Source organism: Gemmatimonas sp. (genome assembly GCF_046594945.1).
In the GTDB taxonomy this organism is placed as follows: domain Bacteria; phylum Gemmatimonadota; class Gemmatimonadetes; order Gemmatimonadales; family Gemmatimonadaceae; genus Gemmatimonas.
Window position 1 is genome coordinate 1 of sequence record NZ_JBKJRB010000128.1, and the last position, 56,629, is coordinate 56,629.

Annotated in this window: 54 protein-coding genes and 1 pseudogene (1 of these 55 cut by a window edge); 28 read left to right on the forward strand and 27 right to left on the reverse strand. The window is 64.9% G+C overall.

Annotation, left to right across the window (positions count from 1 at the left end; all coding sequences use genetic code 11):
• Both ACLL97_RS15540 and ACLL97_RS15545 read left to right on the forward strand, forming a co-directional pair.
• Positions 1–259: pseudogene (locus tag ACLL97_RS15540) on the forward strand (hypothetical protein); the annotation flags it as partial.
• Positions 256–945: a hypothetical protein gene (locus tag ACLL97_RS15545; RefSeq protein ID WP_411281390.1), complete on the forward strand. Its 690-nt coding sequence runs from the start codon at positions 256–258 to the stop codon at positions 943–945. The pseudogene ACLL97_RS15540 and the gene ACLL97_RS15545, both read left to right, overlap by 4 nt.
• Positions 946–969: 24 nt before the next feature.
• On the opposite strand, the gene ACLL97_RS15550 is transcribed toward ACLL97_RS15545, so the two are convergent.
• Positions 970–1,494: an NUDIX domain-containing protein gene (locus tag ACLL97_RS15550; RefSeq protein ID WP_411281391.1), complete on the reverse strand. Its 525-nt coding sequence runs from the start codon at positions 1,492–1,494 to the stop codon at positions 970–972.
• 56 nt (positions 1,495–1,550) lie between these two features.
• On the opposite strand from ACLL97_RS15550, the gene ACLL97_RS15555 reads away from it, so the two are divergent.
• Genes ACLL97_RS15555 through ACLL97_RS15570 form a run of 4 tightly spaced genes read left to right on the forward strand, consistent with a single transcriptional unit; the run spans position 1,551 to position 6,524 of the window.
• Positions 1,551–3,056 (forward strand): anthranilate synthase component I family protein, encoded by a 1,506-nt coding sequence (locus tag ACLL97_RS15555; RefSeq protein WP_411281392.1) that lies wholly within the window; start codon positions 1,551–1,553, stop codon positions 3,054–3,056.
• A 6-nt stretch (positions 3,057–3,062) separates the two neighbouring features.
• The gene (locus tag ACLL97_RS15560) at positions 3,063–4,688 is read left to right on the forward strand and encodes an adenylate/guanylate cyclase domain-containing protein (protein WP_411281393.1); all 1,626 of its coding nucleotides are present in this window, start codon (positions 3,063–3,065) and stop codon (positions 4,686–4,688) included.
• A complete protein-coding gene (locus ACLL97_RS15565; protein ID WP_411281394.1) occupies positions 4,685–5,464 on the forward strand; it encodes a lipopolysaccharide kinase InaA family protein in 780 nt (259 codons plus the stop codon). Before ACLL97_RS15560 ends, ACLL97_RS15565 begins: the two co-directional genes overlap by 4 nt.
• A gap of 1 nt (position 5,465) precedes the next feature.
• Positions 5,466–6,524, forward strand: a complete 1,059-nt coding sequence (locus tag ACLL97_RS15570; RefSeq protein WP_411281395.1) for a glycosyltransferase family 9 protein — start codon at positions 5,466–5,468, stop codon at positions 6,522–6,524.
• On the opposite strand, the gene ACLL97_RS15575 is transcribed toward ACLL97_RS15570, so the two are convergent.
• The gene (locus ACLL97_RS15575; RefSeq protein WP_411281396.1) at positions 6,490–7,140 is read right to left on the reverse strand and encodes a Maf family protein; all 651 of its coding nucleotides are present in this window, start codon (positions 7,138–7,140) and stop codon (positions 6,490–6,492) included. The genes ACLL97_RS15570 and ACLL97_RS15575 overlap by 35 nt on opposite strands.
• 47 nt (positions 7,141–7,187) lie before the next feature.
• Here ACLL97_RS15575 and ACLL97_RS15580 point away from each other — a divergent pair, with 47 nt between their 5' ends.
• A complete protein-coding gene (locus ACLL97_RS15580) occupies positions 7,188–8,378 on the forward strand; it encodes a trans-sulfuration enzyme family protein (protein WP_411281397.1) in 1,191 nt (396 codons plus the stop codon).
• A gap of 90 nt (positions 8,379–8,468) precedes the next feature.
• Here the strand turns inward: ACLL97_RS15580 and dtd are convergent, their stop codons facing one another.
• On the reverse strand, positions 8,469–8,972 hold the full coding sequence (dtd, locus tag ACLL97_RS15585; protein ID WP_411281398.1) for a D-aminoacyl-tRNA deacylase: 504 nt from the start codon (positions 8,970–8,972) through the stop codon (positions 8,469–8,471).
• Between the two features lie 59 nt (positions 8,973–9,031).
• On the opposite strand from dtd, the gene ACLL97_RS15590 reads away from it, so the two are divergent.
• Positions 9,032–10,618: a hypothetical protein gene (locus ACLL97_RS15590; protein WP_411281399.1), complete on the forward strand. Its 1,587-nt coding sequence runs from the start codon at positions 9,032–9,034 to the stop codon at positions 10,616–10,618.
• Positions 10,619–10,784: 166 nt separating this feature from the next.
• Here the strand turns inward: ACLL97_RS15590 and ACLL97_RS15595 are convergent, their stop codons facing one another.
• Genes ACLL97_RS15595 through glmM form a run of 3 tightly spaced genes read right to left on the reverse strand, consistent with a single transcriptional unit; the run spans position 10,785 to position 15,662 of the window.
• A complete protein-coding gene (locus ACLL97_RS15595; protein ID WP_411281400.1) occupies positions 10,785–12,401 on the reverse strand; it encodes a peptide chain release factor 3 in 1,617 nt (538 codons plus the stop codon).
• Positions 12,402–12,451: 50 nt separating this feature from the next.
• A complete protein-coding gene (gene glmS, locus ACLL97_RS15600; RefSeq protein ID WP_411281401.1) occupies positions 12,452–14,278 on the reverse strand; it encodes a glutamine--fructose-6-phosphate transaminase (isomerizing) in 1,827 nt (608 codons plus the stop codon).
• Positions 14,279–14,291: 13 nt separating this feature from the next.
• Complete coding sequence (glmM, locus tag ACLL97_RS15605; protein ID WP_411281402.1) at positions 14,292–15,662, reverse strand: phosphoglucosamine mutase; 1,371 nt, start codon at positions 15,660–15,662, stop codon at positions 14,292–14,294.
• Positions 15,663–15,849: 187 nt separating this feature from the next.
• Between glmM and ACLL97_RS15610 the strand changes: the two genes are divergently transcribed.
• Positions 15,850–16,680: a hypothetical protein gene (locus ACLL97_RS15610; protein WP_411281403.1), complete on the forward strand. Its 831-nt coding sequence runs from the start codon at positions 15,850–15,852 to the stop codon at positions 16,678–16,680.
• 24 nt (positions 16,681–16,704) lie between these two features.
• Here the strand turns inward: ACLL97_RS15610 and ACLL97_RS15615 are convergent, their stop codons facing one another.
• A complete protein-coding gene (locus tag ACLL97_RS15615) occupies positions 16,705–17,787 on the reverse strand; it encodes an HD-GYP domain-containing protein (RefSeq protein ID WP_411281404.1) in 1,083 nt (360 codons plus the stop codon).
• A gap of 170 nt (positions 17,788–17,957) precedes the next feature.
• Here ACLL97_RS15615 and ACLL97_RS15620 point away from each other — a divergent pair, with 170 nt between their 5' ends.
• From ACLL97_RS15620 to ACLL97_RS15640, 5 genes are all read left to right on the forward strand, one after another.
• Entirely contained in the window at positions 17,958–19,127 is a 1,170-nt protein-coding gene (locus tag ACLL97_RS15620; RefSeq protein ID WP_411281405.1) for a trans-sulfuration enzyme family protein, read from the forward strand.
• A gap of 90 nt (positions 19,128–19,217) precedes the next feature.
• Positions 19,218–20,312 carry a M48 family metallopeptidase gene (locus ACLL97_RS15625; protein WP_411281406.1) on the forward strand — a complete coding sequence of 365 codons (1,095 nt, stop codon included), beginning with the start codon at positions 19,218–19,220 and terminating at the stop codon, positions 20,310–20,312.
• Between the two features lie 179 nt (positions 20,313–20,491).
• The gene (purD, locus tag ACLL97_RS15630) at positions 20,492–21,772 is read left to right on the forward strand and encodes a phosphoribosylamine--glycine ligase (RefSeq protein ID WP_411281407.1); all 1,281 of its coding nucleotides are present in this window, start codon (positions 20,492–20,494) and stop codon (positions 21,770–21,772) included.
• Positions 21,765–22,643: a bifunctional DNA-formamidopyrimidine glycosylase/DNA-(apurinic or apyrimidinic site) lyase gene (mutM, locus tag ACLL97_RS15635; protein ID WP_411281408.1), complete on the forward strand. Its 879-nt coding sequence runs from the start codon at positions 21,765–21,767 to the stop codon at positions 22,641–22,643. The genes purD and mutM overlap by 8 nt, the downstream gene beginning before the upstream one ends.
• On the forward strand, positions 22,552–23,853 hold the full coding sequence (locus ACLL97_RS15640; RefSeq protein WP_411281409.1) for a GIY-YIG nuclease family protein: 1,302 nt from the start codon (positions 22,552–22,554) through the stop codon (positions 23,851–23,853). The genes mutM and ACLL97_RS15640 overlap by 92 nt, the downstream gene beginning before the upstream one ends.
• 127 nt (positions 23,854–23,980) lie before the next feature.
• Here the strand turns inward: ACLL97_RS15640 and ACLL97_RS15645 are convergent, their stop codons facing one another.
• The 6 genes from ACLL97_RS15645 to ACLL97_RS15670 form a co-directional block, all read right to left on the reverse strand.
• The gene (locus ACLL97_RS15645) at positions 23,981–24,505 is read right to left on the reverse strand and encodes a metallophosphoesterase family protein (protein ID WP_411281410.1); all 525 of its coding nucleotides are present in this window, start codon (positions 24,503–24,505) and stop codon (positions 23,981–23,983) included.
• The gene (locus ACLL97_RS15650) at positions 24,502–25,179 is read right to left on the reverse strand and encodes a hypothetical protein (RefSeq protein WP_411281411.1); all 678 of its coding nucleotides are present in this window, start codon (positions 25,177–25,179) and stop codon (positions 24,502–24,504) included. The genes ACLL97_RS15645 and ACLL97_RS15650 overlap by 4 nt, the downstream gene beginning before the upstream one ends.
• Positions 25,180–25,283: 104 nt before the next feature.
• Complete coding sequence (locus tag ACLL97_RS15655; RefSeq protein ID WP_411281412.1) at positions 25,284–25,895, reverse strand: UbiX family flavin prenyltransferase; 612 nt, start codon at positions 25,893–25,895, stop codon at positions 25,284–25,286.
• Positions 25,892–26,845: a UbiA-like polyprenyltransferase gene (locus ACLL97_RS15660; RefSeq protein ID WP_411281413.1), complete on the reverse strand. Its 954-nt coding sequence runs from the start codon at positions 26,843–26,845 to the stop codon at positions 25,892–25,894. The genes ACLL97_RS15655 and ACLL97_RS15660 overlap by 4 nt, the downstream gene beginning before the upstream one ends.
• Positions 26,842–28,332: a menaquinone biosynthesis decarboxylase gene (locus ACLL97_RS15665; protein ID WP_411281414.1), complete on the reverse strand. Its 1,491-nt coding sequence runs from the start codon at positions 28,330–28,332 to the stop codon at positions 26,842–26,844. The genes ACLL97_RS15660 and ACLL97_RS15665 overlap by 4 nt, the downstream gene beginning before the upstream one ends.
• 34 nt (positions 28,333–28,366) lie before the next feature.
• Entirely contained in the window at positions 28,367–29,137 is a 771-nt protein-coding gene (locus tag ACLL97_RS15670; protein WP_411281415.1) for a ubiquinone/menaquinone biosynthesis methyltransferase, read from the reverse strand.
• 65 nt (positions 29,138–29,202) lie between these two features.
• Here ACLL97_RS15670 and ACLL97_RS15675 point away from each other — a divergent pair, with 65 nt between their 5' ends.
• The 4 genes from ACLL97_RS15675 to nhaD all read left to right on the forward strand — a co-directional run bounded on the left by ACLL97_RS15675 (position 29,203) and on the right by nhaD (position 32,739).
• Positions 29,203–29,805 (forward strand): RNA polymerase sigma factor, encoded by a 603-nt coding sequence (locus tag ACLL97_RS15675; RefSeq protein ID WP_411281416.1) that lies wholly within the window; start codon positions 29,203–29,205, stop codon positions 29,803–29,805.
• Between the two features lie 231 nt (positions 29,806–30,036).
• Entirely contained in the window at positions 30,037–30,486 is a 450-nt protein-coding gene (locus ACLL97_RS15680) for a hypothetical protein (RefSeq protein WP_411281417.1), read from the forward strand.
• Positions 30,487–30,495: 9 nt separating this feature from the next.
• Positions 30,496–31,230, forward strand: coding sequence for a hypothetical protein (locus ACLL97_RS15685; RefSeq protein ID WP_411281418.1), 735 nt, complete (start codon positions 30,496–30,498; stop codon positions 31,228–31,230).
• Positions 31,231–31,269: 39 nt separating this feature from the next.
• Positions 31,270–32,739, forward strand: a complete 1,470-nt coding sequence (nhaD, locus tag ACLL97_RS15690; RefSeq protein WP_411281419.1) for a sodium:proton antiporter NhaD — start codon at positions 31,270–31,272, stop codon at positions 32,737–32,739.
• On the opposite strand, the gene ACLL97_RS15695 is transcribed toward nhaD, so the two are convergent.
• The 4 genes from ACLL97_RS15695 to ACLL97_RS15710 all read right to left on the reverse strand — a co-directional run bounded on the left by ACLL97_RS15695 (position 32,717) and on the right by ACLL97_RS15710 (position 36,853).
• Positions 32,717–33,235: a TA system VapC family ribonuclease toxin gene (locus ACLL97_RS15695; RefSeq protein WP_411281420.1), complete on the reverse strand. Its 519-nt coding sequence runs from the start codon at positions 33,233–33,235 to the stop codon at positions 32,717–32,719. The genes nhaD and ACLL97_RS15695 overlap by 23 nt on opposite strands.
• 340 nt (positions 33,236–33,575) lie before the next feature.
• Positions 33,576–34,334, reverse strand: coding sequence for an S-adenosyl-l-methionine hydroxide adenosyltransferase family protein (locus tag ACLL97_RS15700; protein ID WP_411281421.1), 759 nt, complete (start codon positions 34,332–34,334; stop codon positions 33,576–33,578).
• Positions 34,335–34,347: 13 nt separating this feature from the next.
• A complete protein-coding gene (locus ACLL97_RS15705; protein ID WP_411281422.1) occupies positions 34,348–35,703 on the reverse strand; it encodes an MATE family efflux transporter in 1,356 nt (451 codons plus the stop codon).
• Positions 35,681–36,853 (reverse strand): P-loop NTPase, encoded by a 1,173-nt coding sequence (locus ACLL97_RS15710; protein ID WP_411281423.1) that lies wholly within the window; start codon positions 36,851–36,853, stop codon positions 35,681–35,683. The genes ACLL97_RS15705 and ACLL97_RS15710 overlap by 23 nt, the downstream gene beginning before the upstream one ends.
• A gap of 231 nt (positions 36,854–37,084) precedes the next feature.
• Here ACLL97_RS15710 and ACLL97_RS15715 point away from each other — a divergent pair, with 231 nt between their 5' ends.
• The 3 genes from ACLL97_RS15715 to ACLL97_RS15725 are packed head-to-tail and all read left to right on the forward strand — an operon-like array spanning position 37,085 to position 39,111.
• Positions 37,085–37,477 (forward strand): hypothetical protein, encoded by a 393-nt coding sequence (locus ACLL97_RS15715; RefSeq protein ID WP_411281424.1) that lies wholly within the window; start codon positions 37,085–37,087, stop codon positions 37,475–37,477.
• Positions 37,477–38,007 carry a hypothetical protein gene (locus tag ACLL97_RS15720; RefSeq protein ID WP_411281425.1) on the forward strand — a complete coding sequence of 177 codons (531 nt, stop codon included), beginning with the start codon at positions 37,477–37,479 and terminating at the stop codon, positions 38,005–38,007. Before ACLL97_RS15715 ends, ACLL97_RS15720 begins: the two co-directional genes overlap by 1 nt.
• A complete protein-coding gene (locus ACLL97_RS15725; RefSeq protein ID WP_411281426.1) occupies positions 38,008–39,111 on the forward strand; it encodes a 6-bladed beta-propeller in 1,104 nt (367 codons plus the stop codon).
• 100 nt (positions 39,112–39,211) lie between these two features.
• Here the strand turns inward: ACLL97_RS15725 and ACLL97_RS15730 are convergent, their stop codons facing one another.
• From ACLL97_RS15730 to ACLL97_RS15770, 9 genes are all read right to left on the reverse strand, one after another.
• Complete coding sequence (locus ACLL97_RS15730) at positions 39,212–40,243, reverse strand: DHH family phosphoesterase (protein WP_411281427.1); 1,032 nt, start codon at positions 40,241–40,243, stop codon at positions 39,212–39,214.
• Positions 40,240–41,817 carry an amino acid permease gene (locus ACLL97_RS15735; protein ID WP_411281428.1) on the reverse strand — a complete coding sequence of 526 codons (1,578 nt, stop codon included), beginning with the start codon at positions 41,815–41,817 and terminating at the stop codon, positions 40,240–40,242. Before ACLL97_RS15735 ends, ACLL97_RS15730 begins: the two co-directional genes overlap by 4 nt.
• Before the next feature lie 90 nt (positions 41,818–41,907).
• Positions 41,908–43,485, reverse strand: a complete 1,578-nt coding sequence (gene guaB, locus ACLL97_RS15740; RefSeq protein WP_411281429.1) for an IMP dehydrogenase — start codon at positions 43,483–43,485, stop codon at positions 41,908–41,910.
• Between the two features lie 35 nt (positions 43,486–43,520).
• Positions 43,521–44,126: a DUF1232 domain-containing protein gene (locus tag ACLL97_RS15745; protein WP_411281430.1), complete on the reverse strand. Its 606-nt coding sequence runs from the start codon at positions 44,124–44,126 to the stop codon at positions 43,521–43,523.
• 51 nt (positions 44,127–44,177) lie between these two features.
• Positions 44,178–44,600 (reverse strand): hypothetical protein, encoded by a 423-nt coding sequence (locus ACLL97_RS15750; RefSeq protein ID WP_411281431.1) that lies wholly within the window; start codon positions 44,598–44,600, stop codon positions 44,178–44,180.
• Between the two features lie 64 nt (positions 44,601–44,664).
• On the reverse strand, positions 44,665–45,651 hold the full coding sequence (locus tag ACLL97_RS15755; protein WP_411281432.1) for a D-Ala-D-Ala carboxypeptidase family metallohydrolase: 987 nt from the start codon (positions 45,649–45,651) through the stop codon (positions 44,665–44,667).
• Positions 45,648–46,640, reverse strand: coding sequence for a hypothetical protein (locus ACLL97_RS15760; protein WP_411281433.1), 993 nt, complete (start codon positions 46,638–46,640; stop codon positions 45,648–45,650). Before ACLL97_RS15760 ends, ACLL97_RS15755 begins: the two co-directional genes overlap by 4 nt.
• Positions 46,641–46,708: 68 nt before the next feature.
• Entirely contained in the window at positions 46,709–47,599 is an 891-nt protein-coding gene (locus ACLL97_RS15765; RefSeq protein ID WP_411281434.1) for a L,D-transpeptidase, read from the reverse strand.
• A complete protein-coding gene (locus ACLL97_RS15770; protein WP_411281435.1) occupies positions 47,599–48,258 on the reverse strand; it encodes a hypothetical protein in 660 nt (219 codons plus the stop codon). The genes ACLL97_RS15765 and ACLL97_RS15770 overlap by 1 nt, the downstream gene beginning before the upstream one ends.
• Before the next feature lie 165 nt (positions 48,259–48,423).
• On the opposite strand from ACLL97_RS15770, the gene gpmI reads away from it, so the two are divergent.
• From gpmI to ACLL97_RS15805, 7 genes are all read left to right on the forward strand, one after another.
• A complete protein-coding gene (gene gpmI, locus ACLL97_RS15775) occupies positions 48,424–49,992 on the forward strand; it encodes a 2,3-bisphosphoglycerate-independent phosphoglycerate mutase (RefSeq protein WP_411281436.1) in 1,569 nt (522 codons plus the stop codon).
• A gap of 119 nt (positions 49,993–50,111) precedes the next feature.
• Positions 50,112–50,774: a hypothetical protein gene (locus tag ACLL97_RS15780; protein ID WP_411281437.1), complete on the forward strand. Its 663-nt coding sequence runs from the start codon at positions 50,112–50,114 to the stop codon at positions 50,772–50,774.
• A gap of 6 nt (positions 50,775–50,780) precedes the next feature.
• Complete coding sequence (locus ACLL97_RS15785) at positions 50,781–51,209, forward strand: 6-pyruvoyl trahydropterin synthase family protein (protein ID WP_411281438.1); 429 nt, start codon at positions 50,781–50,783, stop codon at positions 51,207–51,209.
• The gene (gene dacB, locus ACLL97_RS15790) at positions 51,206–52,798 is read left to right on the forward strand and encodes a D-alanyl-D-alanine carboxypeptidase/D-alanyl-D-alanine-endopeptidase (RefSeq protein WP_411281439.1); all 1,593 of its coding nucleotides are present in this window, start codon (positions 51,206–51,208) and stop codon (positions 52,796–52,798) included. Before ACLL97_RS15785 ends, dacB begins: the two co-directional genes overlap by 4 nt.
• Positions 52,795–54,102, forward strand: coding sequence for a gephyrin-like molybdotransferase Glp (gene glp, locus ACLL97_RS15795; protein ID WP_411281440.1), 1,308 nt, complete (start codon positions 52,795–52,797; stop codon positions 54,100–54,102). Before dacB ends, glp begins: the two co-directional genes overlap by 4 nt.
• Positions 54,099–54,791, forward strand: a complete 693-nt coding sequence (locus ACLL97_RS15800; protein ID WP_411281441.1) for a class I SAM-dependent methyltransferase — start codon at positions 54,099–54,101, stop codon at positions 54,789–54,791. Before glp ends, ACLL97_RS15800 begins: the two co-directional genes overlap by 4 nt.
• A gap of 252 nt (positions 54,792–55,043) precedes the next feature.
• Entirely contained in the window at positions 55,044–55,511 is a 468-nt protein-coding gene (locus ACLL97_RS15805; RefSeq protein WP_411281442.1) for a hypothetical protein, read from the forward strand.
• 5 nt (positions 55,512–55,516) lie between these two features.
• On the opposite strand, the gene ACLL97_RS15810 is transcribed toward ACLL97_RS15805, so the two are convergent.
• On the reverse strand, positions 55,517–56,629 hold the 3' portion of the coding sequence (locus ACLL97_RS15810) for a heterodisulfide reductase-related iron-sulfur binding cluster (protein WP_411281443.1). The gene runs 930 nt beyond the window's last position; 1,113 of the gene's 2,043 nt are visible here — the last part of the coding sequence; its start codon lies beyond the right edge, outside the window; its stop codon occupies positions 55,517–55,519.

Consider the following 56,629-nt stretch of genomic DNA (forward strand, 5'->3'; position numbering starts at 1 on the left):
CGCCGTTACCAAGGTCGACAAGTTGCGCAAGCTCGACGTGACGCCGCGCCTCGAAATCGTGTCGAAGTTTCTCGGATTGGACATCGATCAGATCGTGCCGTTCAGCGCCACCACCGGACTTGGCCGCGATGAGCTGGCGTCCGCGCTGATCGACCTGCTCGCGCTTCCCGACTGGAAGCTTCCGGAGTCGTCGGATGGACTCAACGACGACGAGCCGGAAGGACACCCCGTCGAACCGATTGAACCAGGGGCAACGTGATGCATGCCGCTAAACACACTGCGCTGGCCGTGCTGGCGAGCGTGCTCTGCGCCTGTGCTTCGACGTCCACCATCGTCGCGCAGGTGCCGCCCACGATGCCTCCTGCTGGGCAATCGGGCACGCAGGCTGACACGCTCGACCCGAACTGGATTCCGGCCGGCTTCGGCACGCTGCGACAGGACGACATCGCGCTGAAAGTGTCGCCGGCGAACGGGCTCCAGGTCCGCGCGATACCACTCGACGAGCGAATCATCCGACTCCTCTCGCCCGATTCGTACCGGTCGCTCCGCGAGCTCGTGACGAGCAAGGATCGAGAGCTGTTGGCCGTGAAGGAGCGGAACCGCCTGCCCAGTTATTCGATTTGGTATGTGAGCTTCTTCGCACAGGAGCAGGGCGAAACGCGCTTCTCACCGCAAGAGTTCATCATCAACAACACCGGGCGCGATTTCCGTCCGCTCGATATGCTGCCGATCACGCCAGGCTTCGGCGAGTACCGCCTGACACAGCGCGAAGTGCAATCCGCGCTGCTGATTTTCGACGGACAGGTCGATGTGAATCAGCCCCTGTCGGCGCTGATGGAAAGCACCCCCAGCGTGACCGACTGGAATCGCGTGATCCAGCGGATCGAGCGCGAACGCGCACTGGTGCGCTCGCGCGCGGCGTCCGCTCCCAAACCGCCGATCTGACCTGAGACGGCGTCAGGCCAGCGGTCACACCTCGGGAACGCGCAGCACGTCTTCCACTGCGCCAGCATCCCCGTCGCGCAGCAAGTGCACCGCGTAGCGCACCGCTTCGTGTTCGCGGGGCCAGGCGAGATACTTGATCGCCGCCGTCGGGGTGCGCCACACGCTGGAATCATGTTCGTCGCTCAGCATGACGACGCTGGCGTGCTCCACGACCGCGGCGAACACGACCGCCATCTGAATCGTGTTGCGCGGGGGAAGGTAGAACGGATTGACCGAGATGGCGTAGAGGCGCTGGACGACCAGGCCGGTCTCCTCGAACACTTCGCGACGAGCTGCCACAGCCGGAAGCTCACCCGGCTCGATGCTGCCATGCACGACCTCCCACGCGCCTGTACAACGGACGCCGGCCGCCCGGCGAAGGGTGAGCACCCGCCAGCGATCGCGGCGACCGTGCGGCGCCGGGGCGAGGACGACAACATCGACCACACCAGCCGCGATCTGGACGTCAGCCGCTGGCAGTGCGAGCCGGGCGAAACTCGAAGGGATCATAACCAATGCTACCCGGTCGCTTGCCCTGCAGCGAGCGCGGCGGCGAACTTCCCTCTGTGACTGCTCTCGCTGATTTCCGCGCTCGTGCCGCGCAGTGTCGTACCGCCGGTGGTGTTGTCCCCGTGTGGAGCGACTGCCTGCTCGATCTCTGCACGCCCGTCTCGGCCTTTGCCAAACTGCGCCGTGGCCCATTCGCCTTTCTGCTCGAGTCGGCCCCGGCCGGTGGTGAGTCGTGGGCGCGGTATACTTACCTCGGCACGGAACCGCGTGGCGCCTGGCGCTTGCGCGAAGGCGTCGTTGAGGATTGGGATGACGCGCACGGTTGGCATGGCGCACGCATGCCCGCCGATCCTATCGCCGATTTGCGCGACCTCGTACGCGACATGCGTCCGGTGCCGGCACCGGAGCTCGGAACGCTGTGGAGCGGCGCCATCGGATTCTTCGCGTATGACGTCGTGCGGCACATCGAAAAGCTCCCGCACGCACCACCACGGGCGTTGAGCTATCCCGACGCCTGCTTCGTGTTCACGAAGGCGCTGGTGGTCATCGACAACTGGCGCGGACAGGCTCGCGTGATCGTATCGGTGCCGGTGCCGGCCGGCGTGACCGACGAGGCGCTCGAGGCGCTACACGCCGAAGCGGTATACACCCTGGCCGACACCATCGGGCGCTTGCAGGGGCCGGACGTGCTGCCGCCACTCACGCTCAATGAGTCGGCACCGGCCGCCGTCGCGCAGTCGAACTACGCACGCGAGGATTTCATCCGCGACGTGGGGCGCATCAAGGAATACATCCTGTCCGGCGATGTCTTCCAGACATTGCTCGCCCGTCGCATGTCGGTGGCGCTCGACTTCGACACGACCACGCTGTATCGCTCGCTGCGTGCGCTCAATCCGTCGCCGTACATGTACCACCTCATGCTCGACGGCATGGAGCTCGTGGGCAGCTCGCCAGAGCTGTTGGTACGGGTGGCTGACGGTCGTCTCACGGTGCGTCCGATCGCCGGCACGCGTCCACGCGGGAAGACGGCCGAGGAAGACGCCGCACTGGCGGCCGAACTGCTGGCCGACGAGAAGGAACGGGCCGAGCACGTGATGCTGGTGGATCTTGGCCGCAACGATGTGGGTCGGCTCGCGCGCTATGGGACCGTGCGCGTGACCGACCTCATGACGGTCGAGCGCTACTCGCATGTGTTTCACATCGTGAGTCAGGTCGAAGGCGAACTGGCCGACGGATCGAGCGCGCTCGATGCCTTCCGTGCAGTGTTCCCCGCCGGCACGATGACCGGTGCTCCGAAGGTTCGCGCCATGGAGATCATCGACGAACTCGAGCCCGAACGCCGCGGCGCCTACGCCGGCGCCATCGGCTTTATCGGTGCCGGAGACACCCGCATGGATCTGGCGATCACGATCCGAACCTGCGTGATCGCCGACGGGGTGGCATCGGTACAAGCGGGCGCCGGCATCGTCCATGATTCGGTGGCGGAAAGCGAATGGGCCGAAACAGAGAACAAGGCCCGTGCGCTGCTCACCGCTATTGGCCGCGCTCGTGCGGCGTCGTAAGCGCGCATGACACTCGTGCTCGTCTCCACGTCGGGTGACCGGCGCTTCCCGCTCACGGGACGCACCAGCTTCGTAGCCGGGCGTGAGCTGTCGTGCACGCTACCGATTCTCGATCCGGCGGTGTCGCGCCGTCACGCCGACCTGCGCCTGACCGAGTCGGGCACGCTTGAAGTGCGGGATCTCGAGTCGCGCAACGGCACTTGGGTGAACGGCGCTCGCGTGCAGCGCGCCACGGTCGTACCCGGCGACACGTTGGCGTTCGGAACCGTCGCCTTCACGTTGCTGCATCAGGACGTCACCGGAGCGCGCCTCGCATCGCCCTCGGCGTCTCCCTTGTCATCGCCGCCGGGGTCGCCGTCCGCCTCGCCCACATCGCCGCTCGATGGTAGTGCGACGGTGTTGTTTGAACGCAGCGTGCCGTCACGCGAGCAGTCGCTGGCCGACGTGGCGCATATCACCGCCGGACATGCCCAAGCCACCGCGCGGCTCGCGCAGCTGGTCGGGATCGCGCAACACCTCGGTGGCCCAACCGATCTCGATGCGCTGCTGGAAGCACTCGCCGGCGACCTGTTTCGCAGCTTCGACGCCGACCGTGTCGCGATTCTCCTTCGAGATGCCGACGGCCTGCTGCAGACTCGGGTATCGCGCGATCGACGCGGCAACATTCCACGTCCCGTGCCGCGGGCAATCGCCAATGGTGTGGCCGAACGACAGGTTGCGCTACTCACCAACGACGCCGGATCCGATGCGCGCACGGCCGGGGCGTCGGTGTTGCAGCAGGCGGTGCAATCGGCGATGGCGGCTCCACTGATCGGGGAGCAACAGACAACGCTCGGTGTGCTATACGTGGACCATTTGCGCGAAACGGATGTGTTCACCGATGAGGATCTGGCGTTTCTGGTCGCCTTCGCCGGCATCGCCTCCGCGGCCGTGGAGCGCGAAGCCTCGACGGCACGATTGCAGCAGGCGGCCCGCGTACGTGCGAACTTTGAGCGCTACTTCGCGCCGCAGATTGCCCTGCGCATTGCCGACAGCACCGGCCGGGTGGCACCGGGCGGATCGCGCCAACACGTGGTGGTGCTGTTCAGCGATATCCGCGGCTTCACCACGATTGCCGAATCGCTGCCGCCCACCCAGATGGCCGATCAGTTGAACGAATACTTCGGTGCGATGGTCGATTGCGTGTTTCGGCACCAGGGCGCGCTCGACAAGTTCATCGGCGATGCGATCATGGCGTACTGGGGCGTCCCGGAAGCCGGAGAGCATGATGCCGCGCGTGCCGTGGCGGCAGCGCTCGACATGCAACACGCGCTGGAGTTCCTGAACGCGCGCTGGGCGTCCGAAGGACGGCCCGTCCTCAGTGTCGGCATTGGCATTCACACCGGCGACGCCTTCGTGGGCAACATCGGTTCGCCGCGTCGTCTCGAGTTCACGCTTATCGGCGACACCGTCAATGTCGCGAACCGGCTGTGCAGTTTGGCTGGCGGCGGAGAAATTCTCGTGAGCGACGCGGTGCGCACCGAACTTGCCGACCCCAACCTCTGCGCGCCGCGAACCGAGCTCGCCGTGGCACGACAGCATGGTGCGCCGCAGGACGTGTGGCAGGTGACGGCCTCCTGGACGGCCTCGTGATTGAAGCGACGCGTACCCGAGCCGTTGGTACCGCTGACGTCACCGGTATGCCAGTGGTGCTCGATGATCTGTCCGAGCTCGTGCGCGAGCACGATACGCTGTACGACTGGGCCGCGGAGCAACCGCAGCCACGCGCAATGCGCGGACGGGCGCCGGTGTATGTCGCCACGCTCCCCGCGTGCGGCATTCAAGTCGTGGTCCGACACGGTTGGCACGGCGGCGTTCTGGCGCCGCTCACCGCCGACCGCTTTCGACGCCCCACGCGCGCCCCCATAGAAATGGAGCGTTCGGCCGCGCTGCTCGCGGCCGGCATTCCGACCACCGAGGTGCTCGGCTTCGCGCGCTATCCGGCGTCGTTCGGGCTCTGTCATGTGGACGTCGTCACCCGCTATGTGGCCGACGCCGCCGATCTCGGCATGGTACTCGCCGGACTCGCGCCGTTTGTCGATTGCGAGACCGCGTTGTCGGCGACGCAGCGGCTGCTCATGCAGTTGGCCAGCCACGGTGTCATCCATCCCGATCTCAACGTCAAGAACATTCTGCTGCGCCCCGCGTCCGGCGGCGTCGAAGCGTTGATTATCGACGTCGATGTCGTGCGATGGGACGACAACCGCGCACCAAGCGCAACCATGCGGGCAAATGTTGCTCGCCTCACGCGGTCGGTGCGCAAATGGCGTGCGCACTTTGGGTGTGACGTGACCGACTCGAGAATCGCGGCGTTCAGCGATGCCGTGACCGCCGAACTGACGTCTGCTTCCGGCCCCCATGAACGCTAGCGTGATCGTGCCTGCCGCGCCCCCGTCCCTGCCGCCCTTCACTCTCGATCGCGTCGGTATCGTGATGATGAGCGCGGTCGGTGATGCCGTGCACGTCATGCCCATCATTCACGCGATCAAGGCGCATTCGCCGACGTCGCGAATCACGTGGGTGCTGCAGCCGGGACCGGCCACCCTGGTGCGCGGCCATCCACTGGTAGACGATATCGTGCTGTTCGATCGTTCGAAGGGATGGACGGCGTTTCTGCACACCCGTCGCGAGCTCGCCTCCCGCCGATTCGACGTCGTACTGGCGTTACAAGTGTATTTCAAGGCCGGCCTCATCACCAGCTTCACGCACGCGCCGTTGAAGCTTGGATTCGACCGCGCGCGCGCGCGCGACGCGAACTGGATGTTCACAACGCATCGCATTGCACCGCATGCCGGGCAGCATGTCCAGGACCAGTACTTCGAGTTCCTCGAGGCGCTCGGCGTCCCGCATGGCGTACCGCAATGGACGCTCGGACCGTGGAACGATGACGAGCGGCGCTGGCAGCGCGACTTTCACGCGCAGTTCGATCGTCCCATCGCGCCGATCGTCGTGGCCACCAGCAAAGTCGCGAAAGACTGGATGCCCGAGCGATGGGCGGCCGTCTGCCACCTGCTCTGGAACGACTTCGGCCTGCAGCCAGTGCTCGTTGGCGGACGCTCGCCGCGCGAAGTCGCCGCCGAGGCAGTCATCCTGCGCCATGCGCCGATGGCGCACTCGGCGTTGGGCAGTGGCCTGCGTCGGCTCGCGGCGATCCTCGACGGCGCGGCCGTGGCGCTCTCACCGGATACCGGCCCCCTTCATCTGGCGGTCGCGCTGCGCACGCCGGTCATTTCGCTGCTCGGATACACCAACCCCAAGCGCGTCGGACCGTACGACTTCTCCCGCGATCTGATGATCGACGCCTACGGCGATCCCGACGAAGACTATCCACTCGATACGACCTATCGCGAAGACCGCATGGAGCGCATTTCGGTGGATGACGTACGCGCGATGCTCACGCGCTGGCAGGAACGCTATCGGCGACCGTGAGCGGTCCAAACGCGTAGTGGAACCCCAGATCACGCAGCAGTCCGACCATGCGGCCAAGCGGCAGTCCCATCACCGCGAAGTAGTCACCATCGATGCGCTCTACATTGGTCGCGCCGAACCCCTGAATGCCATAGGCACCGGCTTTGTCCATCGGCTCGCCGGTGTCAACGTAGGCGGCGATCTGTGCCGCATCGAGCGGACGAAAAGTCACCGAGACCGACTCGACCCCGGACAGCGTCACGCCGCCATGCGCGACGGCCACGGCCGTGAATACCGTGTGCGTTCGTCCACTCAGGCGCGTGAGCATCGCGATGGCCTCCGACCGGTCGCCCGGCTTGCCCAGAATGTCACCGTCGATCACGACAATGGTATCCGAGCCGATGACGACCGCCTCGGGATGGCGGACCGCCAGCGCGTGCACCTTGTCCCGCGCGAGCCGCTCGCAATGCGGCACCGGTGCCTCGTCGGGATGCACCGATTCGTCCACGTCGGCGGGGTGCACGTCATGGGGAATTCCGATCAGCGCGAGCAGATCCCGGCGGCGCGGTGACTGGGAGGCGAGGATCACTCGGGGACGGGTTCCCGGAGCGGACAAGGCAAGAGCGGAGGTAGCCATGCGTGTAAGTTTAGACGACGACAATTCTCCTCGCATCCCACCCGCGCATGTCTGACGAACAGGCCCATTTCGAGACGCTCGCCATCCGCACGCAGGCGCCTATCTCCGCCGAGCGTGAGCACTCCGTACCGCTCTATCTGACGTCGAGCTTTCTATTCGACGACGCCGAGCATGCGCGCGCGCTGTTCACGGAGGAGGCGGCGGGCAACATCTACAGTCGCTACGCGAATCCGAACACCGACGAGTTCGTGCGCAAACTCTGCCTGCTCGAAGGCGGCGAAGACGGCATCGCCACATCGTCCGGGATGTCGGCCGTGTTCACGGCGATCGCGGCTCGCGTCTCTGCCGGCGACCACGTCCTGGCCTCGCGTGCGCTGTTCGGTTCGACGCACCAGATCTTCATGCGTATCCTGCCCAAGTGGGGCGTCTCCTGCGACTATGCCGACGCCTCCGATCCGGCGTCGTGGGAGCGACTGGTACGTCCGACCACGAAGGTGATCTTTGTCGAAACGCCGTCGAACCCCGGCTTGGAATTGCTCGATTTGCAGTGGCTTGGCGACTTCGCTGCCTCGCGCGGCATTCCGCTGGTGGTCGACAACTGTTTTGCCACGCCGTATCTGCAACGGCCGCTTGCTCTCGGGGCGAACGTCGTAATTCACTCGGCCACCAAGTACATCGACGGACAGGGACGCGCACTTGGCGGCGCAATCGTGGGTGACAGGTCGTACATCGCGGACTGCCGCTTCTTCGCACGGCACACCGGCCCGGCGATGAGTGCGTTCAACGCCTGGCTGCTGTCCAAGTCACTCGAGACGCTGGCCGTTCGCATGGATCGCCATTGTTCGAACGCGCTCGCACTCGCGCAGCACTTTGAGGGGCATCCGGCACTAACCGCGGTGCGCTATCCATTTTTGCCGTCACATCCACAACACGAGTTAGCCCGCGCACAGATGTCGCAGGGCGGCGGCATCGTGGTGTTGGAGGTGGAAGGAGGTCTCGAGGCGGGGCAGCGGTTTCTCGATGCCGTAGAGATGGTGTCGCACTCGGCAAATCTCGGCGACACCCGGACCATCGTGACGCACCCGGCCTCGACCACGCATTCGAAGCTAACCCCGGTCGAGCGCCACGCGGTCGGAATTTCCGATGGGATGATTCGGGTTAGCGTTGGCCTCGAGCACGTCGCCGACATCATTGCGGATCTGGAACAGGCGCTCGGGCGCGCGCGCGCAGCGTCATAACGCCATGCGTTGTGGCAAGCGGCAGGATGACACGCCGTGGCATGGCAAATGCTTCAGTAACACCGGCAGATGCCGCACCTGTGACAACGGTCACCGCGGTCGGTTCTCATGCCGCTCGTCGTCGGGCGGAGCGGCTTCTCGCTCAAGCCACATTGTGACGGGTCCATCATTTACCAGCTCCACGTCCATGGTGGCGCCGAATTCCCCTGTTTCGACAACCATCTCGTGCTGGCGCAAAAGCATCACGAATTGGTTATATAACGGAATAGCGATTTCCGGTCGGGCGGCGTCGATAAAGCTTGGACGCTTTCCCTTTCTGACGTCGGCGTATAGCGTGAACTGCGATACGACCAAGAGCATACCTGCGCACTGGGTAATATCGTGATTAAGTTTCCCGTCGGTGTCTGCGAACAGGCGAAGGCCAACGATCTTGTCGGCCATCCATCGGAGTTCCGCCTCGGTGTCCCTGTGCGTAAACCCCACCAAAAGCAGATAACCAGACCCGATGCGCCCGGAGACCCTCGATTCCACTTCGAGATCGTCCGAACGAACACGTACTTCGGCCCTGCTGACTCGCTGAAGTAAAATTCGCATAGCGCGAAAGTCTGGCATTGCACTCCGATTCTCGGAAGTGCAAAGGAAAAATGTCAATCATGACGACCGTGCAACCACGACTTGCCCTACACTTTGACCTGACGCCGCGTTCTTCGGCCACGGATGCTGACTCTGCTTTCCTCGCCGCTTGCGTTGCGTGGCTCGGGCTCGATCAGGGGCAGCAGTTAAGCTGGGAGACTCCATCCAATCACACGCTTGATGGTGGACGGATCCTTCGGTGGGCGCCATACCGCGAAGGCGGATCGGCGCTGGCTGACATTGTGGTGCACGCGCCCGATCCGCTCGATCGGTCGCTGCAGTGGTCCACGCACGTCACCTACGTGGTGACCACCAGTACGAGCGGAGCGTTGCACCGTCAGGTGAACCTCCGCGTCGGCACTGACGGAGGCCTCAGCAATGGCGCGCCTCCGCCGGTGCGACCGCCCCGGCTGCTCTCCGAGCTCGACACGCAGTTCACGCTCGTGTCCAACGACGGTCCGCTGCAGCGCGTGCCGACGCAGCTCGAGGCCGGGACGCTGGACGCCTTTGTGCGCTTCGTGCTCTGCGATCCGGCCCGTACGATGCCGGTGCTGCTCCTCACCGAACTGCCCGACGGCGGCTACGTGCTCCCACCCGAACAGTTCGCCGCGGAGATGTTCGGACTCGGCCTTTGTTTCATGCTGCGCCATTCCGACACCTTTGCCCTTTCCGACGCCGTGGGCGGACATGCGCGGAGTGTGTTCCTCGGTTCGGCGCGCGCCTACTTGCCCGGCTTCACGCTCGAGTCCGATCCGTTTCAGCATCCCTTGGTGCTGGCGCGCGCCTTGGCGCTCCCCGGCGAACGTCGCCGGCTGGTCCAGCGCTTGGCCGAAGTCTCGGTACAGCGTCCGTTCTCCGACCCGGCCATCGTGGATACGCTTCGCGATCAGCGGGCGTCCACGTATGGCAAGCGCCCAGATGCCGCGGAGGCGCTCGCCGCCGCCGAGTCGGGTGTGGAAATGGACAAGGGTCAGCTGATCTCGCTGGTCCGGCAGTACGAGGACGCGGTCCGCGCCGCCGAGGGTGAGCTTTCACGCACCCGCGAACGCCTGGTTGAGTCCCGTGAGCAGCTGGAGGCCGAGCGCGCGTCGGCCCGAGCGCTCCGTACGACGTTGGCCGCCCACAAGGAACGCCAACCGATTTCCAAGCCGGCCAGCGATGCCCCGCAGTCGGTGCTCGAAGCGGTTGAGCGCGCGCAGGCACTGTATTCCGATGCGCTCCGCCTGCTTCCATCGGCCTTCGCCGCGTCTCGCGAGTCGTCCTTCCCCGACCCCGATACGGCGTGGTCGTACCTGAAGGCCCTCGGCGAAGTAGGCCGTCGTCGCCAAGACCGCGCACTTGGTCGCCCATTGGGCGACGTCTTCACCGACCTCGGCGTGGATTTCTCGCCAGGACCGTCCGACGGCAGCCGTAAGACACCGTACATCTTCCGTGATGGCGAGCGCGAGATCGAATGCGCCGACCAGCTGCGCAAGGGCGCCAATCCGCTCACGTGTCTGCGCATCTACTTCACGTCGTCGGAAGACGGCGGCTTTGTCATCGGCCATGTCGGACGCCAGATCGAAGTGGCCGCGGCCACGCTGGCAACGGAGTCAGTTCCGACCTGAAGTCGATTGGTGAGGAAGGTGTAGTCGAAAACGGAAGTACCGCTTCGGACCGCTCAGCGACGGTGACCACCATCGCTGCCGGCGCCGAAGCGGTACTTCCGTTTGTCGTTTACACGTTGCTCACCCAGCAGCTTCCCGCGTGACAGCGCCCCGCGCCGAACAGCGCTTAAGGAGCCGTTTCGTGGAACACCACACTCGTCTCGTGCTGCAGGGCGCGACGCAGTGCCCACGCATCGGAGAAGAGCACGACCACATGTCCCTTGTGGTCGAACAGCTTGAGACGTCCCTGACCCGTGGCCACTCGCTCCACGTCGGCTTTCGGTCCCGTGATCCAGCGCGGCCAGCGATACGTCATCTTCTCGAACTTGCACGGCGCGGCGTACTCGTGCTCGAGACGGAACGCCATCACGTCGAACTGCAGCTGCCCCACGGCGCCCACAATGGGCTGTGAGCCGGCGGAGGTCTCGGCGAAGAACACCTGGGCCGCGCCCTCTTCCGTGAGCTGACGCAGGCCGCTGTCGAACTGCTTGCGCTTGAGTGGATCGGCGGGAATGGCGCGGGCGAAGTGCTCGGGGGGGAAGCGCGGAATGCCCTGAAATTCGAGCTTCCCGTCGCCACCCAGCGTGTCGCCGATGCGAAGGTTACCACGATCCATGATGCCGATCACGTCACCGGGCCACGCCTCTTCGATGCTGACGCGATCGCGCGCCATGAACTGCTGCGGCGCGGCCAGCCGGATCGGCTTTCCGCTGCGCTGATGCAGCACCTGCATGTTCGCGACGAAGTGTCCGGACACGATGCGCACGAACGCCACGCGGTCGCGATGCTTCGGATCCATGTTCGCCTGGATCTTGAACACGAAGCCCGTGAACTCGGTGCTCTCTGGCGCCACGTTGCCGGTGTTCGTTTCGCGCGGTCCCGGCGCCGGCGCCAGCTCGAGAAACTCGCGGAGAAACGGCTCGATACCGAAGTTCGTGAGCGCGGAGCCGAAGAAGACCGGCGTGAGCGAACCGGCGATCACGCGGTCGTGATCGTACGTGTGACCGGCGGCATCGAGCAGCGCGATATCGGTCATGAGCCGATCGAACGCGCTTTCGCCCATCGTCTCGATGAGCGCCCCGTCGTCGATGCTCACGATCGTGTCGTCGGCCCGCGTGGCGCCGCGATCACCGCTGCGCTCGAACAGGTGCACTTCGCGCTTCAGACGATCGTACACCCCGACGAAGACGTCGTTGTCGAATACCGGCCATGTCGCCGCGAAACAGTCGATGCCGAGATCCGATTCGACATCCTGAATGAGCTTGAGCGGATCTTCGCCGTGCCGATCGCACTTGTTCACCAGGGTGAAGATCGGGGTGCGACGCCGCTTGCAGACGTCGAACAGCTGCCGCGTGCGCTCTTCGACGCCGCGACGGTTGTCGAGCAGCATGATCGCGCAGTCGGCCGCGACCAAAGTGCGATACGTATCTTCGGAGAAGTCTTCGTGCCCAGGCGTATCGAGCAGATTGAGCTGATACCCCAGGTACTCGAACTGCAGCACGGAGCTGGTCACCGAAATGCCGCGCTCCTGCTCCAGCTTCATCCAGTCGGACGTGGCATGCCGTGTGGCACGCCGCGCCTTTACCGAGCCTGCCAGGTGGATGGCACCACCGTACAGGAGCAGTTTCTCGGTGAGCGTGGTCTTACCGGCGTCGGGGTGCGAAATGATCGCAAAAGTCCGGCGACGGGAGATTTCGTGCGCGAGGCGTTCAGCGGCAACATCAGGAGAGACAGCGTCAGTCATCCCGAAAGCTAAGCGCCCCGGACGGGTATTCGAAACGGCACCGCGGCTGGCTACTCCACCGTCACCGACTTGGCGAGGTTTCGCGGCTGGTCTACGTTGCAGCCGCGCTTGACCGCGATGTAGTAGGCCAGCAACTGCAGCGGTACGCTCGCCAGGATGGGCGTGAGCAGGTCTACCGTTTCCGGGATCCGGAACTCGTAATCGAGCTTCCCGGCCAACGCCGGCTCTTCGCGCGTGGTGATCGCGATAATTTTGCCCTTGCGTGCCTTTACCTCCTGAATATTCGACGTGATCTTGTCGAATACGGCGTCGTGCGGGGCAATGCAGACCACGGGCATCATCTCGTCGATGAGCGCGATGGGGCCGTGCTTCATCTCGGCCGCCGGATACCCTTCGGCGTGGATGTACGAGATTTCTTTGAGCTTGAGCGCGCCTTCGAGCGCCGCCGGGAAATTGTAGCCGCGTCCGAGGTACAGGAAATTGGTCGCCCGCTTGAACTCTTCGGCGAGGTTCTCGATTTCCTCGGCACGATCGAGAATGGACTGGATCTGCGCCGGCAGGTCCGCCAGCGCCTGCGCGATTTCGCGACCGCGCGCCACGCTCAGATTCTTCAAGCGCGCGAGCTTGAGCGTGAACAGCGCCAGCGCGACCACCTGACTCGTGAACGCCTTGGTCGAGGCCACGCCGATTTCAGGACCGGCGTGCAGGTAAATGCCGCCGTCGTCTTCGCGCGCGATCGTGGAACCGACCACGTTCACCAGTCCAAGCGTCCGCGCACCACGTCGCTTCGCTTCGCGCATGGCAGCGAGCGTATCCGCCGTTTCGCCCGACTGCGAGATCACGATGCAGAGCGTTGTCGGCGTGACAATCGGATTGCGATAGCGAAACTCCGATGCGTACTCGACTTCGACGGGGATACGGCACAACTCTTCGATCATCATTTCGCCGATCAGTGCCGAGTGCCAACTCGTACCACAGGCGGTGATGATGATGTTGTCGACCTTGAGCAGGTCCTCCTTCGAAATGTTCAGACCACCGAGCTTCGAGAAGCCTTCTTCGAGGATGAGACGGCCGCGCATGGTGTTTTCCACCGTCGTCGGCTGTTCGAAGATTTCCTTCAGCATGAAGTGCGGATACCCGCCGCGCTCGATCTGCTGCAGATCCCAGTCGATACGCGTGACCGGCTTGTCGCGGATCGCCGAATCGAGGTCGAGCACTTTGTAGCCATCGCGCGTGATGACGGCGATGTCACCGTCATCCAGATACACCACGTTGCGCGTATGGGCGAGAATCGCCGACGCGTCGGAGGCCACGAAGTACTCGCCCTCGCCCACACCGATCAGCAGTGGACTGCCTTTCCGTGCGGCCACGATCTTGTCCTTTTCGTCACTCGTGATCGCCGCCAAGCCGTAGGTGCCATCGCACTGACGCAACGCTTCAATCACGGCTGCTTCGAGGTTGCCGGCATACGCCACCTCGATGAGGTGGGCGAGCACTTCGGTATCGGTATCCGACTTGAACACGTAGCCGCGCGCTTCCAGTCCGGCCTTGAGCGCGGTGGCGTTCTCGATGATGCCGTTGTGTACCACCGCGATCTTGCCGTTCTGGCTCGCGTGCGGGTGCGCGTTGATTTCTGTCGGCGGCCCATGCGTCGCCCAACGGGTATGCGCGATACCCAACGTGCCCAGGGGCGGATCGTTGGCGATTACCGCTTCGAGCCGAGAGATCTTGCCCGCCGCCCGGCGCGTTTCCACACCTTTGCCGTTCATAATGGCGACGCCCGCCGAGTCATACCCACGATACTCGAGGCGCTTGAGCCCTTCGAGCAGCATGGGAGTCGCGATCCGATCACCAACGTAACCGACGATTCCGCACATGGTCGTTCGAGGTCTAGAGTGATCCGAGAGCTGACAGCGGCTCCCGGGCCTGCATGATCAACGTGCGCGCGTCCTGCTCGGACGGTCCTTCGGCAATCACGCGGACGATCGGTTCGGTCCCCGACGGGCGCAGGTGTACCCAGCGGTCGGGCCAATCGAGCCGGAGTCCATCCTGCGTATCGGCCGCCGCGTCTGGAAACGCGGCGCGCAGTGCCACATACACGGCATCGAGCGGCGCATCCGGACGATCCAGCTTGTCTTTCACGATTACATACCGCGGCCGCTCGGCGATTACCGCCGACAGCGGCCGAGCTTCCTCCAGCATCAATTGCAACAACAGCGCCGCGCCCACTGGGGCGTCCCGCCCGAGATGCAATTCCGGAAGGATGACCCCACCGTTCCCCTCTCCGCCAATCGTGGCACCCAGATCGCGCATGGCCATCGCCACGTTCACCTCGCCCACCTTGGCGAAGTGAAACGGCACACCGGCGTCGCGGGCCACGTCAGCAACCACCTTGCTCGTGGACAGGTTCGTCACCACCGGCCCCGGCCGATGCCGTAGCACCGTACGGGCGGCCAGCGCGAGCGTATAATCCTCACCCGGCGCAATCCCGTTCTCGAGCACGAGCGCCAAGCGGTCCACGTCGGGATCGGTCGCAAAACCGATGTCGGCGTCGGTCGCCTTCACCAATGCCGCCAACTCCCCGAGATTCTCGGCGACCGGCTCCGGTGGACGATGAAACTGGCCGTCGGCTTCCATGTTGATGGCGTACACCTCACAGCCCAGCTCGGTAAGCAGCTGCGGCATGATCACACCACCGGCACCGCGGCAGCAGTCGAGCGCGACACGGAATCGACGGGCGCGAATGCCTGCCACGTCGAGGTACGGGAGCGCCAGCACCTGATCAATGTGACGCTGCACGGCGTCCGTGTCGTGCACAATCTCGCCGAGGGCGTCCCACGTTGCCCGCGGAATGCCGCGGTCCATCAAGGCGCGCATTTCGGCGCCCTCGTCGGCCGACAGGAAAAGTCCCGACGGACCGATGAACTTGAGCGCGTTCCACTCGATCGGATTGTGGCTGGCCGTGATGCCGAGACCGCCCGCCGCGTGATGGTGTTCGACCGCCAGCTGGATGGTGGGGGTGGGGGCCATGCCGATGTCGATCACGGTGCAGCCAACCGACTCCAGTGCACCGTGCACGATGCGCGTGAACATCGGTCCGGAGACGCGGCTGTCACGCCCCACGACGATCGTGCGTCCGCCCTGTCGTGCGGCCCACGCGCCGAAGGCCGCGGCGAAGGTCGCCACCACTTCCGGGGTCAAGCCATAACCGACACGTCCGCGCACGCCGGACACACTCACCATCAGCCCATCGAATGCCATCTCGCTCCTCGGTACATCGGCGACGTTTCGGAGAATTCTACAAGCTAGACGACAAGCTCCCTCCGGCCAACTCGCGCATGAGCGTGAATTCATTCGCCTGAATCGGAGCGTCGCTTCCAGACGATCCAGTACGCACTCCCGTTACGGCGGTGGCACCTATCCGGACAGTGCACTAGTCTCTTCGAGCATGACCGATCCGCTTGCCTTGCTCCCGCTTGCCATCGCCGCCGGCGGGGGCCGCGTTGGCCCCTTCGACGCGTCGCAGCTCGTTGCCGCGGGGCTGACGCTGCTGCAACGATCCGCCCCCCTGGTTCGCGCGCTGGCCGGTCGGCGATCGGCGATCCTGCTGCCCAGCGGCCCCGCCTTTCTCGTCGCTCTCGCCGCCTCGGAGGGACGCGGTGCGCTCCTGCTTGATGGCACGTCGCCGCCCGCGCTGATCGCCTGGCAACTCGCCGATGCCGATGTAGGGGCCGTGTTCACCACCGAGGCGCTGGTGCCGCGGCTCCCCAGCGATACGCCGGTGGTGCTACTCGACGACGCCCCGCGTGTCGCTCGCGTGATCGTACCGGATCGCATCATGAACATCGATTTGGGATCGCACCACGGGCTATCGCTGGAGGGTGATACCGCGACGCGGGGACGTGACGAGGAGTGCATCGCCGCGTACATGCCGTCGGGCGACCGTCAGGTGTGGTCGCACCGCGTGCTGATTGCCGCCGGTCGTGCCGCGGTCGCGGAGCTGTTACTCACGCCAGTGGATCACGTGTTGTCGCTGCTGCCGTGCCGCGATTCGGAGGCGGTCGCCGTTTGCCTGGCGGCGCCACTCTTCGCCGGCGCCCGCGTGACGATGCGGTCGCCAATCAGCGTGGCCGACGTGCGCCACGCGGTCGACCATGACGACGTCACTATGATCGCCGCGCGATGGCGCACCGAGACAGGCATTCGCGTCACGGCGTTCAGCGTCGCGAACGCCGTGCAGCAGCTGCGCGACGGCAACCTGATACTCACCGACGCCTAGGCAAAGGTCGCGACGCGATAGACGTCAGGCGACGATCTGCATCCGAATCTGCCGCTGCACGCTGCGATCGGGACGCGGGATAGCGCCGTTGGTAAAGGCCCGCTCGAACGCGGCCACGCAGGCGGGATCGAACTGTGAGCCGGCACAACGACGCAGTTCGGCCACCGCATCATCGACATGCATGCCGTCGCGATACGGACGGCCGCTGGTCATCGCGTCGAACGAGTCGGCGACGGCCGTAATGCGCGCTTCGAGCGGAATCTCGTCGCCGCGCAACGTGTCGGGCGTTCCGTGACCGTCGAATCGCTCGTGGTGTGAGCGCACGACCGCCAGCGCGTGCGGCATCTCGCGCAACAGTGGCGCCAACAGGCGCCAACCGATGACCGGATGCTCCATGACGTGGGCATATTCGATATCCGTGAGCGGACCAGCCTTGTTCAGCACCGACTCCCGCACGCCGATTTTGCCGATGTCGTGCAAGCGGCTGCCCAGTTCGAGCTCGTGGAGCAGCGACGGCGCAACATGCAATTCGCGGGCAATCGCCATGGTGTAGCGACTCACGCGAGTGGAGTGTCCCCACGTGTACGAATCCTTCACTTCGAGGGCCTCGGCCAGTGACTGCAACGCGGCCAGGAACAGCTCCTCATACTTGCGCGCCTGCAACGCCACGCGCGCCTCGAGATCCGAACGATATGCGTGGTTCTCGATCAGCAGCCGGCGCTTCTCCAGCGCCTGCACGACGCGGGCCCGCAACTCTTCGATGGCAAACGGCTTGGTGAGATAGTCGAGCGCGCCGGCGTCGAGACAGCGTACCGCCAAGTCGACATCCGACACGGCCGTCAGCATGACGACGGCGGTGTCTGGCCAGCGTGAGCGAATCGCCGTCAACAGCTGTGCGCCATCCATCCCGGGCATATGAAAGTCCGAGAGCACCAGCGGCGACGGCGTCGCGGCCTGCACGACGAGCGCGGCCGCCCCACAGTCGGCTTCAAGGCACTCGAACCCTTCGGCCTGCATCACGCGGCGGACCACCGTGCGCATCGACGTTTCGTCGTCGACGATCAGGCAACGGCGCGGCGCGCCGGCGAGCGCACTGGCGAAACGCATCAGGCCGCCGACTGTGGATCGCGCGGCAGCGTGGGCCACACGACGGCCTTGGGCTGCGATACGGTGGGACGAGGGCCGACATCACGACGGAATCCGAGCGGCACGACTCGCCGACGCTCGGCAACGGCAGTAGCTTCCGCCGCCAGTTCGCCTCGGACCACACGGAGCCCATGACGCGCATTTACGACGAAGACCTCGCTGGTGGTATGGCCACTCGCGCCATCCATGCCGGCCAGCGCCCCGACCCGGTGTCGGGCGCCATCATGACACCGCTGTACCTCACGTCCACTTACGTGCAGGAGAGCATCGGCGTCAACAAGGGTTACGAATACGCCCGCGGGAAGAATCCCACCCGCCAGGCGCTCGAACGAAACGTCGCCACGCTCGAGGGCGGCAAACACGGTTTCGCGTTCAGCAGCGGCATGGGATGCCTCGACTCGATCATGAAGCTGTTCCGCGCCGGTGATCACATCGTGTGCGGGGAGAACGTGTACGGTGGCACGTTCCGTCTGTTTGATCGAATCCTTCGTCATTTCGGCCTATCGTTCACGTACGTGGATACCGATGATCCGCAGCGGGTGGCTGATGCGATGACGCCGTCCACGCGAGCCCTTCTCGTGGAGACGCCGACCAACCCGCTCATGCGACTCACCGACCTGGCCGCCATGAGCGACATCGCCAAGCGACACCAGGCGCTACTGATCGTGGACAACACCTTCGCGACGCCGATCTTCCAGCGTCCGTTGGAACTGGGAGCCGACATCGTCTGGCATTCGACCACGAAGTACATCAACGGTCACTCTGATATGATCGGCGGCCTCGCGGTTGTACTTGAGGATGAGCTGGCCGATCGGCTTCAATTCATCCTGAATGCGGCCGGTGCCGTCCCCGGCCCGTTTGATGCCTGGCTGGCGCTGCGGGGCACGAAGACCCTCCCGCTTCGCATGAAGCAGCATGACCTCAATGGCCGCGCCGTGGCTGCCTGGCTGCTGGAGCGTCTCGGTGAAGATCGGGTCATTTACCCCGGCCTCGCGCACCATCCGCACCACGAACTCGCCAAGCGCCAGATGAGCGCCTTCGGCGGCATGATGACGCTCGACCTCAAGACGATCGACAACGCCCGCACATTCCTCGAGCGGGTGCGGGTATTCTCGCTGGCCGAGTCGCTGGGCGGCGTGGAAAGCCTCACGAACCACCCGTTCAGTATGACCCACGGGTCGGTTCCGTCCGAGATCAAGATCGCCATGGGCCTCAACGACGGCATGGTCCGCTTGTCCTGCGGGATCGAAGACGCCGAGGACTTGATCGCCGATCTCGACGGTGCCCTTGAAGGAATCTGAAAACAGCCGATCGGATGTGATCCGAATCTGACTCCCGGTGGAACTTGAGCACCCTCCCGTCGTAGGGAGGGTGTCTCCAGCCCCCTGATTATGCCCGCCACACCGCTTACGCAGATCTCGTCGGTCACTTGGGAACATCCGGCCGACCGAGCCGCCCTGCAGACGCTTCGCGCCCTCCCCGCTTTCGACGAGGTCGTGCGCAAGATCGCCAGTGTCTTCGGCGAACGCGGCGTCCGCAATCTCTTCCTCGGCGACGCCGTGCTGGTCGGCCCTACCCAGCGCCCTACACTGCATGCACTCTATCACGACGTGCTGCAGGCACTCGACTGGCCCACCGCCGGCCACCCCGTCCCCCAACTGTACGTGGCGCAGAACCCGATCGCCAATGCCGGCGCGGTCGGCTTCGATCAGCCGTTCATCGTAATCAACTCCGGCGTGCTCGAATTGCTGGAACCCGAGGAGCAGCGCTTCATTTTGGCGCAACAACTCGGCCACATCATGACGGGGCGCACCACGTATCGCACAATCGCCCTGATCGTGCTCTTCTTCGGCATGAGCGCGCTGCCGCTGCTGGCATCGATCGCCCTGCTCCCGTTTCAGCTCGCGCTGCTCGAGTGGTATCGCAAGTCGGAACTGTCGGCCGACCGCGCCGGCATGCTTGGCACCCAGGACCCGCGGGCCAGCCTGATGACGTTCCTGAAGCTGGCCGGTGGCCGTGCCTACGGTGACACGATCGACCTCGACGCGTACCTCGCGCAAGCCGCCGAATACGAAGTGGGAGGATCGGCGTGGGATAATGTGATCAAGGCGCTCAACACGGCGCTGCGCGAACACCCGTTCCACACCGTGCGCGCTGGTGAGCTCCAGCGGTGGCAGCAGTCGGGTGACTACACGCGCATCGTGGTGGGCGAGTACATCCGCCGCGGCAGCGAGGCCGAGCGCCCGCTGCGCGACGATCTGCGCGACGCGAAGGACTACTACGCCGACAAGGCGAAGGCCGCCGCCGAGACCGTCGGTGATGTGATCAACCGCGCCGCCGACGCCTTTCGCGACGCGTTCAAGACCGCAGCCAGTGCGGCGAGTATGGGAGACGACATGCCGCCGCCGGCTTCTCCGCCGCCGCCGGCTTCTCCGCCGCCACCGGCTTCTCCGCCGCCGGCTCCGGAGCCGCCAGTCGGCGTGTGATTCACTGGATGGGCTGACCAGCTCACACAGAGATGCAGAGAGCGCAAGGGACGCAGAAAATCAGACATTTTCTCTGCGTCCCCTGCGCTCTCTGCACCTCATGTGTGATCGGTTCTTTTACTGTCACACCAGGCCTCCGAGGGCACTCCTCACGTTCCCGATGGACTAGATTCCCCGCCATGAAGATCCTGCTCCTCGGCTCTGGCGGCCGTGAACACGCACTCGCAGACGCTCTCGCGCGCGAAAATACGACTATCGATATCGTGGCCGGTCCGGGAAATCCCGGCATTGGCCAGTTGGCCCGTGTGGTGTCGGTCAATGCCTCGGACCCGATCGAGGTCGCCGAGCTGGCGGAGCGTGAGCAGGTAAAGCTGGTGGTCGTCGGACCGGAAGCGCCGTTGGCCATCGGACTCGTGGATCATCTGCAGCACATCGGCGTGCCGGTGTTCGGCCCCACGATGGGCGCGGCCAAGGTCGAGACCTCGAAGGCCGACACGAAGTCGTTGATGATGGCAGCGGGCATCCCGACCGCTCGCGCCGAGACGCATAAAAAGTCGACCGATGCCAAGGATGCCGTGCGGGCGCGCTTCGGCGTGCCGGTCGTGATCAAGGCGAGCGGACTTGCCGCCGGCAAGGGCGTGATCATCTGTCACACGCTCAAGGAAGCCGACGCCGCGATTGAGCGGATCCTCGAAGACAAGGCTTTCGGTGACGCCGGCAGCGAGTGTCTCGTGGAGGCATTCATGACCGGCGAAGAGCTGTCGCTGTTCGCCGTAACCGACGGCTACAACGTGATGCCGATGCTCGGCGCCCAGGATCACAAGCGCCTGCTTGATGGCGACGAGGGCCCGAACACCGGTGGCATGGGCGCCTACACGCCCGTGTCGTTCTCCACGCCCGCGCTGATGGACGATGTCACGGAGCGCATTTTTCTGCCCACGTTGCATGCGCTGCGCAAGCGCGGCACGCCGTTCACCGGTTTGTTGTACGCCGGGCTGATGCTGACAGAAGAAGGCGTCAAGGTCGTCGAGTTCAACTGCCGTTTCGGCGATCCCGAAACGCAGGCGATCCTGCCCATGCTTGCCAGCAGTCTGCTCGACCCCATGATGACCGTTGCCCACGGTGGACGCATTGGCAACCTGTCGCCATTCACGTGGCGCGAGGGCGCGTCGGTGACGACCGTTGTGGCGTCTCAGGGCTATCCCGACGCGCCGGTCACCGGTGAGCACATCACCCTGCCGTCGTTCAGCGACGATCTGCGCGTGTATCACGCCGGCACGGCACGCGCCGAGGATGGATCGTTGCGGACGAGCGGTGGTCGGGTGTTCGCGGTCACCGCAATGGCCGAAACGTTCGGCGACGCGCAGGACGCCAGCCGTGAGGCAGCCGCCCGTATCGAGTTTGATGGCGCGATCTATCGTCGCGACATCGGATGGCGGGAAGCCGCGAGACTTGCCTGAGCTTCCCGAAACCGAAACCATCGCGCGCGATCTCGACGCGATGGTATGTGGCGCCACCGTCGTGGGTGTGGACGTGCGCAAAGCCGACGTGTTGCGCGAAGCCGACGCGGCGGGCTTCGCCGAGGTGCTGCACGGACTCACCATAGCCCACGTTTGGCGACGTGCCAAGTTGATCGTGCTCGACCTGCGCCCAACGGCTCCGCCGGCGGCGGTGGGCTCGGTCGATCCACCCGCCACGGCACCACCCTGGCGAGTGGTGGTGCAACCTCGATTCACCGGCGGGATGGTCGTTGACGATGGCTCGCTGTCGGCAGCCGACCGGGCCTACGTGGCCGTCACGCTACGGCTGCACGACGGGAGAGCCCTGCACTACCGCGACGTGCGCCGACTCGGCACGGTCGCGCTCATGTCACCCGAACGTTTCACGAAGTATTCGACCGCATTAGGTGCAGAACCTCTTGACCCACGGCTCGGCAACTCCGAATTTTCGGGACTTGTTCGGGAGTCCCGCCAAGCCATCAAAGTGTTCTTGATGGATCAGAAGCGACTCGCGGGCGTCGGTAACATCTACGCAAACGAGGCTCTGTGGCTGGCCGGGATCGATCCGTCGCGCGAAGCGCGCACCCTCTCCGAGCAGGAAAGCGCCACGCTGCGCGAGCAGCTGTGTGCGGTATTGACGGCGTCCATCGCGGCGCGCGGCACGAGCTTCCGCGACTACCGGGATGCTCGCGGTGAACGCGGATCTTTCGTCGAGCAGCTGGCAGCCTATGGCCGCGCTGGTGAACCCTGTCTCGACTGCGGCCGCCGTCTGGTCGGCACGCACGCGATCGACGGCCGCAGCACCGTCTTCTGCTCGCACTGCCAGCGGTAGCGCGCACGGTAAGTCGCGGCCCAAGCTGGCCACCCAGCTCGATCTGTCTGTCGGCTCACCCGACGCCGACGTCCAGCGACTGCGCGCCCAGGTGCGGGAGCAGGTGCGCAATGTGCCCGGCGTGTATCTCATGCGCGGCATTCACGGTGAAGTGCTGTACGTCGGGAAGAGCACGCAGGTTCGCACGCGGCTGCTCTCGTACTTCCGGCTTGCCTGGCCCGAGCACCGCCACGCACGGCTGCTGCGCGAAACATCGCGCATTGAGTGGGAGCCGCTGCCCAGCGAGTTCGCCGCGCTGCTTCGCGAAGTACGACTGATTCGTGCGCATCTCCCGAAGTACAACATCAAAGCTGCGCGCCCGCTCGATAAGTGGTGGGTGATCACGGTAGCCGGCGGTCCTGCCCCGCGCCTTCGCATTCAGCGCGCGAGTACAGCGGCGCGCGCCAAGCAGCCCGCGCAGGTGATCGGCCCGTTTGCGTCGCGCCGTCCCTTGGTCGAGGCACTGCGCGTGCTCAACGACGCGCTGGGGCTCCGGGACTGCACCGACCGCGTGCCCATGGTGTTGCACGATGCCGTCGACCTTTTCGACGACATGGTGCATCCGTCGCTCACGCGCACACCGGGCTGTCACCGTTATGAAACGCGACGCTGCCTGGGGCCGTGCGTCGGTGCGACCACGGAGTACGCATATCGCGCGCAACTCTCCCGCGCGCGCGCCGTGCTCGAAGGACGCGATGATTCACCGCATCAACAGCTCGTCCGCGAGATGTCGGCCGCCAGTGCTGCGCTCTCGTACGAGCGGGCCGGCTGGCTGCGCGATCGCCTCACGGCGCTCCAGGGACTCGATGCCCAATTGGCGCGCGTGCGCGAGGCCATCACCAAACCCAGCTTCGTGTACGCGATGCCGGGGCGCGACGGCGACGATCGGCTGTACTTGGTGCGTCACGGACGCGTGGTGGCCGAAGCGCGCTGTTCCGACGTGGAATCGGTCACGGCCTTACAAGCGCTGGAGCAGCGCGGCGCGCACGTCCCCACCGGCGCGGTCGTCGATCAGCTCGATGAACTGCTGATGATCGAATCGTGGTTTCGCACCCGGCCCAGCGATGCCGTGCTCACGGCCGACACGGTGGTCGGCGCGCTCGAAGCACTGGCGCGGCAGGCGAGAGAGCGGGCGGAGTCGTTCGCGCACGGGCAGTTGCCGAATGACTGAAGCGGAGCTTGGTGTGAGGCCGAGGCACTCACGTGAGCTTGGAGTGGCGCGTTCGAGTTTCGAGTCGTGAGTCGCCCAACGAATAACTCGAAACTCGAACTCAATACCCAGAGCTCACGTGAGTCCGTCAGCCCTCACCCAACTCGTCGTCCTCAACCACGACATCCTCCGGAATCCCCAGCGATATCAACTCAACGTCCGCTTTCCCGTTCAGGATGTACAGCTTCGCCACGCTCGGCTGCAGCTTGAAGCGCCGTGGTCCCGCGGCGCCAGGATTCACCACGATTCGCTTCGCCGCCTTGGTGATCAGCTGCTGGTGGGTGTGCCCGTATACAATCACGTCGGCGTGCATGTAGGCGCCTACCAGTCGCGGCGGGTTGACGCTGCCGATTTCATGGCCGTGCGTGACCACGATGCGCACGCCATCGATCACTTCCTCGATGCGCTCCACGAGATCCGCTCGGCCCGGCGCGTCGGTGTTCCCCCATACGGCCTGAATCGGCGCAATCGTCGCCAGCTCGATCAGCACCTCGGGCGGTCCCACGTCACCGGCGTGAAAAATGCGCGAGACGCCGTCGAGCGCCGCGAACACCTCGGGGCGCACCAGTCCGTGCGTATCGGAAATCAGGCCGATAATCGTGGCTTCCTTCATGTCTGCGTCTGATCCTGTGCGAGGTGGTCGCGTCGGCGCCGGAGTTCGGCGAGCGCGCCCTGTCCATCGGGTGTGTCGGGAAAGCGATCGGCCATGCGCCGAAGTTCCACCATGGCGCGGCCGGGATCGGCCAACACTCCAAGATACAGGTCCAGGAGTCGATGTGTAGCATACCGCTCCACGCTCCCCGGCACGCCCGCCACCCGGCGCAGTTGGTTCAGTGTCTGAACAGCACGCTGCGGGTTGTTTCCCACACCGGCATGGAATTCGGCTTCGACGCGCAACAAGGGGATATCATGGGGATACGTGGCCCGCAGTGCCGCGAACTCGGCCGCGGCCTCCTCGTACCGACCGCGCGCTACCAGCGACTCCACACGGCTGCTGATTGCCGCCGGTGCGCGCGATCCGCCAGGATTCAGAAACGCCTGAAACGCCTCAGAGGCCATCCACTGTGCCGCGACGATCGCCGCAAACAGCGCCGATACCATTGGCAGCGCCAAGACCGGCATCATCAGCCAGCGCTTATCCCCGGCGTATCCCAGGAGTCGGCCCACCAGATGACCGAACGGGAAGAAGCACAGATAGGTCAGCACAAACACGGTAGCTCTCGTCTTGACGACGTGACGGTACCTGTCTGGCTTGAGCGTGACCGGTTCGATCTTCACTTGTGGCATTCATCCCCAGGGCGTGGACTTCACAGTCAATCGCATCAGCAGCCTGCCGACGACTCGACCCACCCAAACGGTACGATGCACAGGAGCGGTGACCGGCTTGACGGCTACTCGACCTCGCGGCCCCAACGCGTCCCGAGGGTATGCTCCACGTCGAGATGATCGAGCACGCGCGCCACGATGAAATCCACGAGGTCGTCGATGCTGGCCGGCTTGTGGTAGAACCCCGGCGCCGCTGGAATGACCGTGGCACCGGCCCGCGTAACCTGCGTGAGATTTTCGAGGTGAATGAGCGAGAGTGGCGCTTCCCGTGGCACCAGGATCAGCCGACGCCGCTCCTTCAGCGCCACGTCGGCGGCGCGCTCCACGAGTGACCGTGACGAGCCATGGGCAATGGCACTCACGGTGCCCATGCTGCAGGGACACACCACCATCCCACTCGACCGTGCCGATCCAGACGCGGGAGCGGCCCCACGGTCATTGTCATCGAATACCGTGACACAGGCGTCGAAGAGCGCAGTACCAACCTGCGCTCGCAGCGTCTGCATGTCGGGGATGTCGCTTTCGGTGGAGAGCAGGCGAAATCCATGGCTTGACACGATCAGCCAGGTCGGCACTTGCAGTGTCACCAGCTGCTGCAAGAGACGCACGGCATATGGTGCGCCTGATGCGCCCGTGATCGCCAGCACCACGGGATGTCTCGCCGCCACGTACGTCATGCGACGGATCCGGAAGCGAGGAAGCGCGCACACGCGAACACCGTGAGGAATCCGAGCGAAATCATCCCGTTCATCGTGAAGAACGCCGCGTCGAGCTTGGTGAGATCATCGGCGTGCACCATGCGATGCTCCCATATCAACATGGCGGCCACGAACGCAACGCCTCCCCACAGCACCGCCTGCACCAGCGGCAGCCCGACTCCCAGCGGGTGCGTGGACACGACTACCGACAGGCACGTCACCGCAATCACGTGCAGCGAGCGCGAGAAGCGAATCGCGTTGGGCACACCGATCGCCGACGGCATGCTGTGCAACCGGTTGGCGCGATCGAAATCGGCGTCCTGCAGCGCGTACAGCATGTCGAATCCGCCGCTCCAGCACACGACCGCCCCGGCGAGCACGCACAAGAACCACCAAGGGTCGCTCCACGCGCCCGTGACCGCCAGGTAGCCGCCCACCGGCGCGATGGAAAGCCCAAGCCCCAACCAGAGGTGCGAATACCGCGTAAATCGCTTGGTGTAGCTGTAGCCCAACACCCAGAGCAATGCCACGGGCGACAACACAAAACAGAGCGTATTCAACTGCCAGGCCGCCACTGCGAACAACACGCTGGCCACGGCCACTGAGCCCTTGGCCTGGGTCAGCGACAGCGTGCCGGCCGGGAGCTCGCGCTTGGCGGTGCGCGGATTCATCGCGTCGACATCGCGATCGACGATCCGATTGAACCCCATGCCCGCAAAGCGCGCCGCGGTGAATGCCAACAGCACCCAGCCGATCATCGCGAGCGTGACCGGCGCCACGACGCTCGCGCACAACACGCCTACCAACGCGAACGGCATGGCGAACACGGTGTGCGGCAGTTTCACGAAGTTCGCCAGTCGCACGAGTAGCGACTCGCCCGTTATCAGCTGACCGTCGCGGGCTCCGTTCGGCGGCAAGACGCTGTTCATGGTTTGCCCAGTGGTGGGAGACCGAGCTTCGACCACTTCGCGTCGACGGCGCGCTGGGTAGCCTCATCCATGCTGATCACCTTGGGCCACGCGCGCGTGAAGCCTTCTTCCGGCCACTTCCGCGTGGCGTCGATACCCATCTTGCTCCCATACGTGAAGGCGCGGCTGGCATGATCGAGCACATCGACCGGCCCCATGGTGAATCGCACGTCGCGCTGCGGATCCATGTTGTTCAGTGCCACCCACCACGCCTCGACCGGGTTGCGCACGTTCACTTCTTTGTCCACCACCACCAACACCTTGGCGAGCGACATCAACCCCTGCCCCCACAAGGCATGCATTACCTTGTCGGCGTGTCCTGGATATTTCTTGTCGATGCTCACGAACACGAGATTATGAAAGCCACCCTCGGCCGGCATGTGGTAATCCACGATCTCCGGTGTGGTGAGTTTGAGCAACGGCAGGAAGATGCGCTCGGTGGCGTGACCGAGATAAAAATCTTCCATGGGGGGACGGCCCACGATGGTGGTGGAGTACACCGCGTTCTTGCGCATCGTGATCGCCGTGACATGGACCTTTGGATACAGGTCGGCTTCAGAATAGAAGCCCGTGTGGTCGCCGAACGGGCCTTCCACGACCAGTGCTTCTGCCGGGTCGATGTACCCCTCGATCACGAACTCGGCGTCGGCCGGCACTTCGAGATCACACGATACGGCCTTCGTGAGCTTCACCGGATCGCGACGAAGGAATCCGGCGAAGAGGAACTCGTCAATGTTCGGCGGGAGGGGGGCGCTAGCGGAAAACATGCTCGCGGGATCGGCGCCGACGACGATGCACACTGGCATCTTCTCGCCGCGTTCGACCATTTGCCGCAGGTGTTCAGCGCCCGTCTTGTGACGCTGCCAGTGCATCGCGACCGACGTCTTATCGAGTTGCTGCACGCGATACATGCCGACGTTCCGAATGCCCCGCACCGGATCCTTGCTGATGACGGCGGTCATCGTCACGAACGGGCCGCCGTCTTCCGGCCAACAGTGCAGCACGGGAATCTTGTCGAGATCGATCTCGTCACCCTGCCACACGATATCCTGACACGACGGCGAACCACTCTTGGTGCGCGGCGGAAATTTCGACAGCTCCAGCAGGCGCGGCAGCAACGAGAGCTTGCCGAGAAAGCCGTCCGGCACTTTGAGGTCCATGAGCGCCGTGATGCGATCGCCGATGGCGTCGAGATTGTCCACGCCGAGTGCCATCGCCATGCGTCGCATGGAGCCGAACAGATTGATGGCCACCGGATACTGCGAGCGCGTGCCGTCGCGCAGGATCGGATGCTCGAACAGCAGCGCCTTGCCACCGCCCGGCATTTTGGAGACGCGGTCGGCGATCTCAGTGATCTCGAGATACACCTTCACCGGTTCGGTGATGCGATGCAGTTCGCCGGCGCGGTCGATGGCGGCAAGAAAGTCGGAAAGCGTATCGAGGGACATCAGTGTGCAACCGGTCGGGACGTCATGTCGTTCCTCACGCCGTGCCGACGTGAATCGCCGCGACGCCGAGGGTGAGTCGCTCCCACGTGACCGTGGTGAAGCCAGCGCGGCGCAGGTGGTCAGCGAGCGTCGCTTCGGTGGGGAAATGCGAAACGGACATCGGCAGATATGTGTACGCACTGCGATGGCCGCTCACCAGTCGCCCCACGAAAGGCAGGACGTGATGGAAGTACAGGTGATAGCCGCTACGCACGATCGCCGACGGCGGCGTGGAGAATTCGAGAATCACGAAACGGGCGCCCGGCTTGAGCACGCGATGCACTTCGCACAGCCCGGCATCGAGATCAGCCACATTGCGGATGCCGAAGGCCACGATGGCGCCGTCGAGCGAGGCGGTGGAAAATGGCAGCGCCAGCGCGTCGGCCCCAACGGGGGCCAGCAGGTCACGTGAGGCCTTCCCGTTTCCGAAGCGCAGCATGGGCACAGCGAAGTCGGCGCCGACCACGAAGCCGGTGAACCCCGGCTGTCGCACCAGCGCGGCGCCGACGTCGAGCGTACCAGCACAGAGATCAAGGTAGCTTCCAGCCGGTCGCTGGGACCACTGGAGCGAGCGCAGGGCCTTCTGCCGCCAGCCCTTATCGATATTCATCGACAGCACGTGATTGAGCAGGTCATAGCGCGGCGCGATGTCCGAAAACATCTGCTGCACGTACTCGCGCTTCCCTTCCCCACGGGCGGCCTGTTCGGCCCGGCCGGTGGATTGCGAGCGTTCGGGGGCCGTGTTTGGAGGCGTTACGACTGGCATTTGCGAAACATCGATAGGCGGGGGAGTGCGAGCAAGCGCACGCCCATGCTAGGTTATGCGATCCGATGCAGACTCTCGACGAGCTGGGAACACTCCCCGATGCCGATGTCGTTCGCCTAGCGCAGCAGGGCCGTGAGCTCGCGTTCCGCGAACTGGTGCGCCGCTATGAACGGCCGGTGTTTTCGCTTGTCTTCCGCATGGTCCGCGACCGGGAGATGGCCGAAGACCTCGCGCAGGATGCGTTCGTGAAGGTGCTGAACCACATCGACAAGTACAGCCCCGAATTCAAGTTCTCGAGCTGGCTGTTCAAGATCGCGAACAACGTGGCGATTGATCACCTGCGGCGACGGCGCCTGAATACGATCAGCATGGACGGCTCCCCGCACGCCGCTTCGGCCAGCGAGGTCGAGGCCACAACCCTCAACCTGGAAGCCGATCAGGAGAGTGCCCTCGACGAACTCGAGGCGAAGGAGCTGGGCTCGGCCATCGAACGCGCTATCGCCACGCTGCGCCCCGAGTATCGGGCATGCATCATGCTCCGTCATGTGGAAGGCCGCTCATACGAGGAAATTGCGGCAACGCTCGACCTGCCGTTGGGCACGGTCAAGACCTACATCCATCGGGCCCGTCACGAGCTCCGAAAGGCACTTGAGGGGCTTCGTGACTGATGATCCGATTCGTGAAGCGATCTTCGTAAAGATTGCTGAAACCCTGTGAAACCTGATGGCGGGCAGGCGCGTACTTTCCCGTGGAGGCCACCGATGCATGATAGACACCTGAGATCAGACGAAATCGAGCTCCTGCTGGATGGAGAGGAAGGATTTGGCGTCGCTCCCCTGAGAGCGCACGTCAAATCGTGCGTTCCGTGCCGCCAGGAACTGGACAGTGCCCGGGAGCTCATGGTGGCCCTCGACGCACTCCCTGACTTTGCGCCGTCCGTGAACTTTTCCGATCGGGTCATGCTGCAGGTGCAGGTGTTCGAGCCATGGCACGCCGCGGCCACGCGCACCGTCGGCCAACTCGTCCCCGCCACGCGACCGGCCCGTATTGCGGCCGGTTTCGGCGCCGCCATCACGGCCGGACTGGCCACCGCCGGAACCACGTGGGTGGTTGCTCGCGCCGACATGGCGTTCATTCTGACGCAGCTTGGCGCCGAAGGGGTGCGTGACCAGATCGTCGCCGCCTCCAGCGACCTGGCGTCCACGGTGCTCGGTCAGCCGGGCATCGCGGTGATGCAGCATGGATCGCCCGAGCTGGCGGCCATCGCCGCCGGCGGATTTGTCGCAATCGTGGGGATGGGAGTGGTCGGCCTTCGCGCCCTCGCGACCGCCTCGCATCGCGCCCGGTAAGGTCATGACATGCTGACGGCGACCACCAATCTGCTCGCGGTGGCCGGTGTGTTCGGCATCGGCCTGATCATCGGCCTGATGGTGCTCATGACCGCCGAGGAGGCACTCACCGCTGTCGCCAAGACTGCCGCGCGCGACATCTCCGGGAGCTTCTGGGTGGGTCTACTCTGGCAGCTGCTGGCAGTACCTCTCCTCGTGGTGATGGTAGTGGCGTGCGCCATCACCATCATTGGCATTCTGGCAATTCCCATTGCCGCCCTGGCTTGGGCGCTCGCCTACGCCGGCGCCTTCACGTTGGGCATTCTGGCGGTGGCCCTTGTGATCGGTCGGGCGCTGGCCGGGCGCGGCGCAAACAGCAGCGAGCGTGGCGCGGCGTTACGCGGACTCACCGTGGGTCTGGCTACGCTCAGTCTGATCTGGTTCGGCGCCGCCATCGCCGCGAAGGTGCCAGTGGCCGGTGCCATCGCCCGGCTCATTGCGGTTGCCTTCACGTGGGTAGTGGCCACGGTAGGGCTTGGGGCGGTGGTAAAGTCCCGCCTCGGGGTGGCGCAGCTCTCCGTTCGCTTGAGCGGCTCGCGCTTCGGTGCGTCGGGCTTTGCCTCGCGTTGGGGCGCGGCGTCTACCACCACGACGACCGAAGTCGCAGCACCGGGCTGGCAGACGCCCACGCCGGTACAGGGTGTGGTGGCGGCTCGGCGGCCGGTGAGCACCGAGAGCGGGACGGGGAACGGCGCCGAGCTGTAGGCAGCGCAATCATGAGCGTTCGATGGGCTATTGTTCGGCATGGTTGAACTCTCGGACGTCGCCACCCGGCTGGACCTGACGACGACATGGGTGGGCATTGCCGCCCTCGTCGCTTTCATACTGGCTTACGCGGTGGTGATCGGCGAAGAGTATCTGCACATCCGCAAGTCGATGCCGGTCCTGATCGCCGCCGGTGTTATCTGGGCGTTGATCGGATGGCGCTACGCCCATATCGCCGACGCGGCGACCGACCCGCAAACCAAGCTCGCACTCGCCCAGTTTGCCGAAGTGATGGTTCGGCACAACCTGTTGGAGTATGCCGAGCTGTTTTTGTTTTTGTTGGCGGCCATGACGTTCATCAATTCAATGGAAGAGCGGGGCGTGTTCGACGCGCTCCGCGGATGGATGGTGACTCGCGGCTTCAGCTTGCGGAGCCTCTTCTGGGTCACCGGCGGGCTCGCGTTCTGCATCTCGCCCGTCGCCGACAATCTCACCACCGCGTTGCTGATGGGCACCGTGGTGTTGAGCGTTGGAGTGGGAAATCCGCGATTCGTGTTGGTGTCGCTGATCAACATCGTAGTAGCCGCGAATGCCGGCGGGGCCTTTTCTCCGTTCGGCGACATTACGACCCTGATGGTGTGGCAGAAGGGACTCATTCCCTTCTCTGGGTTCTTCGCGCTGTTCTTACCTTCGCTGGTAAACTGGCTGGTCCCGGCGGCCATCATGAGTACGGCCGTGGGAGTCGGCCGTCCGGCGCCGATCACCGAACAGCTGCGGCTACAGCCCGGTGCGTTCGTGATCGTCGGGCTGTTCCTGCTCACGATTGCGGCCACTGTGAGCGTGCATCAATTCCTGCACTTGCCGCCGGTGCTCGGTATGATGACCGGTCTTGGTGTGCTCAAACTGTATGGCTGGACGCTGCAGCGTTCCGCGCTCCGGTTGGCGGCACACAAGTCGTCGCAGCGGGAATCGACACATCGTGTTGCGCTACAGAGCGTGGACTCAGACAACCCCTTCGAGGTGGTGTCGCACGCGGGCGCCGATCGTGAGCCGTTCGACGTGTTCAAGCATCTCGAGCGGGCGGAGTGGGACACGCTGATGTTCTTCTACGGCGTGATACTCTGCGTCGGCGGACTCGGTGCGATCGGCTATCTCGAGGCCATATCGAATCTGGCGTACGGTGGCTTTGGTGCCACCAAGGCGAACGTCGCCATTGGCGTACTGTCCGCGCTTATCGACAACATCCCGGTCATGTTTGCCGTGCTCTCCATGCAACCGCCCATGGACGCGGGACAGTGGCTCTTGGTGACGCTCACCGCCGGCGTGGGCGGCTCGCTGCTGTCGATCGGGAGTGCGGCCGGCGTGGCGCTGATGGGACAGGCTCGCGGTACGTACACGTTTGTCGCGCACTTGAAATGGAGCTGGGCGATCGCCCTTGGCTACATCGCGAGTGTCTGGGTGCATTTCCTGGTGAACGGCGCGCTGTTTACCGGCGTCGCCGTTCAATAGGCCAACGCAACGGGTTCTCGTAGCGCAGTCCGCGAAAGCGCGTCAAGGCACCATCGGCGCTGTGGAGCGTGGCACCGCGCGCGATGCAGAGTGCCGCGCGATGCGCGACGGTGGTGAGGTTGCCGCCGCGGCCAGCGTCACGCAGCAATGCGCGCAGAATCGGCCACTGCCGTGCTCCCGGTTCTCCGACGCTGGTGACGCGACGTGCGAGCCACTCATCGACAAGTGCGGTCGCGCGGTCGAGGCGCATGGGTGATGCGGTCACGCGCGGATTCGTACCCACGCGAATGAAACCGGTGAGCACCGTCCACGATAATCCGACCGCTTCATCGACGCTGAGCCGTGCATCGCGCCACGCGCGCGTCGCGTCGCGCTGTGCTGTGCTGTGCTGTGCTGTGCTGCGCTGTGCTGTGCTGTGCTTTGCACTTTCCGCACGCACCGCGTAATCCAGCGGGGTGACGTCGGGAACAATCACGCGTGAGCGACCCTCCGCCATCGACCGGACAATCTCTTCATCCTCGAGGTCGTCTGCGAGCGAGCCTTCACCAGGTCAATGCCCTCGCGTACCTGCCCCATCGAGATTGACGGCATTCGATACGCCGTTTCAATTGCAACGCGAGGCATCTTGAGCCCACGCAGAAGCCCGAAGTGCGGCCGCGCCTTAGACGACACTCCTCCCCGGTGCGCCGTATCGCGCAGGCGCCGCTTCGCGCAGGCGCCGCTTCGCGCAGGCGCCCCTTCGCGCAGGCGCCCCTTCGCGCAGGCGCTGGAGCAGCGCATCGTCTAAGTCGATGGTCGTACGCCTACGATGATGCAACGGCCTCATGCTGATGATGTCAACGCCTCACCGCCCCCAGTTCCACGGCCTGACCGCGAGACAGTCGCAGTCGTGCCGCCGCATGACCGTCTCGTACGGCGATCTCCACGAAGCCGCTTGACCCCACGAGTGCCACCAACTCACCGGGGGCCGCCTCGCCATACGTGCGCACGAAGCGCAGCTGTTGGCCACCCACCTGCACGCCAACTCCGTCGCGGGCCATAAGATTCGTCATCGCGTTGCCGAAGCGATCGATGGTCAGGATCTCGCCGTGCAAGGTGCCATCGGGTGTGCGGCGTGGTTGTGGCGTGCGCAACCGCACGGGGTCAGCGAACGGTTCGCCGAGCACTGCCATTGAGGCATCGCGTGCTAACTGCGCGGCGGCGGGCGCAAACACATCGCGCGCATGAAACGTGGGCGACGCCTGCGCCTCGACGGTGAGCGAGACTACGCGGGCATCGAGCGCGAACAGGGCGGGCGACAGCACGCCATTGTCGGGCCCCACCAAGAATCGTCCCTCACTGCACACCGCAATCGCCTCGCGCGATGTCCCGACACCGGGATCGACGACCACGAGGTGCACGGTGCCGACGGGAAAGCGACGCCAGTACCGCGCGACGGTGAGCCGCGCGAACGCGACATCCTGCGCCGGCACGTCGTGTGTGAGATCGAGTATGGGCACGCCGGGCGCGAGCGTGGTGAGGACACCCTTCATTTCGGCAACGTAGCCGTCGGCGGTGCCGAAGTCGGTGAGCAGCGTGATGGCGGGAGCGATCATGCCGTAACGTGCGTTACACCCGCACGCGCCGCCACCGTCCACTGCCCCACAGCACCGCCATCAACAAGCCGCGGGCCGCGGCGGTCAGCGCCAGCGTCCACCACAGGCCGCTGGTGCCCCACTGCGCCGCGGCCCACGCACCGATCGGTAGCCGCAACACCGTGATCGTGCTTGAGCCAATCATCGGCCACAGCGTCCACCCCGCCCCGCCCATCGCGCTTTCCAACACGACCTCGGCGCCCAGAAATAGCTGCGAGAACGCCGCGATGCGCAGATAGCGCGCCGCCTCCGCGATCACGGCGGCGTCGGTAGAAAAGATCGACGCAAACTCTTCGGCCAAGAAGAACGAGGCGCCCGCCATGAACGCACCGACGACGCTCACGATGCCGGTGGCGGTCCAGCCGGCGCGCGACGCGCGATCGGGATCGTCGGCGCCCATGCTCTGACCCACGATGGCGGCGACGGCGGCACCCATACCCACCGACACCACGTACACTACACTCTCAATACGAAATCCCAGACCGAGTGCGGCCAGCGCCGGTGTTCCAAACTGCGTGGTGATCCGCGTAAGCAGCACGTAGATCGCGCTGAATGCGACACCGGTGAGCGCCGCCGGCGCGCCGACGCGCGCGATGCTCGCGATCACGTCCCATCGCGGTGCCGCCCATCGCAGCATGCCGCGGCGTTGCAAAATGATCACACCGGCAATGCAACCCAGTCCACGCGGCACCAACGTCGCGAGCGCCGCACCGCGAATGCCGAAGGCTGGCACGGGACCGACACCGCGAATAAGAATCGGGTCGAGTACCAGTCCGAGTATGATGGTGACGGCGAGAATATAGAGCGGTGTTCGCGTATCTCCTTTGGCGCGGAACGCGGCATCGACGGCGAAGAAGCCGAAGATGAGCGGCATGCCGAGCAGGTACGTGCCGAGGTAGTCACGACCGATCGCACTGACGTCGGCGCCAGTGTTCATCACGGCGAACAGCCAGTGGAGCAGGAACGGCGTGGCCAGTGCGATCGCACCGCCCAGCAGGAGCGCGAGTACGAACCCCTCGCTGACCGTGCGCGCCGCCTCGGAGGGGCGACGTTCGCCGTGACGACGCGCCGCGATGGCATCGAGGCCGATGCTAACCATCTCGCCAATGGAGATCACGAGCCAGATCCAGAAGATCGAGCTGGTGGCGGCAGCGAGGGCATCGGGGCCGAGCGTCCGTCCGATCCAGTACGTGTCCACGTTGTGAAACGTGGTCATGAGCAGGTTCGCGACGACGGCCGGCAGCGCCACACGGCGAATCGTGAGGGCTAGCGGCTCCCCGACGAGTGCGCCGCGCGGGGCGTCGGCTTCAGGCGCCGTAGATGCTGACAAGGCGCTCCACGACACGGTGCGCAATGGCGTCCAATTCCTTCGCCGCGCGCGACGAGGGCTCGGCGTCGATAATCGGGCGACCGGTGTCGCCGCCTTCCTGAATGCGCGGATCGAGTGGCACCTGCCCGATCAGCGGCAGATTGCACTGTTCGGCCAACCGCGCGCCACCGCCAGTGCCGAAGACGGCGATTGGTTTGCCGGTTTCGGGATTCTCGAAGTACGACATGTTTTCCACGATGCCGAGCACGGGCACGGCAGTGCGCTCGAACATCTTCACGCCGCGGAGCGCGTCGCCGACGGACACCTGCTGCGGCGTGGTCACGATCACGGCGCCGTGCACCTGCGTCGCCTGCACCAGCGAGAGCTGCGCGTCACCGGTGCCGGGCGGCATGTCGACCAGGAAATAGTCGAGCTGTCCCCACGCCACGTCTTTCAGGAACTGGGTGAGGATCTTCATCACGATCGGGCCTCGCCAGATTGCCGGCTGCTCCTTCTCGATCAGGAAGCCGATGGACATGATCTTGATGCCGTAGGCCTCGAGTGGGATGATTTTCTCATCAACCACGGCGGGCGCCGCATCAACGCCGAGCATGAGCGGCAGATTGGGACCATAGATGTCGGCGTCCATGATGCCGACGCGCTTGCCCATCTTGGCGAGGGCCACGGCGATGTTCACGGCCACGGTGCTCTTGCCGACGCCGCCCTTGCCCGACGACACGGCGATGATGCGACCGAGTTGCGGGTAGGCGACGGGCTCGGGGACCTTGGGCGGCGCCTTGGGGGCGGCGTCCATGACGGGGAGGGCGCGTCCCATCCCGCCGGTGGCAACGCCTCTGGCGGGCGCTGGCGGCTGAGTCATTGGCGAAGGCGCTGCCGTCGGCGCGCGACGCGCCGGCGTGGGTTCGGTCTGCGCAGGATCGCGCACATCAACACGGACATCGGTGACGCCCGGGAGCGCCTCGATGGCCTGGCGGACGTCGCGCACGAGGGTGGCGTCGTCTTCAGCGGCCAGCAGGAACGTGAGGCGGACCTTGCCGTCGACCGTGGTGGCGATATCCCGCACCATGTCGGCGGCCATGACATCGGCGCCGGTACGGGGGTTGCGGACCGCGGCGAGGGCGCCGGTGATCCGCTCCATGAGAGGCTGCATTGGAGAGTCGGGTTGTCGGGATGACTACATCCCGAAAACTAGGCGTAGTGGCAGGGCGCTCCAAGCGGGGAATGACGTTCCGGCGGTGGAATGACCATGGCGGCCGCAATTGGATGACAGTGTGCTGACGCAAGGGTGATATGGTAGCTCCGTCGCGCGGATCCGGGCCGCGTCGACCGGTGCGACGCACTCCGCGGCGCGCCACTTCACGGATAGATCCCGAGGTATGTCATGATGCTGACCATTCCCCGCGCCGCGTTCGGCGTGTTTGCGTTGCTGTTCACGGTGGCCACGGTCGATGTGTCGCGCGCGATGGCGCAGACGACGTTGACGCCGACCGCTTGTGGCGTAGGCGCAATTGCGGCCTGCGGCACCGAAGAGATCAAGAAGTGTGAGACGACGTTCAGCTTCAACTTCAACGTCTTGCTGCAGAGCGGCGGTGTCACGTGGTCGACTACCAACTGCACCAGTGCGGGCTACAAGACCTTGTACAAGGATATGCGGACGATTTCGACGAGCACGGATGGCACGAGCAACAGTTGCGGCGGCAGCACGGGTACCGGATTGTCCGGAATGCGTGGATCAGGTGATGAAGAGGAGACGTTTGAACTCTGCGAGATGTGATGTCTCGCGCCCCGAGCCTCTGGCATTGGGTGCTCGCGGGGGCTGTCCTATCGCTCGCCGGCGTCGGCTTCGACGCCGTGCGGGTGGTACCCACGCGCACGCTGCGCACCGCCATGCGCCCGTTCCTCCATGTATCGTCGACGCGCCCGAACAGCCCGACCGTCCTGCACGCCGCTGTCCTGCTACAGCTCAGCGACTGTTCCGGCAATCTTCGCATGCTGCACGTGCTGCACCGCGGCCGATCGCGGGAGCAGATTCACCTAGCCGTGATCTGGTATGTCGGTCCAACCGACGACTCCTTGGCCATTCGGTCCGAGCTCCCGGCCTGGACGTCACCGATTCCGCTGCGTCCGGCACCGGCGGTGGTCGTACGTCAATTCGCCGAGCTGGGTCATACCACGACGCCGGCGCTTCTCGTGCTCGATCAAGAGGGGCGGGTGCGTTTCACGACGCAGAGCCCGCGTTCGTCGCGCGAGGTCGCCGGCCTGCGTCGCATTGTTGAAGGGCTCACCTGGATAGAGGAACTGTAAATGCGCCACGTTTATCGAGTATCCAAGATCGCCCGGCGCGCCAGCAGCGTGCTGGGCGTGGTCGCGGGACTGTTTCCGCATGCCGTTTCTCTTGAGGCCCAGACGAAACCTGCGGTGCGTCAATTTCATGCGGACTCGTTCTATATCCGCGAATGGATTCGTGGCGGCGCAAAAGAGCCAGACCTGTTCGTCGAACCGCGCGAGATCGCCGTCACACGGAACGCGGTGATCGTACTCGATGCCGGTACGCGAGAAGTGCATGCGCTCGATCTCAGGGACGGATCGAAGCGATTTCTGCTCAAGGCGAGTGGCGAGGGTCCGGGTGAGTTCAAGCGTCCCACGCACATCGCCACCACGACGCTCTTGGTCGGAGTGCTCGATCAGGCAACGAGTCGGATCACCGTCTACTCTGACTCCGGGCGGTTTCTCTGGACCACGCACGTGCCCGATGGGCCGAGCGTCGAGGCGATGTGCCTGCTGCCGCGCGGCCTGCTGCGCGTGAAGTATGTCGGGGCAATGAGCGCCTTGGCCACGATTGATAGCACGGGTCGCATGCTCTCGCGAAGCTCACTACCGGTTACCTCGGAGCTGCAGAAGGCTCCCACCTTCGCGAACTCCGCCTTCCTCGCCGATGGCTGTGCAGACGGAGTGATGACCCTCGCGCCGAGCTTTGGGAGATCGTGGTACCGCGTCGCGCTGAACGGTGCGACGCGGCGATTCGCCTATGTCGAGGGCGGGCGTGATGCGGTGATCACGCGGAAGAAACGGACCGTGGATCGGACACGAGCGGAGACATCTGACCAGCTCACTCAGACGACCGACGTAAGCGCCATCACACGCGGTGCCATGCAGCGCGGTGACACAATTCTCATCGAGGCTGGCGCGACGCAGCGATTACCATACGAGCTCGTTGACTACTACGGAGCCAGGAACGGCGCGTATCTCTACTCGAGGCACCTGCCGTTCACACCCTCCGCCCTCGCAATCACATCGGACGGACGGCTCATTGCCGCATTCATCGGCCACGAAACGTCATCTGTTGTCCAACTCTCCACCACCACGCTCTCACCCCGCGAGATCGCCAAACAAAAACCGCGCAAATAGCCCGCAGTCTGTAGAGCCGGTGGCCCGCCGTTGGCCTACGCCGTTGGCCTACGCCGTTGGCCTACGCCGCTGGCCTACGCCGCTGGCCTACGCCGCTGGCCTACGCCATCGTTTCTCCACCCGTCAGATACGCGCGCGCATCAGCGACAACCTGGCCCTGCACCTCCGCCAAATTACCCGTGAGCAACGCCCCCGACGCCTTCGCATGTCCGCCACCGCCGTACCGGCGCGCGAACTGCTGCACGTCGACCGAACCGGTGCTGCGGAACGACACCTTCACTTTGCCGTGCCCCAGGTCGCGAAAAAACATCGCCATGCGAGTGCCCGTGATCGATCGCGGGTGCTCCACGATCCCGTCGAGCTCTTCACTGGTAATATCGAACCGCTCCATCGCACCTGCGGCCACCGAGATGTACGACAAGCCGATTTCAGGGTCCGAATGCAGCGTCGCCAACGCCTCGCGCAGCAGATGCAGACGGCCCACGCTCACCTGCGCATAGATGCGCCGGTACATCTCCTCGGGATTGACACCGGCCGCCAGCAAGGCGGCGGCAATGGCGTGTGCCCGCGGCGAGGTGTTGCTGAAGCGGAAGCTGCCCGTGTCGGTCAGAATCGCCGCGTACAGTGACTGCGCCACCGCCGGGGTCACGTCGAGTCCCAGGGTCACGGCGATGTCGAACACCAACTCGCCGGTGGCGCAGGCGGCGGTGTCGGCCACCGCGATGTGGCCCACCGGTTCGTCGCCGGCCACGTGATGATCGACCACCGAAATCGGCACCGACAGCGATCGCACGGTGTCGGCCAGCTGTCCGAGCCGGCGGATGTCGTTGATGTCGAGCACGATTAGCGCATCGATGCCGTCGAGGGCGGCCGCCCCGCGCGCGCTGGCCTCCTCGATGTCATCCCCAAGAAGAAAGTTGAACATCGCCGGCCACGGCGTGGGATTCACGATGCGTGCATGAATCCCCCGCTGCGCCAGCAGGCGTGCCAACGCCGTCTCCGAACCACACCCGTCGCCATCCGAGTTGATGTGCGTCGAGAGCGCCACGGTCATACCGGGGCGCAACGTCGCGAACCATGTCTCGATCGCGTCGCGACGTGTCGTCGACGCCGTCAGCACGCCATCACTCATTTGGCGCCGCTAGCTTTGTCCTGCTTGCCGATCTTCGAGTTGCCCATGCCGTACACGAAGTAGATGGTCATACCGATCGCGGTCCACACACCGAGCAGCGTCCAGGTGAGCTTGGGCAATTGGTACATCATATACAGGGTCGCCCCCGCACCCATGATCGGCACGAACGGCACCCACGGCGTGCGGAACGGACGATCGAGTTCCGGCGAACGCTTGCGCAGCACAAGGATGCCGATGCAGACCGTGGCAAACGCCGCCAGGGTACCACCCGACACGAGCTCCCCGAGGAGGCCGAGGGGAAAGAAGCCAGCAATGATGATCGCAATGATTCCCACAATCCAGGTGGACGCGGCCGGCGTCTGGTACTTGGGATGCACCTTGGCAAAGATCTTCGGCAGCAGTCCGTCACGCGACATCGTGTAGAAGATGCGCGGCTGGCCCATGAGCATCACCAACACAACCGATGACAAACCGGCAACGGCGCCGATGTTGACGAGGTATTCGAGCCACTTCAGCTGCGGAACCGCCTCCAGCGCGGCCGATACCGGGTGTGCCACACCAAGCGCCTGGTACGGGGCAAGACCGGTCATGACCAGCGACATCAGGATGTACAGCACCGTACAAATAAGCAGCGACGCGAGCATGCCGATCGGCAGGTCACGCTGGGGATTCTTCGCTTCCTGCGCGGCGGTGGACACCGCATCGAAGCCGATGTACGAGAAGAACACGATCGGCGCGGCGCGCAATACGCCGGATACTCCGTACTTCGTGCTACCGTCTGCATTCGTCACCATGTCAGGGATGAACGGGTGCCAGTTGTCGGTATTCACGTACATGAAGCCGAAGCCGATCACCAATAACACGATCGTCATCTTGATCGCGACGACGACGTTGTTGAACGTGGCCGATTCCTGTACGCCACGCACCAGCAACATGGTCAGCGCCAGGATAAGCAGAATTGCCGGAAGATTGATCAATCCGTTCACGACCTCACCGCCCGCGGCCGAACAGGCGTCGCGGGTCGCAAACGCAATCTTGGTCGCCGCATCGGCCAGCGTGCCCCCCGTGCTCGTATCCACGCACGTGAAGGCGCGAACCACTTGATGCCCGTTTTCAACGGTCAACGGAGCGGAGGCGAACGCCGCTGGCACATGAATACCGACCGCGCTCAGCATCGCGCCAAAGTACCCCGACCAGCCGACCGCCACCGTGGCCGCGGCGAACAGGTACTCGAGCACCAGATTCCAACCGATAAACCACGCCACGCCTTCGCCCATGGTGGCGTAGCTGTACGTGTAGGCCGAGCCGGCGATCGGAATCATCGACGCGAACTCGGCGTAGCAGAGTCCCGCGAACAGGCAGGCGAGGCCGGCCAAAACGAAGGACAACGACACGCCAGGTCCGGCGAAATTGGCGGCCGCGGTGCCCGTGAGCACGAAGATGCCGGCGCCGATGATGGCACCGATGCCGAGCATGGTCAGGTTGAGCGCGCCAAGTGTTCGCTTGAGGCCGCCCTCGGAACTCGCAGCCTCGGCGCGGAGTGCCGTGACTGACTTCTTGGACCAGATTCCCATTAGTCGGGGGGTTGGGACAGGGGATGGTGGGACACGGACATCCATGTCGGATATCCGCGCAGGGTGAGACCCCGGAACACAGGCCGAGGGTTAGAGCGAGTAGTTCGGCGCTTCGCGGGTAATGGTAACGTCGTGCGGGTGCGATTCTCGCAACCCAGCCGTCGTGATACGCACGAACTCCGCATCGGTGCGCAGCTGCTCGATGGTTCCGCAGCCAACATATCCCATTCCGCTGCGCAGGCCGCCGATCATCTGAAAGATCACATCGCCCACCGCGCCCTTGTAAGGTACGCGTCCCTCGATGCCCTCCGGCACCAGCTTTTTGGGCGACATCTCCCCGTCCTGGAAGTAGCGGTCGGCCGATCCGTCCTGCATTGCCGACAGTGAACCCATGCCACGGATCATCTTGAAGCGGCGGCCTTCCAGGAGGAAGGACTCACCCGGGCTCTCTTCAGTACCGGCCAGCATGGAGCCCATCATGACACTCGAGGCTCCGGCGGCCAGCGCCTTCACGATGTCGCCCGAGTACTTCACGCCGCCGTCGGCGATCACGGGCACATCCCCGGCGCCTTCGACGGCGTCCATCACGGCCGTCAGCTGCGGGACGCCGACACCAGTCACGACGCGCGTGGTACAAATCGAGCCCGGTCCGACGCCAACCTTCACCGCATCCACGCCGCGCTCCACCAGCGCCGCCGCGCCCGCCCGCGTGGCGACATTGCCGGCCACCAACTGCACGTCGGGGAACGCTTCGCGCACCTTCGCGGTGGCCTGCAATACGCCGTCGCTGTGCCCGTGCGCCGTATCGATGATCAGCACATCGACCCCGGCCTGAATCAGCGCGCGGGCGCGATCGAGATAATCACCGCCAGCCCCAAGCGCCGCGGCCACGCGCAGCCGGCCGTGAATGTCTTTGTTGGCGTCGGGATACTGGCGACGCTTATGGATGTCCTTCACCGTGATCAGGCCCTTGAGCACGCCGTGCTCATCGACCACGGGCAGCTTCTCAATGCGATGCTTGCCGAGGATGCGCTCCGCTTCGTCGAGTGTGGTGCCGACGGGGGCGATCACGAGGTCTTCCGACGTCATCACATCGCGGAGCGGGCGATCGAGATCGCGCTCGAACTGCAGGTCGCGATTGGTGAGGATGCCGACCAACAAGCCGCTGGCGTCGACGATCGGTACACCCGAAATCTTGAAGCGCATCATCAGCGACACCGCTTCGCGGAGCGAGGCCGTGGGCGACAGCGTAATCGGGTTCAGAATCATGCCGCTTTCGCTGCGCTTTACGCGATCCACTTCGGCCGCTTGCCGGTCGATCGACATGTTCTTGTGCAGCACGCCGATGGCGCCGAATCGCGCCATCGCGATCGCCATCTCGCTTTCGGTGACGGTATCCATCGCCGCCGACGCAAGGGGCACGTTCAACGTGATACCGCGGGTGAAGCGCGAGACGATGCTGACTTCCCGCGGATGCGTCAAGGAATGACGCGGGGCGAGAAGCACATCGTCGAACGTCAGCGCGAGATCGTCGCGCACGCGTGCATGCGACCGCGCGCCGTTGTTCGCACTGCTGGTCTCGGAACGCGAAAGCCCGCTCGCCGACAGGGCGTCGGCGGCGGGCTGTTGCTGCGTCGTGCGGAGGTCTGTCGTCGAGGGTGCCATCATGAAGAGTAGACGGCCCCCGCGGCGCTGTCCAGCGGTCAGCGTCCGGCCATTTTCCGAAGTCGTCGACGCAGCCGCGCCGGCAGGAAGAATCCAGCAGCGCTGGCGAGGCGCGCGAGGTTTACGTCTTCCAGTTCGTCCGGGTCGCCGCGCCAGTGATCCATCAGCACGCTGCGCCCCGCATTGGCGACCAGGCGCTGCAAAGCCGTCATCAGCAGAAACAAGTCATCGACTTCGCCCAGAAACGGGATGATATCCGGGATGAAGTCGATCGGCGACACCATGTACGCGCCCGCCGCCAGCACGAGGAAGCGGTCGAACTTGGACACGCGGTTGTCTCCAACCAGCCCAACCAGCAAGCGCAGATACGCCGGGATCTGCCGGATTGCACGCAACACAGAACGCTTCATGCCCGTCTGCGGGCGGGTCGGCTCATCGTCGTCGTCGATCGGGCGGCGGCGGGTCCGGCGCGGGGCGTCATCGTCGGGACGAGGCGCTTCCTTCGAACCGCGCCCGGTGAACAGGCCGCGCTCCGGACGACCGGCCCGGCGGTCCGCGTCGCGCTCCCGTGCCAGTTTGTCGAAATGGCGCTCACGGTCGCGTGCCGGCTCAAGCGGCAGATCCTCTTGGCGGTCCATGGTCATGCATTCCCTCGGTTCAACAGGTTCACGGCCGCCGCGCTCAGTTGCTGAACGCTACGCGGCCGCACTGGGCGGAGTGGGTGGCACCTCGAGGGGTGCAGGTTGCGTGCCCGGCGTGGCGTTGGTGCTCGCATGGGCCGCTGCGGCAGGCGGCGCGCCCACCTGATCAGCCGCGGTCTTGGCGGCGTTCACGACGTCGCCAGCCACGGTCATCGTCGTCTGAGCGACGCCATTCAACACGCCCATGGCCTTGTTCAGAAAACCCATAGTCTCGGACACCGTGCTCACCGCCACGCCGCCAGCGCGCAGCTTGTCCTCCACGCCTTCGGCGAAACGCGTAAACACGTTGGCCACAGGGGCCGACTTCTCGGCGTACTTGGACTCCAAAAACTCGACGTAGTCGAGAATCTGATACAGTCGCTCATCGGAGAGCGTGTCGAGCTTTCGACTGATTCGATCGCGGACATACGGATTCATCAAACCTCCGGCGTCTCTTGGACGCACATTCGGGCAGGACGGGGTAGCTGCCCTGTCCTACGGCTCAGCCGCGCCAGCGTTTCCGTTCGCCGCGCGCGTCAATATGACAATATGGCGTCGCGAAGCGCCGGCTGCTGTACACGCCGAGGCCGCCGGCCAGTTCGGGGTGCAACCGCTCCACCCAATCCACGGCCTGTTCAACACGATATGCATCGAAAATCGTCAGCTTGCCGTCGCCGTCGGCGTCGATCGCCACATCGGCGGCATCGCCGTACAGATGGCGCGAGTCGCGGGCTGAGCCTTCCACACCGGAATTGTGGATAGGGGTGCGGAATCCACTGTGCACCTCGACCTCGAAATCCATGCGCTCTTCGCCGCGACGCCGTGCCAGTTCGCGCAAGACCAGTTCGATCTTGTCGAGCACGCGCGGGTCGACGGCCACGTACCGCGGCCACACGGTCTGTCGGTCGTGCGTGACAAAATCGCGCACTTTGATGTGCCGCGTGAGCGGCAGATCGAGATCAGCTTCGCGCACTTCCGCAAAACCCGCCGGACGTTCGGCCTGCTCGTCGTGCGCCCACTCGGCGGGATAGCGGCCGATTTGGTAGCCGTTGAAGGTACTCCCGAGCTTGAGCTCGAACGGCACCAACACGGCCAGTCGCGGCTCCGTGATGCGCTGCACCACACCGGCGCGCGTGACCGCGAGCTCGTAGAAGCCTGGCGTAAGGGGCGCCAGCAACGTGTCGCCACGAAGCGGACGCGCCACGTCGGCCGAGCTGTTGCTGCGGACTTCGATCCACTGGTAGGTGAATCCCTGCGCATTGCCCCGCACCAGCACCGGGAACGCGACCCGCTCGCCGGCGCGTACGAACTGCATGTGCACATCGCCGCTGACGCCGCGCGACGCCGGCCCCGCTTCCACGACTGGCACGGCCAGCTTGGCGCTCTCGGCAGACGAACCGGCCAGCAGTTCGCCCGGGGGTTGATACAGGATAGCGGCGGTGATCGCCGCCATCCCGCTCAGCACCAGTGCCGCGCGACGCCGGATCACAGCGCCCCCCAACGGGCCCGCGTGCCGCGCACGTCGATGTGCACGAACGGTCCATGCGCCGAGGTGGCTTTGTAGATGCCGACACCACCGGTGAGATCGGGATGCTCGCGCTCCACGTTCTCGGCGGCTTGGGCCAGCACCTTGGCGTCGCGCGTGTCGACCCGGCCATCGCGATTGAGATCGCTCATCCAATCACGGTCACCGTTCACGACGTACACATCGGCCGCATCACCGTACTGGTGCCGACTGTCCTTGACGCGTCCACCGGCACCGACACCCTGCTGATTGTACTGCGGCGTGCGGAAGCCCGACATGACACGAAGCCGATTGGCTGGCACGCCCATCCGGCGGAGTTCACTCAGCACGAGCTCCAGCTTGTCAACCAGCGGCTCCCGCAGCACGAGATACTTGGGCCACACCGTGGCTTGATCGTGCGTGAGGAAGTCTCGCAGACGAAAGTGCTCGGAGATCGGCGTGTCCTGATTGCGAGCGGTAACTTCGAGGAAGCCATCGGGATTGCCCGACGACGCCGAGCGCACGGTGCGCTGCTCACTCGGAAAGAACCCGATACGATAGCTCCCAATGCGACCCTGCACCTTGTCGGCAAACGGACGCATCGTGATGAAGTGAAACAAGCCGGCAATATCGTTGGCGGCGTAGACGCCGGCACGCGACACCGCAGAGTCGCCGAACAGCTCTCGAAGCAACGGAATACCCGCGGCGCGGGTCGGGCTGAGAAAGCGGGCGCGAAGTTTGCGGCTACGTCCCTTGAGCGAATCGAGCAGCGGAATACGGGGGGCGGCGGCGGTCTTGGTCGTGGCCACGCGAGCTTCGGCGTACCCCGGACGGGTGAACGCCATGATCACCGCGCACGCCGACGCTCCGGTCACCGTGAGGGCGAGCCGGGTCAGTCGGGTCTGCTGACGGCGCCGCTGGGAGGAGGACTTCTCCTGGGCTGCCTGATGTGTCTCGAGAATTTGCTGGGTCACGGATTCGGGTTCGGCGCTCAATCCAAGGACGATCAAGCGACAGTCAGGAAATATAGCCGACCCGGGCTTCAGTAGATGTACACCGGAGTGCCGACCGCGACTCTTTCGTACAGCTCCGCAATGTCTTCGTTCCGTAATCTGACACAACCGTGACTCACGGCTTGACCAATTGAGGCCGGGTTGTTGGTGCCGTGGAGCGCGTAGCCGTCGCCAAGATAGAGGCGGTGCGTACCCAGCACACCGGCATACTTTCGCTGATTCGTGCCAAACGGCGGAATCACAATTTTGCCGTCGGCCACGATCTCGCGGCCATCGCTGGCCGTGAGCGGGCGGACAACGCCATCGGCGCCGCGGCGCACCACGTCGTTGCCCTGCACGATCATTTGGGAGCCGTCGCGAAGTTGATAGGGCACTCCTCGCACGAGCTGCAGCATGCCGAGTCCGCGTTTGTTGGCCTGCTCTTGGTAGTGCCAATCAGGCGGAATCCAGGCCGGGGCCGAATCCCGGCGCTGCACGATGAGGCGCCCGCGCGGCGTCTCGAAGCGGAGGATCTTGTCGTTGCCCTTGATCACCAGCTGCTTGCCCGAGCCCGTGGCGACCGGCGCCGTAAAGAGCACGCTGTCGCCGTGCTTGTACCACACGCGGCGTTCGGCAATCGAGACTACCAGATAGTCGGCGTTGACTGGCGGCGGAGCGGGCGTTTCGTCGAGGGCGACCCGAAGGCTATCGGTGGTGAGACCGGCCTGCAATTCGGCCTGCTCCAGCGCCTCGCTGTTGTCGTTGAAGACCATCCGGGCAACGTCGCGCGCAAACCGATCACGCAGGGTCAGTCGACCGAGCCAAGCGGCGTGTGCCACGGCCACCGCGACCAAAAGCAGCAGCCAGAGGGGGGCGCCACGCCAGCCGGTACGTTGTCCGGCCGACGCACTGCCCCGCGGGTTCAGGGGAGGCGTATTCATCAGAAGAAGTAGACCCGCATGCCGGAGGAAAGATTCTCGCGAATCGCAGCCAAATCGACCGCCGGGACGCGAATGCTGCCGGGCATCACATAACGGCTGTCAGCCAAGGGACCCGAGGCGGGGAGCGAATAGATGAGCGTGCCACCGGTTGTGACGATCGCGCCGCGTCCGACCCAGCCGCTGTCAGCGCGCACGGTCGGAACCGGTAGCCCACGATCGACCCAGACCCAAGCCGGCAGTTCGTAGCGATCACTGGCCGTGAGCAGCCGCTGCACGGCCCGAAGGCCGCGAGGCACCGCGACGTGCATGGTGTCGGGCGCTACACCAACCCGGCGTTCCGGGCCGATCTCGGCTTTGATCTCACGGAGGCGAGCCGGCCCGCGATCGAGCGCCAGATAAGCGGAATCGGCGCTGATGGCGAGGTGCAGACCGTCGTCCCCTTCCGCCTGTCGGCGCATGAGTTCGAGCATCAGCTCCGCCCGATCGGCCTGCGCGGCAACAATCGCATCGGCGCGGGTACGCTCAAGGGTCGACATGCCGGCCCGAAGACGCGCCGATTCTTCCCGGTAACGCGCACGACGCACGAGGAGGAAGCCGTCGAACAGGCCGACGGCGAGGAGCAGAAAGACCAACAACAGCGTACGTCTACGAACGCGCATCGGAGCTCGGTGAAGGACAGAACGGCGGGGCGACGGTGGTGTCGCGGTCGCGGCTTCCAGTAGATTCCAACAGATCAACCAGCGTCATCGACCCCGAACGGGGTCGCCGAAGGTCCCACGCCTCTGTGGCACCGCCGGCACTCTTCCAGATTACCCGACAGCCTGATGACTGCGCGACCCGCTCGAGCCGTAGCCCTCATCATCCTGGATGGCTGGGGCTATCGGGAAGACCGTGAATCGAACGCGATCCTCCTGGCCAATACGCCGAACTGGAATCGCATTTGGGCCCACGAGTCGCGCACGCTGCTGACCGCTTCCGGGCGAGCCGTTGGACTTCCCGACGGCCAGATGGGCAACAGTGAGGTGGGACATCTCAATTTAGGTGCCGGACGAATTGTGATGCAGGATCTGGTGCGGATCGGCAGTGCGATCGAGGATGGGAGCTTCGTCCGCAACCACGCGCTGGTGCAAGCCTGCGATAGCGTCAACGCATCCGGCGGCACGCTCCACCTGCTCGGCCTGCTGGGCGACGGTGGTGTGCACGCGCATGATGCGCACTTAATGGCGCTCGTGGAGGTGGCACAGTATCGGGGTGTGGAGCGCGTGGTCCTACACGCGATGCTCGATGGCCGTGATACACCGCCGAAGTCGGCGATGAGATTTCTGGCGGGGGCATTGGCGAAGATCGGCGATCGAGCGCAGCTCGCATCAGTATCCGGTCGCTATTATGGGATGGACCGAGACCATCGATGGGAGCGTACTGGCCTGTGGTATCGCGCCGCCGTGCGGGGCGATGCGCCGGTGGAAGTCGATGCCCTCGCCGCACTGCAGCACGCCTACGACGCCGGCACGACCGATGAGTTCGTGCGGCCCTATGTCATGGCGGGCCCCGATGGCGCGGCGCTCGCACCGATGCGTGACGGTGATGCATTGATCTGCTTCAACTATCGCAGCGACCGAATGCGTCAGACACTGCGCGCCCTCGCCATGCCCGACTTCACCGGCTTCGACACGGGTGATCGTCCGGTGCTATCGATTACCACGATGACACGGTACGACGACGCGTTTCCCTTCCCCGTCGCGTTCGCACCGCAGTCAATGCGCCATCTCGTGGGCGAAGTCATTTCCGACGCCGGTCTGACTCAACTGCGCATCGCGGAGACGGAGAAGTATCCGCACGTCACCTTCTTTTTCAATGGCGGACGCGACGAGCCGTACGCCGGCGAGGAGCGGCAGATGATGCCGAGTCCGAAAGTCGCCACGTACGACCTGCAGCCGGAGATGAGCGCCGACGGCGTATGCGACATTCTGTGTAACGCGCTCGCGAATCGCACGCACGACTTCATGCTGTGCAACTTTGCGAACACCGATATGGTGGGCCACACGGGCTCGATCCCGGCGGCGATCTGCGCGGTGGAAGCCGTGGACGCTTGCCTCGGTCGTATTCTTCACGCGGCCGAACAAGGCGGCGCCCGCTTGATCATTACCGCGGATCACGGAAACGCCGATGTGATGGTCGATCCGATCACGCATCAGCCGCACACGGCGCACACGACGAATCCCGTCCCGCTGGTCCTGCTCGATCCCGATGAGACGGCACCACTGCGACTTGGCGGTGCCCTCTGCGACGTGGGCCCCACGGCCCTCGCGCTGCTCGGCCTCACGTTACCTCCAGAAATCACGGGTCGCGATCTGCGCGACCTGAGCGATCGCTCGCCTTCAGCCACCGTGTGATGCCCGCTTTGTCTTCTGCTCTGCCTTCCGCTTTCGCTTTCACTCTGTTCTCTCCCGTATCGTCGGCAAGGGCGTCCACCGGCGCGCGGCGTGCGCTCGCCGGTGTCGGCGTGGTCGCAATGTGCAGCCTGATCCCCGCGCTGGCGTCCGCACAGGTCGGTCATCTCCCGGCCAACAGCCCGTTTGAAGACGTGAAGCTGGGCCAGAATCTGTCGATCATGGGCGGGTGGATGGCCATGAAGCGCGACCCGGCCGACGTCGCCCCGAAGTCGTCGCTGGCGGCGGCGCTGCGCTACGATATCGCCATTGGCGGTCCAGCGTCGCTCTACGTGCGTTATCTCGTGGCCCCGTCCGAGCGGAAGCTGTTGGTGCCCACCAATCCACGCGCGACGCGGGTGATCGGCACGCCGGGCGTGACCACACATCAACTTGACGGCGGTCTTGATCTCGCGCTCACGGGCAAGAAGACGTGGCATCGACTCATTCCGTCGCTAAATGGCGGGGCCGGTGTTGTGAGCGATTTCTCGGCGGCCGACACGGGGTCGTATCAGTTTGGCACGAAGTTCTCCTTTTCCTATGGACTCGGCCTGCGGTACCTCCCGCGCAAGGGACCGATGATCCGGGTGGATCTCACGAACTTTATGTGGCAGTACGACTATCCCGACCGCTACTTCGTGAAGGCGTCGGACACGACGTCGGTGCTCACCGACACACGCAATCGCTCGGCCTGGCGCGGGTCGCGCACCGTCACGGTTGGCGTGACGCTGCCGCTGTTCCGCTAAACAGGCATGCCGCGCACGTCACTCACCCGTCGCGTGACGTTCGCCGCGGCTCATCGCTACCGTCGCCCCGATTGGAGCGACCAAGAAAACGTCGGCGTGTTCGGCGCGTGCGCGCATCCGAATTATCACGGTCACACGTACGTGTGCGATGTCACCGTGGCCGGACCGGTCGATGAAGAAACCGGGTTCGTAGTCGACTTGGGATTTCTCGACCGCGTACTGCAGCGCGAAGTACGCGACCGGTTCGATCATCGCAACATCAATCTCGACGTGCCGGAATTCGGCGAGGGACGCCTGATGCCCACCGGCGAGAATCTGTCGCGCTTTATCTGCGAGCGTGTGCAAGGCGCGCTCGCGCACACCACAGCGGTCGTGATTCGCGTGACTCTGGCGGAGGATATCACGCTGAGTAGCAGCTACGAGGTGGACGCATGACCATGCCGTCGAGACACGGGACCACGATACTGACGCTCACGTTGGGCGCGGCGCTGGCCGCCGGATGTGCGCGCGGCGCGACGGCGGCCGTCGAATCGCCGCGGCCTGAGCCCACTGCGTCCGTCGTGATGCCGGCCGCGATGGTCTCTGCTCCCACCACACAATCCGTGCTGCAGGGCATCGTGGATTCCGTGCTCGCCGCACCAATGTGGCGAAATGCGCGATGGGGGCTGTTGATCGTCGACGCCGAGCGAGGGGACACGATCCTGAGTAACGATGCCGACAAGCTGTTCATGCCCGCGTCGAATGAGAAGCTGCTCACCGGTGCCATCGCGTTGCAGACGCTCGGGCCTGATCATCGCTGGCGTACGCCTGTGCTACTGCACGGGCGCCAGCGCGGGAGCGTGTGGCAGGGCGATCTGCTGGTGTCGGGCAGCGGCGATCCAGGGGTAAGCGATTCACTGAGCGGCGGTCAGGCGATGAATGCGTTCGCGCCGGTGCGCGACGCACTGGCGGGCCGCGGCATCAGGCGTATCACGGGTCGCGTCCGTGCGATCGGTGATGCGTTCCCGGGGCTCACGACGGGCTTCGGCTGGGCGTACGATGATTTCGATGCCGCATACAGCGCGGCGGTCGACGAGTTGATGTTCAACGAAGGGGTGCTCGTGCTGAAGGCGCGGGCGGCCGCGCGCGTGGGCGGCGTGCTGACCGTCACGAGTGCGCCGACGCGGTCCTATCCGAGCCTGCTGGTGCAGGCTACCACGCGCGACTCGGTGGCCGTGCCGGCCGGTGGCGCGCGACCGCCGCGCCTCGAGGCCGTGTATGACAGCATCGGCGACCGGGTGTTGGTGTCGGGCACCTTGGCGCTGGGCGACAGCGCGTCGATCACGCTATCGTATCGGCATCCGAACGACGCCTACGTGGCGGCATTTACGCAGTCGCTCGAAGACGGCGCGATCCGTGTAGGCGGCCGCGCGGTGTCGAAGGCGGACACGCTCGGTCGCGAGGCCGATACCCTGGTGGTGCTACAGTCGGCGCCGCTGTCCGAGGTGCTGCGCCGCATGCAGAAGCCGTCGCAGAATCAGATTGCCGAACTGTTGTTCCGCACGTCGGGACTCAGCGCGAGCGGCGACGGGTCGGCCGACAGCGCACGCGCGGTGGGGGTGCGTACGCTGGCGGGCTGGGGCATCACGACCGCCGACGCGGCGTATCGTGATGGCAGTGGATTGTCGCGCCACGACTACGTGACGCCGCGAGCGCTCGTGAAAGTGCTCGATGCGATGCGACGGTCGCCGTGGATGGCGACCTATCGCGATGCATTGCCGATCGCCGGCGTGGACGGCACGATTGGCAATCGCATGAAGGGCACGCCAGCGGCGGGCAACGCCCGCGCCAAAACTGGCACGGTGGACAAGGCGCGCGCACTCTCAGGCTATGTGACCACCGCCGACGGCCAATTGGTGATGTTCTCGATGTTGAGCAACAACTTCACCGTGCCCACGCGCGAGGTGGAGCGTGTGCAGGACCTACTCGTCACCACGCTGGCCAGTCGGCCATTAGGCCCTATCGTGCCGCGAGCGCAACGTTGACGCACGCGTTCACCAACGCGTTCACGCCGGGAGATCGCCTGCCACTCTCGTTCGACGAAGCGCTCGATGCTATTCTGCTGCAGGCCGACGGTCGCACGACGACGCCGGAGTGGGTTGCGCTGGCGCAGTCGCTCGGACGCGCCTTGAGTGCGCCCGTGCACAGCCGCGTGGCGTTGCCGCCGTGGGACAACGCCGGCATGGACGGCTATGCGGTGCAGCGGGCGGATATCATCGGCGCGACGCGTGCTTCACCTCGGCTGCTGCCGGTACTCGGCATGAGTGCGGCCGGAGCCGATCCGACCGCACTGCCCTGGGTGCAACAGGGTACGGCGTTGCGCATCATGACCGGCGCGCCGATGCCTCCGGGTGCCGATGCGGTGATTCGCATTGAAGACACCGATGAGGGGATTGCGCAGGTCGCGGTATTCGACGATCGCGACGGGAACGGTCGCGCGAATGTGCGACCGCGCGGAGAAGACGTCGCAGCCGGCAGTACGTTGTTCGCGCGCGGCACGACGATCGGGGCCTCGCATCTTGGCGTGCTGGCCAGCATCGGCGCGCACAGCGTCTCGGCCTATCGGGCGCCGCGGGTCACGATCGTGTCGAGCGGCGACGAACTGGTGATGCTGGACCGGTTCGACGAAGTCGAGGCGGGACAGCGCATTGTGTCCTCCACGAGTTACGCGCTGCCGGCGCTACTGCGCTCGGCTGGTGCCGACGTGCGCACGCTGCCACTGGTACCCGATACGCTGCGTGCGCTTACCACTGCACTCGCTGGCGCGCTCGATGAAGGCTGCGACCTGCTGATCACGACCGGCGGCGTCTCGGTGGGCGCGCACGATTACACCCGTGACGCGCTTTCCGCGCTGGGAGGCCGGCAGACATTCTGGCGTGCGCGCATTCGACCCGGTGGACCGATCGGCACCGGTATGGTGCGCGACGTGCCGTGGATTGGCTTGCCTGGGAATCCGGTGTCCACGATGGTCACGGGTTCGCTGTTCGCGTGGCCTTTGATTCGGGTGCTCGGTGGGCACACCGGTTGTCGTCCGCTGCGCGTCCCGGTGCGCTTTCTCGACAGCGCCGACACGCCGGCTGCGCTCACCCATTTCCTGCGTGTGGTCGTTTCGGCGGGGGCCGATGGAACGCCCGAAGCGCGACTCGCCGGCCCGCAGGGCTCAAACCTGCTGCGTACGATGGCCCTCGCCAACGCGCTGCTGATGATTCCACCCGAGGTGTCGCGCGCCAACGCCGGCACGCTCTTCACTGCGATCCTGTTGCCCGACGTTCCCTTAATGACCACATGACCCGACCGTTCTTGACTGACCTGCACGACGAAGCGCTCGACGAGGCATTGGGACATTGCTTCTCGCTCGCCACGGAAACGGTCGACATCGCAGGACGCACGGTCACGCTCGTGAAGCCGGAGAACGCCGACCATCTGATCAGCGAAGCCGATTACGTGATGGACGAACGACTCCCGTACTGGGCCGACCTCTGGCCCTCGGCTCGCGTTTTGTCAGCCACGATGGCGCGGGAACACGGTGCCGGACGTCGACTGCTGGAGATGGGCTGTGGCCTTGGTCTCGCGACGGTTGGTGCCATGCTGGGCGGCTTCGACGTGACCGCGACCGACTACTACGAGGACGCGCTCCACGTAACCCGGGGCAACGCCGCGCGGAATCTCGGGATGGAGCCCACCGTGCGCATGGTGAACTGGCGCGAGTGGCCAACTGATCTTGGCGCGTTCGACGTGGTGATGGCGGCCGATGTGCTCTACGAGAAAGAGTACGCGATTCTCGTGGGCGAGTGCATGGCGCGGTCCCTCGCGCCACACGGGGTGGCCGTGGTGGCCGATCCAGGGCGTCTGGCGCTTCCCATGTTCCGTGACAATCTCGTGCACGTGGGCCTTGAGATCTTCGACACGGTGATCACGAAGTTCGAAGAAGGAGCGGTGAAGCAGGAGATTCAGGTTATGCGCCTGCGTCACCGTTAGCGCGATCGCGCTGACGCCTGCGTAGCGGGTAGCACACGCGGCACATCGGTCATGCTGAACGGCGTCACCGTAAGGGCCGTCCTCGACGTTCAGGGTGCGCTTGCCACCGAGAACTTCCTACATGTCGGCGGAAGCGCCGCGTTGACGGGTTGGTCCTGCACTAACTGTCGCGTCCACCCCACAGTCGCGGCCGCGAGAGCGCCGGCTTCCCTCTGGAGCGCGGCTGGCACCATCCTTCCAGTAGCGCAGGGCATGAACTCGCCCACTCGTATCCCCTGGCTTCGCGCGCCCCTGATGGCGCTCGCGATTCTGCTCTTAGCGCTCCTGATCCTGCTGCCGGCGGCGGCCGTCCGGGCGCAGTCTGCTCCGGCCACGACGGCGCAATCGCCGCTGGCGTTGCCGCTGGCATTGCCAGCGGCAACGGTGGACGGCGAAGTCAGCGACATGTACGTGAAAGGCAAGTCGCTACAAGTACGCTACCGAAACACCGGCACGACGGCCACCGAGATCGTCGGCGAGGTACAGGTGCGCAGCGGGGACGACTCGTTGGTTGTCGCCGTCCCGCTGGTGGAAAGGAAACGGATCGAAGCAGGCGGACGCGAGACGTTCCGCGTGGCGATGCCGTCGCTCCCTCCCGGAAAGTACACGATTTACGCGGTGGTGAATTTCGGCGGTGACACGATGACTGCGGCGCAAGCCGAACTCGAAATTCGGCAGTAGGCGGGCTACGAGGGTACGATCGGCAGCAGCCGTGAGGCCACCACCTCGGAAATATCGAGCACCGGCACTGTGCTGCCCGCTCCGGTGACACCATCGGTGATCATCGTCATGCAGAACGGACAGGCCACCGCGATCTGATCGGCGCCCGTGGCCAGCAGCTCTTCGCTGCGTTCCACGTTTACGCGCTTGCCGACGTTCTCTTCCATCCACATACGACCGCCGCCGGCGCCACAGCACATGCCACGGCTCTTGGTGCGCGGCGGCTCCACGAGCTCCATGATCGGCAGCGCGCGCTTGAGCGCATTGCGCGGCGCATCGTAGATGTCGTTGTAGCGCCCGAGATAGCAGGAATCGTGATAGGCCACCTTGAGCCGCTGTCCATGCTCGGTCTCGAGTGGCACGCGTCCCGCTTCAAGCAGACGTTCGATGTAGTCGGTGTGATGAATGACTTCGTAGTTACCGCCGATGTCCGGAAACTCGTTGCCCATCTGGTGGAAGCAGTGCGGACAGAAAGTGACGATCGTCTTCACGTGGTAGCCATCGAGCGTTTCGATCACGCCCTTGGCGAGCATCTGATACAGATACTCATTGCCCATGCGACGGGCCGGATCGCCGTGACAGGTCTCTTCCTGTCCAAGGATCGCGAAGCGCACGTTTGCCGCTTGCAGGATGCGCGCGAACGCCACCGTGATCTTCTTGGCGCGATCGTCGAACGATCCCATGCACCCGACCCAGAAGAGGATGTCGGCTTTCTCGCCCTTCGCCACCAGCTCGGCCATCGTCGGGATGTCCATCCCTTCGGCCCACTGCGCGCGGTCCGACGCGCTGAACGCCCACGGGCTGCCGTTGCGTTCGAGACTCGTGAGCGCGGGCGCCAGCTCTTCGGGGAACCGTGACTCCATGAGCACGAGATCGCGACGCAACTCGTTGATGATGTCGAGTTGGTCGATGCTGACCGGGCACTCCTGCACGCAGGCGCGGCAGCTCGTGCACGCCCAGAGTTCTTCTTCGGTGATCCAGTCGTCAAGGAGATTCTTCGCGAGCACCGCGGTCTGCGCTTCGGTGGCCGTGCCACCGCCGGCCGCGATCGCGTCGAGCGCCGTGGCTTTCTCGGTGAG

What these genes read in the sequence shown, in the direction of transcription:
- ACLL97_RS15550 (WP_411281391.1), bottom strand. Translation starts at nt 1,494, where the DNA reads ATGATCCCTTCGAGTTTCGCCCGGCTCGCACTGCCAGCGGCTGACGTC.
- ACLL97_RS15560 (WP_411281393.1), top strand. Translation starts at nt 3,063, where the DNA reads ATGACACTCGTGCTCGTCTCCACGTCGGGTGACCGGCGCTTCCCGCTC.
- ACLL97_RS15575 (WP_411281396.1), bottom strand. Translation starts at nt 7,140, where the DNA reads ATGGCTACCTCCGCTCTTGCCTTGTCCGCTCCGGGAACCCGTCCCCGA.
- ACLL97_RS15580 (WP_411281397.1), top strand. Translation starts at nt 7,188, where the DNA reads ATGTCTGACGAACAGGCCCATTTCGAGACGCTCGCCATCCGCACGCAG.
- dtd (WP_411281398.1), bottom strand. Translation starts at nt 8,972, where the DNA reads ATGCGAATTTTACTTCAGCGAGTCAGCAGGGCCGAAGTACGTGTTCGT.
- ACLL97_RS15590 (WP_411281399.1), top strand. Translation starts at nt 9,032, where the DNA reads ATGACGACCGTGCAACCACGACTTGCCCTACACTTTGACCTGACGCCG.
- ACLL97_RS15595 (WP_411281400.1), bottom strand. Translation starts at nt 12,401, where the DNA reads ATGACTGACGCTGTCTCTCCTGATGTTGCCGCTGAACGCCTCGCGCAC.
- glmS (WP_411281401.1), bottom strand. Translation starts at nt 14,278, where the DNA reads ATGTGCGGAATCGTCGGTTACGTTGGTGATCGGATCGCGACTCCCATG.
- glmM (WP_411281402.1), bottom strand. Translation starts at nt 15,662, where the DNA reads ATGGCATTCGATGGGCTGATGGTGAGTGTGTCCGGCGTGCGCGGACGT.
- ACLL97_RS15610 (WP_411281403.1), top strand. Translation starts at nt 15,850, where the DNA reads ATGACCGATCCGCTTGCCTTGCTCCCGCTTGCCATCGCCGCCGGCGGG.
- ACLL97_RS15615 (WP_411281404.1), bottom strand. Translation starts at nt 17,787, where the DNA reads ATGCGTTTCGCCAGTGCGCTCGCCGGCGCGCCGCGCCGTTGCCTGATC.
- ACLL97_RS15620 (WP_411281405.1), top strand. Translation starts at nt 17,958, where the DNA reads ATGACGCGCATTTACGACGAAGACCTCGCTGGTGGTATGGCCACTCGC.
- ACLL97_RS15625 (WP_411281406.1), top strand. Translation starts at nt 19,218, where the DNA reads ATGCCCGCCACACCGCTTACGCAGATCTCGTCGGTCACTTGGGAACAT.
- purD (WP_411281407.1), top strand. Translation starts at nt 20,492, where the DNA reads ATGAAGATCCTGCTCCTCGGCTCTGGCGGCCGTGAACACGCACTCGCA.
- ACLL97_RS15645 (WP_411281410.1), bottom strand. Translation starts at nt 24,505, where the DNA reads ATGAAGGAAGCCACGATTATCGGCCTGATTTCCGATACGCACGGACTG.
- ACLL97_RS15650 (WP_411281411.1), bottom strand. Translation starts at nt 25,179, where the DNA reads ATGCCACAAGTGAAGATCGAACCGGTCACGCTCAAGCCAGACAGGTAC.
- ACLL97_RS15655 (WP_411281412.1), bottom strand. Translation starts at nt 25,895, where the DNA reads ATGACGTACGTGGCGGCGAGACATCCCGTGGTGCTGGCGATCACGGGC.
- ACLL97_RS15660 (WP_411281413.1), bottom strand. Translation starts at nt 26,845, where the DNA reads ATGAACAGCGTCTTGCCGCCGAACGGAGCCCGCGACGGTCAGCTGATA.
- ACLL97_RS15665 (WP_411281414.1), bottom strand. Translation starts at nt 28,332, where the DNA reads ATGTCCCTCGATACGCTTTCCGACTTTCTTGCCGCCATCGACCGCGCC.
- ACLL97_RS15670 (WP_411281415.1), bottom strand. Translation starts at nt 29,137, where the DNA reads ATGCCAGTCGTAACGCCTCCAAACACGGCCCCCGAACGCTCGCAATCC.
- ACLL97_RS15675 (WP_411281416.1), top strand. Translation starts at nt 29,203, where the DNA reads ATGCAGACTCTCGACGAGCTGGGAACACTCCCCGATGCCGATGTCGTT.
- ACLL97_RS15680 (WP_411281417.1), top strand. Translation starts at nt 30,037, where the DNA reads ATGGTGGCCCTCGACGCACTCCCTGACTTTGCGCCGTCCGTGAACTTT.
- ACLL97_RS15685 (WP_411281418.1), top strand. Translation starts at nt 30,496, where the DNA reads ATGCTGACGGCGACCACCAATCTGCTCGCGGTGGCCGGTGTGTTCGGC.
- nhaD (WP_411281419.1), top strand. Translation starts at nt 31,270, where the DNA reads ATGGTTGAACTCTCGGACGTCGCCACCCGGCTGGACCTGACGACGACA.
- ACLL97_RS15695 (WP_411281420.1), bottom strand. Translation starts at nt 33,235, where the DNA reads ATGGCGGAGGGTCGCTCACGCGTGATTGTTCCCGACGTCACCCCGCTG.
- ACLL97_RS15700 (WP_411281421.1), bottom strand. Translation starts at nt 34,334, where the DNA reads ATGATCGCTCCCGCCATCACGCTGCTCACCGACTTCGGCACCGCCGAC.
- ACLL97_RS15710 (WP_411281423.1), bottom strand. Translation starts at nt 36,853, where the DNA reads ATGCAGCCTCTCATGGAGCGGATCACCGGCGCCCTCGCCGCGGTCCGC.
- ACLL97_RS15715 (WP_411281424.1), top strand. Translation starts at nt 37,085, where the DNA reads ATGATGCTGACCATTCCCCGCGCCGCGTTCGGCGTGTTTGCGTTGCTG.
- ACLL97_RS15720 (WP_411281425.1), top strand. Translation starts at nt 37,477, where the DNA reads ATGTCTCGCGCCCCGAGCCTCTGGCATTGGGTGCTCGCGGGGGCTGTC.
- ACLL97_RS15725 (WP_411281426.1), top strand. Translation starts at nt 38,008, where the DNA reads ATGCGCCACGTTTATCGAGTATCCAAGATCGCCCGGCGCGCCAGCAGC.
- ACLL97_RS15730 (WP_411281427.1), bottom strand. Translation starts at nt 40,243, where the DNA reads ATGAGTGATGGCGTGCTGACGGCGTCGACGACACGTCGCGACGCGATC.
- ACLL97_RS15735 (WP_411281428.1), bottom strand. Translation starts at nt 41,817, where the DNA reads ATGGGAATCTGGTCCAAGAAGTCAGTCACGGCACTCCGCGCCGAGGCT.
- guaB (WP_411281429.1), bottom strand. Translation starts at nt 43,485, where the DNA reads ATGATGGCACCCTCGACGACAGACCTCCGCACGACGCAGCAACAGCCC.
- ACLL97_RS15745 (WP_411281430.1), bottom strand. Translation starts at nt 44,126, where the DNA reads ATGACCATGGACCGCCAAGAGGATCTGCCGCTTGAGCCGGCACGCGAC.
- ACLL97_RS15750 (WP_411281431.1), bottom strand. Translation starts at nt 44,600, where the DNA reads ATGAATCCGTATGTCCGCGATCGAATCAGTCGAAAGCTCGACACGCTC.
- ACLL97_RS15765 (WP_411281434.1), bottom strand. Translation starts at nt 47,599, where the DNA reads ATGAATACGCCTCCCCTGAACCCGCGGGGCAGTGCGTCGGCCGGACAA.
- ACLL97_RS15770 (WP_411281435.1), bottom strand. Translation starts at nt 48,258, where the DNA reads ATGCGCGTTCGTAGACGTACGCTGTTGTTGGTCTTTCTGCTCCTCGCC.
- gpmI (WP_411281436.1), top strand. Translation starts at nt 48,424, where the DNA reads ATGACTGCGCGACCCGCTCGAGCCGTAGCCCTCATCATCCTGGATGGC.
- ACLL97_RS15780 (WP_411281437.1), top strand. Translation starts at nt 50,112, where the DNA reads ATGTGCAGCCTGATCCCCGCGCTGGCGTCCGCACAGGTCGGTCATCTC.
- ACLL97_RS15785 (WP_411281438.1), top strand. Translation starts at nt 50,781, where the DNA reads ATGCCGCGCACGTCACTCACCCGTCGCGTGACGTTCGCCGCGGCTCAT.
- dacB (WP_411281439.1), top strand. Translation starts at nt 51,206, where the DNA reads ATGACCATGCCGTCGAGACACGGGACCACGATACTGACGCTCACGTTG.
- ACLL97_RS15800 (WP_411281441.1), top strand. Translation starts at nt 54,099, where the DNA reads ATGACCCGACCGTTCTTGACTGACCTGCACGACGAAGCGCTCGACGAG.
- ACLL97_RS15805 (WP_411281442.1), top strand. Translation starts at nt 55,044, where the DNA reads ATGAACTCGCCCACTCGTATCCCCTGGCTTCGCGCGCCCCTGATGGCG.